Source organism: Parachryseolinea silvisoli, from assembly GCF_021190955.1.
Classification (GTDB): domain Bacteria; phylum Bacteroidota; class Bacteroidia; order Cytophagales; family Cyclobacteriaceae; genus Ohtaekwangia; species Ohtaekwangia silvisoli.
Genome location: NZ_JAIOAO010000001.1, coordinates 634,388 through 692,058, shown reverse-complemented (window position 1 = coordinate 692,058; position 57,671 = coordinate 634,388). Strand labels below are relative to the sequence as shown.

The window sequence follows — 57,671 nt, the reverse complement described above, 5'->3', positions numbered from 1 at the left end:
AAGGATAAAAATGTTCCCTTCCCATGTGTTAATATCACCAGCCAATGGCTGTAATTGCCAAATAGCCTCAGTGCTTGAGGATGTGAAAACATTGTTTAAGTCCGATTCTATTTGATAGGTACCCTCATTTATAACATTTGATGCGAGCACATCTGCATTTGCCCAGTCCTTGCGATAAAGATATACACGAGCTAGGAGCGCCATAGCTGTGAAGCTGTTTGGCCTTACTCTACCGGATGTCGTGTATGTGCCACTCATTAGCGTCTGAGCCGCTAATAAATCAACAATAACCTGATCATACACCTGATCGACACTGCTTCTCGGAGCCGATGTATTTTTGCGATAGTCGGTGCTTGTTATCAGTGGCACTGCCCCAAAGAGATTTATTAAATAGAAATGTGTAAATGCGCGGACGAAAAGTGCCTCTCCTTGCAATTGCTCGCGGACTGCTGCTGTAAGGCCGCTTGAATTGGTCAATCCCTCGAAAACCGAATTTGCTTGATATATAACTTTGTAAGCAGATGTCCAGACGCTTAAAATATCATCATTCTGCGGGACAATGTTGTTATCGTAAAACTGCTGTTCTGTAGTATTCGTTGGCCAATAGTTTATAAGTTCATCGGATGATAACCCTGCTAATGCCGTTACACTATTATAATTTCCGCTAGCGAAGTTTAACGCATAGAGCATTTCAGTGTAAAGACCAGTCACCGCAGAAGTAGCCGTGCCGTCGTCACGAAACACTGTTTCTATCGAAACTTTCGAATTAGGTTCGTCTATATCTAGCAGTTCATCGCATCCCATTATTATTGGACCGAAATACAAACAGATACTAGCGATATATATGGATTTACAATTAATTTTCATTGTAGTTTAGTTAAAGTTTAACTTGCAACCCAAGAGATATAATTCGCAATGGCGGTAGGCCACTGTTTCCGGTCTCGGGATCCCAACCTTTGTATTTTGAAAATGTTAGCAAGTTCTGGGCCTGTAGAAATATTACCGTATTAGTAATGTTAGCCTTGTTTAACAGGTCTTTATTGAATTGATAACTAAAAGTGAGCGTTTTTAAACGAATAAATTTTGCATCGCTTATAGCAAAATCACTTTGTAAAGCATTTGCAAATTCGTTGGTTTCAAAAGGCCGAAATTGTTGATATGGCTTATTATCGCCTTCAGTCTTCCATCTATTCAATACTTCAAGAGGTTGATTTGATGTTCCTCCGGGAGTGCCGAAAGAACCGTAGCTCGTTATAGGACTGTTAGAGTATTGAAGCAAAAACGTCAGTTCGAAACTTTTGAGCGTAATGATGTTAGTTATGCCGCCATACAAACTTCGTCCTAAGGGATTCATAAAGACTCGATCCATGTTATCGAAATTCCCGTCCCCATTTAAATCTTCGACCTCAAATAGCCCGGTCTGGGCGTTCACTCCTTTGTATCGGTATAGGCGTTGTATTGAAAGCGGTTCTCCAACTTTGTAGGTCTCAGAATACGGTGAATCCTCTATACCGGGAAGGGAGATGAGCTCATTCCTGGGAATCGATAGGTTGAAAGAAGTTGACCATCGAAAGTTTGGCTGAACGATATTTTTAGTAGCAACAACTAACTCAAACCCCCTATTCTCAATTGTTGCGTCGAAATTTTGCAAAACCCCATCGAATCCCGTGGTTGCACTTAATCTATAATTAATTAACTGGTTTGACGACCTGTTGTTATACCACGAACCTTCTAAGGAAATTCTATTGCTAATGAATGAAAGCTCGACGCCGACTTCCAGCTTCGTTGTTTGCTCCCAGGCAAAGTCAGGATTATACAATGCAGATGGTCTAAGGCTCACACCAGTTTGATACCCGGGTGACACGATCTCATAGGTATTTAAGTATTGATAATCCCCTATCTGATCGTTTCCAGTAATACCGTAGCTACCTCTAACTTTTCCAAAGCTAAGAATGTGGCCACCTTTGATAAAGGGTTCGTCCGAAAATATCCATCCACCACTCACTGCCCCAAATGTTCCGTAGCGTTTGCCCGGTCCAAAGCGGGACGACCCGTCACGCCGTGCGGTCAGATCCAATAAGTACCTACCCTTAAAATCGTAACCCAAGTGCGCATACCCTGAAACATACTTGTATGGATTGTTGTCATCAGCGATATTTAGGACTCTTTGCGCCCCTTTTATGGAACCTAACAATGCATCGCTTGGGTATCCTAAGCCTGTAATTAGTGAGTATATAGTGCGACTGGACTGATAGGTACCGCCGACGATTCCGTTTAAGTGATGATCGCCCAAAGACTTTTCAAAAAGAAATTGGGGCTCAATCATAGTTGACTCCCTATTGTTACGAGTGAATGACGCTGAGCCAGTGTCATACTGACGTATGGTTGGTGACATAGCAGCTAATGGGTTGATGCTTGACTCGTTGTTTTCGAAACGAGAGTAGGATACTATATTCTTTAGTTTAATCCATGTAAGCAGCTGGTAACTGATTGTTCCACTCGTGACGACACTATTTGATTTATTAGTATACTTCTTCTCCAGATCGGCCAGAGGATTGTTCCATGTATTGGTTGAGAATCCAGGATACTTATGAATTTGCCAATTCAATGTTCCATCGTCATCATATAGCTTAGGTGCGATAGGCGGAAGGTTTAAGGCGGCTATCATCATGTTGGTGCTTCCGTAGCTTTGATTGTGTGTCCAACCCAAATTTATACCACCAGCAACTTCTAACTTTCCGTTTGGCGACCGGTGATTTACGCTTAAGTCGCCTGTTCCACGCTGGTACGATACATCTCCTGGAAGAATTGTTGTTTCTTTGTGATATCCCCCGCCGATTCGAAATGAAGTATTTTGATTTCCGGCAGTGTAACTGCCTTGTAAATCGTTTATCTTTGATGTGCCACCTAACAGTACATCTTGCCAGTCTGTATATCTTGTGGTATCCCAGATGCCAACAATGTCGGCATAAGATGAATTATTCGGGTCAGGCACTATTCCGGCATTCCTTAGTGCTTCCTGCCTCATGGCTAGGTACTGTTTCGAATTAAGTAAATCCATTCTATTTGATAGGCGGCCAATGCCTGTATACGCCGTCAGGTCAATGTCGGCCCTTACCGCCCCCACTTTTGCTCGATTTGTAGTTATTCGTATCACGCCATTTGCGCCCCGTGACCCGTATATTGCTGTAGCCGCAGCGTCCTTCAATACCTCAATACTTTCTATACTTGAGGGACTTAGACCACTCAACGGGTCAAGCCCTTGACTGTATATTGGGCTGCTTGAGTCTAATGGGCGAGATTCAATTTGGACGCCGTCGATTACATAAAGGGGATAGGAACCGACTCCGGTTAAACTGTTTATGCCTCTAATCTGTATTTGTGAAGCTGCTCCCGGCTGACCATTTATGGGGGTGATATCTACACCGGGCATACGGCCAATGAGTGCATTCATCAAAGATGTAACAGGTTGGTGTTCAATTTCCTTTCCATCCACTTTAGATATGTTCATCGTGGATTTTTCCTTGGTTGTTGAAAAGTAGTTTGTTGAAATTATTTGAACTTCTTTAAGAGCAGTGGCATCTTGAATCATGCTCACATCAATAGCGGTGCGATTTCCCACCACAACTTCAATCGTTTTGAACCCAATAAAAGAAAATACGAGAGTTTCAATTTCGCTTACTTCGATGGTGTAGGAACCCATAGCATCCGAATTTGCTCCACGTGTGGTGCCTTTGACAATTATATTGACTCCAGCTAACGCCTCTCCACTTCCAGCATCTGTTATTTTACCAGACACAGTAAACGGAGGTGCTGAAGCTGACGCCGACCCGTCAGCTGTCGCTGAAGTTACCTTGAATTTCCTGCGCAGAACTATTGCATTGTCTCGTTCGACATATGTAATGTCTGTACCTTTGAGTATAATTTCCAGGATAGCTCTTACTGTTCGCTTTTCTTTGGAAAGACTAATGTCATGATCCCCGGTCACCAAGTCAGGCGCATACACCATTGGAATGTCCGTCTTGTTCTGTATGATTCTGAGGGCTTCGGATAATGTGGTGTGTTTAAGTTCTAATATAATTTCGTTGTCAAGTCCCTGACCATTTGTAGCAAAGGCAGCTAGTTGAAGGCTGATTGCCATTGATAACCAAATTACGACTGACGCTCTCATTAGAAATCGAATTTTCGAGTTGGATAGCATACCCGTTAGTAAGCTACGCCCTACTACGGGAAGTAGGATCTTTTTCATACTTTTGAATGTTTTAGTGTTGGATATATACTGGTACTAAAGCACTTGAAAGATCACCCCTGCAAGGGTGGTCTTTTTTTATTGCCGTTTCAGGCAGCGTGCGTATGAAAAAAAAGCTTATGTTCCGTCTTTGTTTTTGGTTGTAGTGTCTTGCATAGGTTTTTAGGTTAGTTATTATAAACGTGTTTACTCGCAGGTGCCTGCAATGGAGGCCGACCCCTTTTTCATTTCATAGTTTCCGTTTTTTGACAAACTGATAATGTCCAATACCTGCTCAAGCGATTCTCCTTTTGTGAAGTATGCGGTGACACGGCAGCTATCAAGTGACTCGCTAATCTTAATTTTTGTATTGAAATGTTCCGAAAGTATTTTCGCTGCATCGAGCATAGAGACATTATCCATAATCAGCATGCTGGATTTCCAGGCAACTACATTTTCAGCTTGAACCGAGTGCTTTGAATAGCTGAACGTTTGAGAATTTATCGTGAGTGACTCATCAGGTAGTAGATAATCAAAAACCTTTTCTGTATTTCCGACTCTAACTTGTCCTCTGGTCACGGTCACAACGATTTCCGATTTTTGATTTAAGGCCTTGATATTAAAGGCAGTTCCTAATACAGTCGTAGACACTTCCTGCGTGTGAACAATGAATGGTCTTTCAGAATTGTGCGCTACATCAAAGTAGGCCTCTCCGATAAGCCTAACCTCACGAGTGGCAGCTCCAAAACTTCCACTATCGTAAACCAGGTAGCTGCTGTCGTTTAGAATTACGGCAGTACCGTCAGGTAGTTTAATATATTGCTTCCCGGTAAACTCTACCTTGGCAATGTCATGATAGTCTACTAAAAGCTGTGTTGAACGTAGTGACCATAGTGTAACCGCTAACACTAACGCAATCGATGCGGCAACAGCGGCTACTCGTGTCAGTTTAAAATTGTGATTTCTTTCGGTCGAATCGATCTGTGCCACTAATGATTGGTATGTTTTTTCATAGCTCTTGTCAGCCTCGGCTGAGAATTGATCGCTTCCCTCCATACCTTCTAATATTTCCAGATATTCACCTTGGTGCTTTTGGGAATGAAGCATATCTTTTAGGATCGCTAATTCTTTATTAGTGATCTCTCCTTGTTTCCAACGTTTAAGTAACGTTTCTAGGTTTTTTGGCATAATGGTTTGTAATGTTCTGTGATCCCGATAAGCATAAAATGGAAAAGCGTCGGCTACTCCAAAAAAACGTACTTTCGGTTTTCCTATATACCTACACTTACTTGGGTAGATACCTAGCACCCTTTCAAGGGTAGTGACAATATGAAATATATTTGTGCTAACGTTACCAGTGTGTTGTTGTTTCCTATTACCGGGTGAATGAGCGGAGTATAGAAACAAAGTTTGGAGCTAACAATGCTACGAGGGGAGTGAATGGCTTCAGCCGTTGCCGTAAAAAACGAAAAGCTTCCTTCATGTGGAATTTTACAGTATTGGTGCTAATGTTTAATTCGTTGCCGACCTGTTCGTAAGTCATTTCTTGCTCTTTCACCATGGTATATACTCTCAACTGGTATGGTGGTAAGGTTTGGAGTGCGTGGTCATAAGCAGCAGTAGCTTGTGTTGTCCGAATTTCGTCATCCGCGCTTCGATCTGATAGAAGTTCGATTACATTGTCTTCACCCAGATACGTATTTAGAACCAAATTTTTCAGCCTTCTTGCCATGATGTTCTTTTTCACTGAAAACAGATATGTGCTGAAGTTGTCAACGTCAGCTAAGTATGCCCGCTTAGTCCATATCCGAATAAAAACATCTTGGGTAGCTTCCTCTGCCTCTTCAGTTGAATGGAGATATTTTCGAGCGTATGTGAACACACTTGTGTAATAGAGATCGAAGACCTGCTTAAAGGCTAATCTACTACCTTTTGCAAGTGATGTCAGCATCGCCTTTTCTTCAGTTCCATTTATCATAAAGTAATACTGTAAGAGCCGCTTGTTGTTGGTGAATGTGACCAGAACTTCACGCAGATTTAATTTGGATACGCTAAAGAGTATCAAATGATAAAACAATACTACCAAAATCGTAACAATAAGTCCATACAAAAGTGTATAAGAGGTGAAGAATCTGGTGTCGACAAAGTACTTGTGAAGTATAATAAGTTGTGGTCTCGATTTTAGAACGGTTTATGTTTTATGGAATAATGTACGGGGGATTCTTATACCACAGTGTTGAAAAGTGTACACGCATCAAATTTTAACACCACGCACGGGCAGTCTTGAAAATATTGTGGATTATCTAGTGGCGACCGCTGGGGCAATGACGGCTATTAGCCTGGCAGTGGTGAAGAAGCGCGAGGAGTAGAGAGGTGTAAATAGAAGGGCTAAGACCTGAGGCAGATGCGCACACTTTGATCTTTAGTCCATGGGATTAACCACGGGTTACAGCGTTTCCAGCCAGAACTGAATTAGATGGAGTGGACAGTCCGAGATGCACTTATTCAATTTCTTACTTCATGCTATCCTCGACTCCGCCGAATAGACTCTGCTTTTATCGGCGCCAGGATGGACCGCTGTAGCATGACGCGTTTGGAGAGTTGGGTATCATCTTTTCCCCATTGGATGACATTTTCTTTCCAGGCTGCGTACAGAATCGCACCCAGCACGCGCGGCGAGATCCAGCTGAGAAAGCTGTCGCTGGATACGATCTCATCGCCATCCTCTGCATCTTCATCGTCTGTAGGTCTCGTTGCTGCTGTTCGGGCGGCGGCTGCCCGGGTCGCTTCGCGAGTTGTTCCCGTGCGCTGGGCAGATGGGGATGTAACGCCTGCGTGGTAGTCTGTGGAATAGTTTCGGGTTGTCCTCGAAACATCTGCTGACAGTAGTCGATAAACGCCGGCGCGTTAAAATCTTTGGCGATTAGCACTTGTATGATGCTGCGCTGGTAGCGCAGGGTGTGTAAGGTGACAATGGCGTCGTGGCGCAGTGCGTGAAAGGGTGCGAGCGCGATCTCCACCAGCTGTGAGCTGACCTGCATGGCGTCAAGCCGTGCCTGAAGGGAGTCAAGATCATGCAGGAGTATCTCTTGTAGCAGGGGGCGTACCGAACGCGGCACGGGCAGAGCGGGGTCGATCTTTCCGCCCGCTAATGTGACAGTATAGGCGAGAAGGCCGTCCAGTGCCCGGTAAATATGCCGGCAACACTTGTCGGTCCAGGTGCTGTGCGAAGGTGTGCCGTATAGTTGGTCTGGCTGGGTATAGCGCAGCAGGTGGCCGGTTAGTTGCAGAACGGTGTACTGACAAAGGGCAAGGTAGGTGCCTCGCGCATGCTCTTCATGCTGGCCGCGGTAGTCCAGGTAAAGCTCCATGTGGACGCGGTCAAAGAATTCGTCGAGGGTGTCGATTGCTTGTTCAAAGACAGAATCGCCATCGGCGGGACTGTCGGCTAACTGCGTCAGTGCATAGTGTAATGAGCCAACATCTTCCACAATCTTTCGCAAGGCCGGCAAGGGGCCACCGGCCATTTGTATATAAATTTCCATCGTTCGTGACAATTAACGGTAGATCCCAACAACGGCGACCAAACGGTTTAACTTCCGGTTGGTCAGCCGGGTAAGAGTTAAAAAGTAAAAGCAGTAACGATGGCGTTATGTGCCGTAGCGATACAGTGGCAATGCCGTAACAAAGTGACTACGAAGAAGAGAGGGGATAACGAAATAATTAAAAAATGGCCTCATGGCGTCTATGATTGAGATTTAGGTTTCAGGCAATCATAGAGGGGTCTGTATACTATATGGGGGTTAATATATAAAAATATGAGAATTTTTTCGTCGGCTATGTCGATAAACACCAGCATGTGATTTTTGTGGTTATGCACATACTCCATGATCTTATGGCGATACCGATCAACTGGATTAAGTATAGCACTTGACGGCAGAGACGCCGGAAATCATTATAGGGCCGCAAGCCCCCTATCGTACGACATGAATTTATCAGGTTGACTGGTGCAACACATTCCTATCACACGCCGAATAAAGGGGCATTAAAAATATTTGAATTTCGGTACTTTTAGTTCCTAAAATCGAACAATTTTAATGCGCTGGATTGGTTTTCAGTATAAAAATTCGGATTTTGGTACTGTGGGTACCGAAAATGAGTCAAAAATAAAGAAACTGCTGACGCTGCACCAGCCGGGCACGGTCCTGCTCGCCAAGTGGCTCGAAACGCTGGGAATATCGCGTGACCTTCAAAAGCGCTATAAGAAAAGCGGTTGGCTGGGAACAATAGGCCCGGGAGCATATAAGCGCCCGGGGGATCCAGTCATTTGGACCGGGGGGTTATATGCGATCCAGCGCCAGGCGAACGAAAAAATTCATGTGGGCGGCCCGACCGCGCTGGCCTGGCAGGGACAAAGCCATTACCTCAGAATGGGCAAGGAACAGATATGGCTTTTTTCTCCCCGCAATACCGCACTGCCGAAGTGGTTCAATGATTTTTTTTCCGGCCAGAAAATTCAGAATATACAGTCCTCATTCCTGCCCGAAGATATAGGCCTGAAAGAACATGCGGAACTCGGCTACTCCATAACGATCGCCGGCCCCGAACGCGCGATGTTGGAGTGCTTATACCTGGCGCCCGATAAAATGGACTTAGTAGAGTGTTACCACCTCATGGAGGGACTTTCCAACTTACGGCCGGCATTGGTGCAGGAACTGCTCGAAGCATGCTCGTCCGTCAAAGTGAAGCGGTTGTTTTTGTTTATGGCCACCAAGGCGCAACACCAATGGCTGCACTTCGTCGATCAGCTAAAGATCGATTTAGGGAAGGGTGACAGAAGTATCGTAAAGGGTGGCCGGTACAATGCTCAATTCCAAATAAATCTTCCGCCAGAACTCCTGACAGTATGATACAAGAAAGATATAAGGCGCAGGTTGATTTATTGCTCAGGATATTGCCCCACGTGGCACGGGAAGAAAATCTCGCGCTCAAAGGCGGCACAGCCATCAATCTGTTTATCCGCAATATGCCGCGATTATCCGTCGATATTGATTTGACCTATACCCGCTGGCAGGATGATCGAGCCACGGCCCTGCAAAATATTGCCGCGGCACTGGATCGAATCACAGAGCGACTTACGGTAGCGTTGAAACCTATTTCAATTTCCCGCGTGCCGGAAGGACAGGGCCAGGATGTTAAGCTAAACTGCCAGACGCCCGAGGCCCATGTGAAAATTGAAGTGAATACAACGACGCGGGGTGTTTTATTTCCGGAAAAACTACTACCCGTAACCGACGTGGTGCAGAAAGAATTTGAAAAATTTGCCGCCATTAAAGTCGTCGCGATCGAAGAACTATACGGCGGGAAAATCTGTGCGGCGCTGGATCGGCAACACCCCCGCGACCTGTTTGATGTTTATCACTTGCTGAAGAACGAAGGAATTACCGAACAGATAAAAAATGGCTTTTTGATGTTTTTATTGAGCCACTACAGACCGATGCAGGAACTGCTACAACCGCATCGGCTGGACCAGGAGGCAACATTCGAACTGCAATTCAAGGGCATGACGTCCGATGATTTCACGTACGAGAATTACGTGCAGGTCCGCGAGGAACTGATCGCCGGAATGAAGAGATCCCTTACGCCCAATGATAAAAAGTTTCTGTTGAGCTTTAAGCAAACAACGCCGGCCTGGGAACTTATCAAAATGGACGACCTGCAGCACCTGCCCGCCGTGAAATGGAAACTTCAGAATATGCAGAGGCTCGCTGCAACCAATCCGAACAAGCACACAGAACTTATCCGGGGTCTGGAGGCCGCGCTGACATAATGCGCCAGTGACTCGTCTTATTTGATTTTTTAGAACGCGATATAGGACCGGTGCTATTTGCTTTAAATCTTGACCTGCTATTAGCGGGTGGAACCCCAACGTTGTTTATTAAAAAAAATCCATAAGATAGTTGCTGGCGATGAGACTATAGCGCTATCGATTAGAATCGGCCTTTATATGCGTCGCCAGCTTTACTATTTTCACTACCTCGCCGCTGGCTTTCAGGATGGGGTTATAAATCGCGTGCAGTAAAATGGATTCTTTCTTTTTAGTAACACGCTCGAGCGTATCGACTCGCGCGTCGCCTGACGCGACCCTCTGATTATGAGTCAAGTGATCCCGCACTCGTGCAGCGTTAAATACCTCTTAAAATCAACAAACAACATTAACGAAAAACGCTGTTTTTAACCAACTTCTTGCCGCTTGTTAGGCCAGTGCAACCAATGAGGTCAATCATGCCCGGCAAACGACAATTTTGACGTCTATATGCAAAAACGTGCATTTCTTAACATCGACTGCTCTCCTTTGACAACGCTTTATTCGTGTCTGGGTAGTCGCTCCAAGCGACAACATGAAGAGGCTGGTCGCGTATAGCTCACTGGTGTGTCATGTATCCACCTGACTCTTCAACATCTGGAAACGCATTAGGCTTTCGGACAAAATGGCTTTAGCCTCGGAAAAAAAGTGTCTTTTTAAGGAAAATCTTACGCCAATTTCCGCCCGTTTTTTATCAAATTAGATCCGGGTTTCCAGGATGCTTCAAAAAAAACACCAGCCCGGAGAACAGGTCATGTTGGCGCAATACCCCCGTTCACAAGGATCAACTCCAACCAGAAACATTGCCGTTTCTCAGGAACAGCTCCCATGAACTCGGTGATAACAGCCAATCCTTCACGCTAACATTTATTGAATGAACTCTACGGAAAAAGGAAGTATCGGGGAAGAATTTGTGAACCAGCTCGCCTATAGCTCCTTTTTCGAGCACTGGTGTTACCCCGGACCCCGAGACGAGACTGGTGACAAGAAGGAGATTTGCGACTTACTTATCCTGTTCGGTGATACCCTAATCATCGTCTCAGTGAAAAACTACGAGTTTAAAGATATGTATGAACGATATCTGCGGCGTACGATCGATAAGGCAGTTAAGCAAATCTACGGGGCTGAGAGAAAGTTGTTCACGAGTAACAGGGACATATACATCAAGCATCCCCAACGTGAAGTGGAGAGGTTTCCGAAAGAAAAAATTAAGAACATCCAAAGGATCATTGTTAACCTGGGTGAAGGTGTACGTTTCTATCCATTCAACCAAGAAACGATAGACGACAAATTCATAACTGTATGGGACAAAGAAGCTTTTGAGACAATCGTTCGCGAACTTGATACTATTCCTGACTTCCTTGACTATTTGCAAAAACGCGAAGAACTATTCAGTGGCAAATCGGTAACCATACTTCCCGGCGAGGAATATGATTTTTCGCCTAATACCGCTGCTCAGTTTTTTCAGTATGCGGAGAAACAGTTTAACCCCACCGAAAAGCAAAGTATTCTAATTTCCGGAACGGAGCACGACCTTTTAGCGAGCTTTTTAAAAAATGAAAAGAAGTTCCCAGATAACATGCGGTCAAGGGATGTGAACGGCATGTTTGTACAATTCGATGGGAATTGGGCGGAATTTATTCAGAATAAGCAGGTTATAAATAAAAAGGAACTCGATAAAGAAAGCTATTTCCTTGATGATCTTGTGAAGAGGGAAATACTTAGCCAAAAGAATGCGCAGTCCATCGAGTTGGCTACTGCACTTATGTCATTCAATAGATTTGATCGACGTGTTATATCCAAAAACTTTCTGCAATTCTTTCATTCGTACAAAGATATGAGTGGTAGCAAATTCGCACGGAGGTATGGCGATTTCAATGGTATAGGGATAGTCTTCGCTTTCTATCCGTTTGAATTGCCCCGGGACAGAGTCGATATGTTATTGGATATTACGATAGATAGTTTTAGTCTTTATTCAAATTATGCAAGTAAGTCGATGATACTAATTGCGACCACCAATGAGTTCAAGCAGTTTAAAATCGGCCTGCTTAAAGACATAGTCCCCTTTCCAAAGGAGAAGGAAGAGCAAGTAAGAAATGACGTGAAACTTCTGGGTTGGTTTACAAAGCACGACGAAGTAAGGGTGACGGAGCGAGAATATCCTGACTTGTAAGTTAGGAACATCCAATACAATGACTGAAATCATCTACCTACCCAATTAAGATATGGCAACAACAGCAAAAGGGGCCTTCGATACGTTCATGAAAGATTTTGTTCGACTAGACGCTGATCGAACAGAGGTGGCTAAAAAAAGTAAAAACAACTTAGTCAAAGAGATAGAAAAATTTCCGGAAGACGGAAAATTCTTTCTGATGTACCCGGCTTTTTCGAGTATCGACTATGGTTCCTTTTCTCGCAAAACCAAAATCCGCGAACTGGACGATATAGATATTATGATTGTCATGCATGCACAAAGTAATTGGCGCGAAACAATTACTGGTGGTTACAGAATTCGTCTACCTGAAGGTGAAACACGGCAGCGTGACCAATGTAACCCCGGCACAAATGTCTTAAATTCGATCAAAGTAGTAAATCGATTTAAAGAGTATTTGTCAAACGTTCCGTTGTATGATAGCGCAGTGGTTAAAAGAAATCAAGAAGCAGCAACGTTGAAGCTTAAATCCTACGAATGGGTTTTTGACATAGTCCCATGTTTTATTACAATACCAGATGCGGGAGGCGATACTTTTTTCCTTATTCCAGATGGAACTGGCAATTGGAAGCCAACTGATCCTCGTATCGATAAAGACAGAACTACCTCAATAAATGGAAAGCAGAAGATTTCCGTGCTTGACATGATCCGCATAATGAAATATTGGACTAACCGCGCGACTATGCCTACTATGGAATCCTATTTTCTGGAAAACTTGATCTTGGAGTATTACGATGCACCTGGGAGAACTAGCACAGATTTTATTGATGAAGAGTTGGGTGATTTATTTGCGCTTGTCTACCATAAGGTTCAGCAACCGTTTTATGATCCAAAGGGATACCAAGGCGATATTAATCACCTAACACCCGATGAACGAAACTTGGTGCAAGAACGCGCAAGACTTGATTACCATCGAGCCAGAGAAGCGCGTGACCATGAAGGTAAGGGACGAAAAAGAGAGTCTATAGCAAAATGGGGTGAAATATTTGGCCCTGATTTTCCATCATTTACCGTGTAGCTGTGAACATTATTAAAGAACTACAGAATACGTCTGAAAACCTGAAGCTCCTAGCGGCACAGCGGGTTACATATGCGCGCGCTAAACAAATTTTCGGTTGGCAGATTCTACTGACTGTAGGCTTCGCCGTACTGTTCAATTTTATCCGTCTGTTGCCAAAAGACAGCATCATAGATTTTCTTCCACACATTCTGTGTTTCTCTGTTCTTGTCTCAGTGTTGGATCTGTTGGTTTTTGTAACCTTTATTTCCAAAATGCGGACAAACGGCGCGAAAATACAGGAGCAATTCGACTGCGCCGTGTATAATATGGGGTGGAATAAATACAACAGCGGAGCTAAAGCCGATAAAAACTTTGTTCATAACCGATCCAAGGAATACACACCAGACCCGAAAAAACCGATTGAAAATTGGTATGACTTAAATATTGAAGATCTCTCGCAAGAGAGAGCAATCTTACTTTGTCAGGAAACAAATCTTTGGTATGACAGCAACCTGCGTGATAAATTCAAAAATACAGCGTTGTACGTTCTGATAGGGATGTCAACGCTCTCCTTTATTATTAGCTTAGTAATGAAGCAGGACGTTGGAATCATCGTAATTCAGGTTGTTGCACCATTACTTCCGGCAATAATTTTGACAATAAAGATTTACCAGGAAAACCACAAGTCAAGTAAAGCATCAAATGAATTGAAAGGGGCGCTATTAGGCTTAAAAGAATCTTCAGACAATCCATCGATGGAGGAGTTGAGAAAGATACAAGATAAGATCTTTTGTAGCAGGAAAGACGGGGCATTAGTGCCAGAATGGTTCTATAAAATACATCGCCCAGCATTAGAGGAAGGAATGAAGGTTAATGCATCCTAGACAATATTGGCATTGAAAGCATATTTCAATACGAGCTACCACCTACCGATGAAGAGTTCAGCCGCCGAATTGTGCATAGGACCGCAGTGTACAATCATAAAGGTGTGAAAATAAATTTCCTACTAAATACCTAAAATTCCTGCGGAAAATGGCAGTTTCAGCACTTCACGATAAATAAAAAATATACGCTATTGCGTATATTCGAGTGTTGGCGGTAATTTCACAGCAATAAGATACCTTAATAAAGTGACAATTTCAGACAAGATTAACATCTTACTATTATTTGCAACAGCAATAGGAGTACTTGCTGCTTTTAGACAGTTGTACATCTCAAATAAGCAAAAACGGGCAGACCTGATTCTACAATTGTATAATCAATTTACGTCTGACATTGATATGCAAGACATTTATTACCGAATAGAGTATGGACAATTCGAATACGTTGAAAATACTTTTCATATGTCATCAGATGAAAAAAAATTGGACAAACTCATTGGACTATTTTCAAACATTGGACAGCTATATCAAATGGGAATTATTAAAGAGGCTGACTTAAATTTTATTAAGTATGAGTTTCAGGTTATTTATGAAACTAAGGCCGTGCAAGAATATTTCAATACTTTAGACGACTGGTTTCAACAACGAAAAATAAGTCACTTAAAATTTAAACCATTTAGAGAAATTGGGCAAAAAATCGTAAAAGACAATTATCAACCATGAAAAGATTTTGGGAAATAATCTATGATGACGACAGCAAAGTCATGGAGATAATTGGGACTTCGTCTGATGACACAAGGCTGACCAATAATGTTGTTGAAATGCAAAAAGCTGGTTTAAAAGTTAGGTGTCAAACGGCTGACATATCTACACCTAAAGAGGACATTAAACTTTCTGGCTATAAAGTCGAGGATAACGTTTATTCCCGACTTTTAAATGAATATGAAAGATTGACTAAAAAGCAATTAAAAAGGTGGTGACTAAAAAACTACCGCCAACCAAAATGCATAATCAATGGCGGGGTTCAGTGTAAATTTGTAGTTTGGTTTTTCAAAATGCGTTTGGTGACGTGGGGCTATGAAGCGCTTTTAATTCCTGCCACTGCTTATGCACAAACGTTATAGGCACCACAAACTCAATAAGAATAAGCCGACAGACAAGACAAATGTTAAACGCTATATTTGACTATTTTAAGGAAGTTATTGATGGAATAAAGGAGAGAATCAAAAATCCTTTTACCGAAAGAAATAGCACACCATTGCAGGAGCTTTTGTTATAGCGCTTATAATCTACAATTGGCAATTATTCTTTTCTCTCTTTGCATTTGATAGTAATGAAACGCGCCTGTCAAAAATTGATATAATTAAATGTTACCTAAGGAGGGAATTGAATTTTCTATAATTTTAGCAACACAACGTCATAAACACGAGACCTTTTTATGTAATTTGTCCAGACAATGACAACTGAGGTTGAAATATTAAAAGTTAACGAGACAGATAGACACGAAGGTACCCTGACATTTGGTATCAAAGGACGACAATACGATGCATTCTACTGGGGATACAATTTTAAACCTGGGGACAAAGTTGAAGTGACACTGACTCAATTAGAGTACCCATTGACGTGGGATACAATTTTTGGAGAGAATAAAAGAAGAGAAAAAAAGATTGAGAAGTCAAAGACTAAAGATTGGACTTACCATTGTTACGGGACAATTCAATCAGTGAAACCAGTCGTTGCGAACTTTGGCGACTTTCAACTTGACTTAGGTGGCTGGACAAATGACCCGAAAGTTGTTGGCGAACACATTTACTGGACGGTTGACAGACTTGATATTCAAAGAGCAGATTATTGAAGCAATACATTTGGGCCACCACCTACAGATGAGGTGTCAGTTCAGCTGCCGAATCGTGCATAGGGAACTCAGGGTACATGGTAAACCGCGAAAATAAATATCCTCCTAAATACCTAAAATTCGAGGGGAACGGGCAGTTTCAGCACTTCATGATAAATAAAAAATATACGCTATTGCGTATATTCGAGTGTTGGCGGTAATTCTAAATGACGAGTGAGACAACAAACAATCATAATCATCTGCATTTTTGTCCTCGGACTGGTGTTTCCGTTCATTGACTACCTTGTTGTAGTGGAGACCTTCTTTCTCTTAATACCTCTGGCAATTTTACTCTTCGCATCAGTTGCGTTACTGATTGGATATCTTTTTTGGGACAGGACCAAACTAAAAAGATCCATCTACTTTATCTTGGCGGTGCCCATATTTATTGCCGCACAGTTTATCTCCACATGGACAGTTGACGAAGTTCAAAGACTTAGAAGTGAATTTATAATCAAAGAAATTGAAAGTATTACAACTCAAATCGGGCAAATTCCAGACAGATATCCTTTGACTTATGGGATCAAGTTCTCAAAAATTGAGGACAAGAACGAATTTACACTAGTTTACTCAAGAGGGTTTATGATAACGGAAAAATATAACAGCAAAGACAAGGTTTGGAGAAGTCAAGGATGGAACGATTAGATCTACCGCCAACACAAATATACGCGCCGACACTGCCACCGAACACCCACTGGAGAAATTGGCCGGACGCTGGGAGTCGATAATAGATCTGTGTGGTTACCAGTGCCGCATCACAAAATCATCGAACCGCGCCCATTGATGCACCGTACCTTGAAAATGTAGCCCCGCGCGGGGACTTCTGTCCCACTGCGGCAGAAAGGCTACGGGTACGGGCACTCCTGCTGCCAGTGCTTTCCATTCCTTGCCCGACAGGGCATAGTACGCCTGGCACAATCCGTTGCCCAGCACGACAAACTTTAGTCGGATGTTCTTTGCCCCGGCAGCCTTGAGCGTTGTGCTGTCCACCACCGTGCGCACATTATCTTTTACTTGCCAGAACTCTACGGCATGGCCGCGCACACCGATGCCGATGGCCGCGCCGGCATCGCCGTAAAATACCAGTCCTTTTAACGCATCGTTCTGATTTGTTACGGTCGCTTCCAGCTCGAATGCGCCGGATTGGGGCCGCACCGTGGCCACCACGCCGGTGTTGTTACCGGGCGTTGTGATGCCGGTTAGACGGAGTTTGCCTTTGCGTTGGGTGATACTGGTTTTTGCGTGCCGGAAGTCGTACTGCCAGCGCGGCGCGACCGATTGGCCGGAAAAATCGTCGACGATGTTTTGGAGCGGAAGGTGTTTGTCTACGGGGGCCAGCGCGGGCCAGCCGTTGGTGTTCCAGGAGAGTTGAGCCAGCATGCCTTCGCGGCCGGTAAAGACGTGGCTGCGGCGGTTGTAGGCGTGGTAGAGGTAGTATAGGCTGCCGTTATCGGCTTGTACGAACGTGCCGTGACCGGGACATTTCCAATCGGGCTGGTCGGCCAGGAGGGGGGCGCCGTCATATTTTTCGTAGGGTCCCTGGAGGCTGTAGCTCCGGGCGACGCGTACGTGGTAGCTGCACGCCTGCCCGCAGCAGGCGCCGGCGGAATAGAACAGGTAGAAGAAGTCGCCGTGCTTGAGGAGGCTTTGCCCTTCCATGCCGATGCGCTCGTCGTCGCGCAGCAGGGAGAACACTTCGCCCTCCATCTTCAGGCCGTCGGCGCTGAGCTTGCTGCCGAGGAGCTCGATGGGCCGTTGGTCGAGGCCATAGGCTTTGAAGGTGATGTACAGCTGGCCGTTGTTGTTGTAGATAAACGCGTCGATCGCTTCCTTGCCGAAGTCGACGACGATGCCCCGGTCTACAAAACCGTGGTCGGGATATGGAGAGGTAGCCACACCAATGCAGGAGACGTTGTCGGACTTGCGGCGTGCCGTATAATAAACATAGTAGGTACGCTGGTGAACAAAATATTCCGGCGCCCAGAAGGAACCCGTGGTCCACTCGGGTTTTACATCGAAAAGATACCCCTGCGGTGTCCAGTCGGTCAGGTTCGTGGAACGGTAGATGGGGTAATGGGGCGCCCACTCCGACGATGTGGCGATGGCATAATACTGGCCGTCTGCCCGGATGACCGAGGGGTCGGCAAAATCGCCGGGGACGACCGCCGCTGGCGCGCCTTGCGCCAGACAGGAAACAACCGGTAGGCTAAGAGCCATCAGCCACGCGCAACATACCTTGAGACCAAAGGAATACATAAGAACAGGGTTAGACAGCCCTAAGCTAAATTGTTTTGCGGGCTTTTTAAAGACCGGCTTCTTTAAGATTGCTGTTAGGATTATTGGAGATTGTTGTTGAAGCAGAAGAGACGCCAGGTAAAATTGAAAATGACTTTGCACCGGTTGACACTGACGACTGGAAATTTGAGGTGACAATTAGACTAACAGATTAGTGTAGGACAGGCAACTACCTACAACAAAGTGCATAAGCAATGGCGGGGTTCAGTGTAAATTTGTAGTCTAGTTTTTTAAAATACGTTTGGTGTCGTGGGACAGAGAAGCGCTTCGAATTCCCGCCACTGCTTATGCACAAACGTTGTGGGTCATTGCTTCCGGACAAAGTGGACAACAAAATCAAAATACTATTACTAACAATTTTAATTAGCTGCGATCACGTGGGACAAAAGACTTTTGAATCTTCGCTCGGATGGTTTGAGTTAAACTATCCTGAACATTGGACACAATCTGTCGAGGATGATGGAACGTATCTATTCATGGACAATGAGGAATGGAAAGGGAATCTGCGGATCACGGCAATGAGACTTGAGGACGAGAATGCCCAGCAGCAACCTGAGAGACTCAAGAAGAATTTAAAGGAAGAACTTGAAAGAAAACCAAGTTCTAGATTAATAAAACTCGGGGACAAGGACGCAGTCTATTGGGAAAAAGAGATAGAACAGGACGGAGATAGTTTAATGGTTTACAATTGGACAACAGGAGACAAGGGCACATTGTTGATTTGTTCATTCGTAATTGACAAGGATAGAATTGACGAGAATGAAGTGAAAGCGGAATTGGAATTTGCAATCGGTACACTCAAATCAATTAGAGTGGAGTAATAAGTAACGCCCCACAACAACAGCTATAATACATATGCTGTACTGTAGGTTCTTAATGTGCGTGTAGACCTATTTTTGCTTTGGAAAATCAATTCTCAACAGGACAATGCTCTTCATAATTCGATTGTAAATAGTTTTAATCAACTTGGCAACTGATCGCCCCGTTCGCGTCAAATCTGGGCAATACATTCAATGGATACTAGTATCCCGGCGGGAAAAGGCATAACCTGGGGTGTGCTTCTTGCCGGTGCATTATTAGGAAAAAACTCAATGTAAACCTTATTTACTACTGCGAAGTCATTTCCGGCTACCATAAATATAGTCGTCTTAATAACCTTGGAGATGTCAGACACAGCGTCTTCCAGGATTGTCTTAATGTTAGAAAAGCTCTGTCGCACCTGTTGTTCAAAGTCAGAACTGATAATCTGTCCGGTAGCAGGGTCGATTCCTGGAGTCCCGGAGATAAATATAAGGTTGTCAGCTATGACTGCCTGTGGAAAAGCGTCACTCATTCGAGGAGCTCTTGAGCTGTTGAAATTCCTTTTTGTATTCATTAGAAATAATGTTTTTCGGTCTAATTTTTCGGTGCTTGCTGCTAACGTTTTGCTACGAGGCGTTGGTCTTACCGTAATTTACAAAATAATCAAAAAAGGCAAATGCCTTATAGCTTTTGTTAGCGGCTGCCCTTCTAAGTTTATGGATAAGCAGTGGAGGGAATTCGAAGCGCTCTACTTTTCCACGACACCAACTGTAATTTGAAAAACTAAACTACACATTTACATTGAGCCCGCTATTGATTAAGCACTTTTGCTGGGCGGTGTTTTTACTTCACGAATCTTCTCAAGTTCCTTCAACTCATTTATCTTGTCAATGTATTCTTTTCTTGCCTTCTTGTGAATCGAAGTCAAGTCGAGATTGTCGTAATAGTCAATAAGCTCAACTAATTCAGTGTCGGTCAGATCTGAAATTTCTTTGAATCTCAGTGAGTCATTAAAGTCGCCAACTGATTTGGAATTTTCCAACTGCTTCGAAGTCTCGGTTGCTGTCTTGTTGTCGAGTGTCACGATTTCATATTTCCCTTTTGTCAAACTTGTCAGACCTCTTAGCTCCAAATAGTCGACAATTACACTCTCGTCAATCATTATTGTACCGGAGCCAGCCCAATGTCTGTCAGTCCCCTTTTTCTTTACTCCTGAAATCCAATACTCTTCTCTGGTTTCTAAGTCAATGTGGTTACCTGAGATACCTTGACTCCTGCAGAACACTTGTCCATTGAAGTAAACTGTCTTACGAGTTCGATTATAAAACCCGTTTCCAATCCAGGCTGGTCCGTTGTCGCCGTACCCAGTCTTTAATTCTACGTAAATAAGTTCTGCTTTCATGTCCTGTAAAAATTTGCTAGCGGGCGTTAAACTTTTACTGCAACGCTTCTTTCAAAGTGCTTTTTATCGTCATCAAGTTTATGCGGAAGCATCCACCGATAATATAGTCCCTTTTTGGTGAATGTTATCGAGTCGATACAATAATGCGTTAAAGCCGACTCGTCAATTCGGAATAACAGAGACTATGTCAAAAGCATCAAGCACAACAACGATCAATCCGATGGCCCCCAGCGTCATTAATAATCGCGGGATAACTTCTAGCTTAAGTCTCGGATAGGTCACAATGTCACTCGGATCTCCAGGGTTGTAGACAACTGGGAGTTTTTGTCCTACAGACCTTGGCAGGTTGGCCCCCGTGTCTAATTGTTTGGCGATAAGTTCATCTTGGTCGGTCGTGAAATGAATAACCGGATAGTAGGTGCCGGCCTCATCATTATGGATGCCATCATCATGTTGGTTTAGCGCGTACTTATTGGGATGGTAAACATTTTCCACGATTGTCGCTTCCGTCAATTTGCCTTTTGCTAAAATCCGTCTACCAGCTCTCCGGAATAGTGCTCCAAGAATTACTGATACCAAAGAAAAAAATATAATCTGCCTCGTCATCATGCCCTATCAATTACCTATCGAAATCAAAATAACGAAAAAAGCCACTTCCAACGAAGCGGGTTTGGTTAATAGAGAGGGTCTATCCGATAAAAGCAAACTGATTTTCAAACATAGTGCCGACCACCGGGATGGGCTTCTTTTGGTGATATGGAGTAGTACTCCCTACTGTACAGTCAGTCCGGCGTCTGCGAAGACTTTGGGCAGGTTGCCACTGTCCAGGTCAGTCGCTACGATCGTTCCATCTGGGGTTACCTGGAAAAGCGTAGGATAGAGGGTGATCAAGCCATACCGGTTAGGGCGTGTTTCCTTGTCAAAGATGATCTTGGCGGTGTCGATGCCGAATTTGTGGGCCGCCAGCGTATAATACCGTTTGCTCGTGCCACTGACGACGGTGGTGAGCTTTTCGCGTTCGTCGTGCCTGGAGGTGTACTTCAGGGCGGCCTCGATGCAGCTGCCGCAGCCATGCGTGGGGATCACGAGCAGCATTTTTTCTTTCACGGGTTGCACGTTCAGTTCGGTCGTGAGCTGGGATAGTTTTTCTTTCTGCAACACGACCTGGTGGTCGCGCATGAAGTTCCCAGCCTGTACGGAGGCGCTGTCCTGTTTCGCGGCTTTGCGGGCGGTTACGGGCTGCTCGGAATGTGGGCCGCAGGAAGCGGCGATCGTGAGCGCGAACAGGGCCGCGAGCCGGCTATGGCAGGCTTGCCGGGCGAAATATCTCAAATTGTATTTTGCTCTCATCGTTTTCGGGGTTCTTCGGGTGACTACGGGGTATCAGCAGGCCCTGGCGGGTGGGGATAAAGTTAGGGAAATAGGTGTGGTCTTGGAGGCGGATTTCGCCGCAACGTTTAAAGGTTTCGTCCATGATGATCACCGTCAAAGGTCTGTCATGAAAGTCGTGACGATTACCAAGCGAGTCCGCTACCGGTATCGCTTCGCTGAATACAGAAAAGTACAGGTGGTCATAGGGACTGTAATACACGCCCAGGTAGCGGTGTTGCTGAAAATCGCGGAAATCGTCGTCCAGCTCCCACGCCCCCTGCGCCGTAGAGTCGGGCGTGATCGGCTTGTTCTGATACTGGCTATTCATCGGGATCACCGTGGTGCTGTCGGTTTTCATGTCGTAGTTATAAAGCTCCGGCAGCGAAGGGAAACGAACAAGGATATTGTCATTGTGACCGAATGTAAAGGCCGGGATAAATTCGCGAAAGATATAGTTGCGAAAGACTTCCGGGTAGGCGGGTCCGTATTCTTCGTACGCTCCAGTCTTCAGGTTATAACGCACCAGGGCTTTATGCCCCATCTGTTCACGGTTATCTCCGAAAACCATGAAGGCGAAATAGGCATAGCCGTCGCGTATCGTGAAGGGTGCTGCCAGATGCGCCATCCAGGAGGTGCGGGGTTTGCGGGTTATTACCGGGTAACGTTTCAATACGTCGCCTTTGTAATTTACCAGGAGTATTTGCGGCGTACCGGCACTGTATACCATGTCGCCCTCCGAATACACATAGATCGAATCCAACGACTGAATATACAGCTTCTTTGCGAACGTAAGACCGTTCATCCCCTTCTGCGGAAAGATGATTCGCTTGACGAGTTTTGCTTTAGCCAGGTCATAAAAGTCGATGCCATTGACATAATCGTTGCCGTCTATGTACCATTCGGCGGTATCATTGGCATAATGGGTGGGGTATACGCTGTAGTTGATGGTAGTCGAGTCGATCGGGATGGTGATGATGCCCCCGGATGCCAGGGTGCAGGTGTCAGTGGGGTGTGTTGATGGCTCGGAGGGGGCGCAGTGCTGGAATAAACAGCTTGTCACGAGGAGAAGGCCCAGGTGGGCCCGGGGGGTGATTTTCATAAGTCGTTTCAGGTAAAGGATAGAACTCAGGAGATTAACGGGTTTGTGAATATCCTTATTGCGCAGTGAGTAGAAAAATGGCTTCATCAAAAAAAAGCGACTTCGAAGAAGCGGCCTTTTTCCAGGAGAGAGGGTCTCTTGTTTCGAGGGCGGCTATCCGATAAAAGCAAACTGATTTTCAAACATAGGTCCGACCAGCGGAATGGGAATCAAGGTCTTTTCATTCAGAGTTCCGATTCAGCGCATGGTCTCTGAAGCGCGCGGTTCTGTATCAACATCAATTCGCAGCGGAATTTCTATTCTAAACTCGGATCCCAGGTATAGTGTACTCTCCACGGTGATATTGCCCTTGAGCTTATGGACAGCTTTTTGCGTGAGGTGAAGCCCCAGGCCACTCCCGACAGAGCGTTCACTATAGCGTGTGTAGGGACTGAAAATAGTTTCCAGGTGCTTTGGATCGATGCCGATGCCGTTGTCTTTGACGGATACTTGAACGTGGTCACTCCTGCAAATAACGGTGAGGTTTACCTGGGGATCTACCGGGTTGCGGAACGTACAGGCATTTTCAATGAGGTTGATGAAGATGACATCGAGGAGGCTTACCGACAACCTAAGGATCACCGGGTTGGTGATGGACAAATTAAACTTGACTTCAGGGTTGGATTTACCCAGCCTGGCCAGCAACGACGACAGGTAGGCGCTGATATCTACATGCTGGACGTCTTCGAACTTATCGAGTTCATAGGCCATTCGTATCTTTGATAGCATTCTGTCCATATCGTGGGCTGTGATGTCAATCTTTTGTTGAATTGCCTGGCGTTCACTTTCGTCGCGTGCCAGCCCCGCAAGGCGGCCCAGGCCGATAATACTAAGGATGGGGCGACGCACATCGTGAGATGCCCTGTACAGGTATGTATCAAGCTCCTTGTTGAGACGGACGAGTTCGTTGGTTCTTTCTTTCACTTTGCGCTCCAACGCGTCATTAAGCGCATGGATGTTCCTGTAGTTTCTTCGCAGGCTGAAGAACAACAGAGAGAGCAGTATCAGGATCGCTATAAAGGAAAGGATGATGACATAACTTGTTTTGAGGTTGCTTTTCTTAAGGTCATTCTCCGCGCGCAGCAGACTAACCTGTTTCTCGAACTGTATCTGATTTTGCAGGCGAAGCAGCTGAGAGGCCGGTACCCCTTGGGTGGAGTCCCGGAAAGCGATGTATCGCTTATAGCTGGCGTTGGCAGAGTCGTATTGTTTTACCATTTCATACCAGGTAGATATCTTTTGGAAGTAAATGATCCATATTTCAGGACGCCGCTCCTTTCGCATCAAAGCCCAGGCACTGTCGTAGTATATCTTGGCAGGGTACAACATTCCCTTATGCTCGAGTATTTCGGCTTGCCCCATGAGCGCAAGACCCGCCGAAGCCAGTTCGTTGAATTTCAGACCCACACGTATGTTCACGTTATGCTTTGCCCAGGCTTCATCATAATCACCTTCTGACAGGTCCAATTTCCCCATATTCCCCGTAATAATCCCTGCCCATAGCGCATGGTGTAGTTTTTCAGCCAGATTCATGCCATGGTGATAGTATTCGGCAGCACGGGTATAGTCTTGCAGCGCTGCGTATGACATGCCGATCGTATTGTAGGCATTCAGCCAGCGCAAGGAGTCGCCCCTGCTGAGGTGGTGACTCTCGCTATAGAGCGTGGTAGACTGGAGCGCATTTTCGATGGCGATCTGGTGATTGCCTGCATTGTACTGCACGTTGGCGATATTGAGATAACTTACGGCAGCGGCACTATGAAGCCCCAGCTCCATGTATATATCGGCCGCCTGGTAAGCGTCGTAGACGGCAAGCTGGCGGTTCGACGATCGGGTGTTTATATAGCTACGCAGGCTCAGAAGCTGCGCTCTTTCGAAGAGCAGCGGGTAGTCCTCTGTTTTCGGAAGGGTTTGGTCGATGAGGGCAATAGCCTTTTCTCCGTAGTGCGCCGATAAGGCGTTGGCCCACGCATAGTTAATCCAAATGTCAAAAATAATGGCAGCAGCTTGGTGTTCCTGTAATACCTGCCGGCATGTGGTGGTGGCGCAGGCGGTAACCGAATCGGGGATTGACAAATCGCTGCATGGAGCCAGCGCGCTATTCAGCTGCGCGATTTTTTCCAGCTTATCTGCAGCGGTAAAGGAGTCAATTTTTTCTTCGCACGAATACAGTATAACCGCAAATGCTGGCAGCAGTGCAATTCTTATGTAGTTCAGGCGCATGGTACACTAAAGCTATCATTTTTCACGCACGTTGTCCATCACTTCATCAGATAAATAGTGTCATTGACCGTTAATCATAAACCCTACAGATACTCAATCTAAAATCCAATTTCCGTTTGCAATTTCTGACCTTCAAATGACTACATAGTGGGACAACGCACAACCGGACCTATAAATCATTTTCCTTTGATGACAGTGCCCGGCAAAGTGCATAGGCGTCTAACGAACTGCGTAAAGATTTGCAATCAAAGTAATAAAAAAAGCCACTTCAAACGAAGCGGCCTTTTTATCGTCAGGACGGTCGCTGGCGCTAAGGCTACAGCGCTATCGAGTAGCATCGGCCTTCACGTGCGTCGCCAGCTTTACTATTTTCACTACCTCGCCGCTGGCGTTCAGGATGGGGTTATAGATCGCGTTTAGTAAAATGGGTTCTTTCTTTTTCGTAACACGCTCGAACGTATCGACGCGTGGATTCCCGGACGCGAGCTCCTTCCAGAATTGGCGATACGCCGGAGTATCCGCCTGGCCGGGCGGCATGAACATGCGGTGATGCTGTCCCACGATCTCTGCTAAAGAATAGCCCATGGCATTCAAAAAGTTTTCATTGGCATGCAGGATCGTGCCGTCGGTGGAGAACTCGATCGAGGCCATGGTGGCATTGATGCCCGACATGATGCTGCGCATCTCGGCGGTGGACTCGCGGATGAGATTGTTCTGTCGCTGAATCTCATCCTGGGTGGCCGTCACCTCTTCCATATTCTGACGAAGCTCCTCTTCCTGCGCCCTGGATTCTTCCAGCAAGTTCCGGATTTCCTCTTCCTGTCGCTTGCTGGCCGTGATGTCGTTGGCCAGCTTGAGTACTTTTGTTACCTGACCCATATCGTTGAAGATCGGATTGTAGATGGCGTTGAGCCAGACAACGTCACCTGTTAGGGTGATACGGGGAAAGACATCGTTGACGGAATTTCCCGCGGCCAGGCCGGCCCAGAAGGTCTTGTATTCATCCGATTCGGCAACATCTTTCGGGACAAAGATGCGATGATGTTTCCCCTTGATCTCGTCCAGCGTGCATTTCATGAGCGTCAGGAATCGTTCGTTGGCAGCCGTAATCGTGCCGTCGGGGGTGAACTCGATTGTCGCCATGGTCGCGTCTATGCCGCTGAGGATCGAGCGCATTTCCGCGGCCGCGGCGTTGATCTCCCGGTTGCGCAGCTCGAGATGCTCCTGCGTTGAGGAGAGCTCTTCCATGTTTTGACGCAGCTCTTCTTCATTCGCCCGTGTTTCTTCCAGCAGCTCGTGCACCTTCTTTTCTTTCTCTTTCTCAGCGGTGACGTTGTTGGCAAGCTTGATGACCCGTTGCACTTTTCCATCCTGGTCCAGGATGGGATTATAGATGGCATTCAGCCAAACCTCTTGTCCGGTGGAGTCTATCCGCTTAAACACGTCCACGTGCGATTTGCCGTTGGCCAATGCTTTCCAGAACGTTTTGTAGTCGTCGCTGTTCCGGATCTCCTCCGGGACAAACATGCGGTGGTGTTTGCCCTGGATTTGGGCCAGCGAATACTTCATCGTGTCCAGGAAGTTTTTGTTGGCGGTCACAATCATACCCTCCGTTGTAAATTCGATGGTGGCCATCGTGGCATTGATGCCGTTGAGAATACTGTTCATTTCCGCCGCCGTCTGATTAAGCTCGCGGCTTTTGCGTTCCATTTCCTCCTGCGTGGCGGTAAGCTCCTCCATGCTCTGCCGCATTTCTTCCTCCTGCGCCTTTAATTGCTCGGACTGGGACATGCTCTCCTGCAGCAGGCGCTGGGTGCGATTACTGACCCGCGATGCCGAGAGCGTCGCGGCGATACTTTCGGCAACCTTCTGTAAGAAATCAATTTGATATTTCTCAAACAGCGTGAAAGATGCCAGCTCGATAACGCCATGAATATCCTGATCCAGAATCATCGGCACCAGGATTACGTTTCGCGGACGGGCTTCGCCCAACCCGGAAGAAATGGTGACGTATTCTTTTGGAACGTCTTTCAGGTAGACAACCTGTTTTTCGTAGAAACACTGTCCGATCAACCCTTCCCCTAAGGGAACACGTCTCTCCTGGAACTTCTTACGATCATACGCGTAGCAGCTGATCAGCTCGAGAAACATGTCGTTGTCATTGTCGTCATTGAGAGAAAATATACAGCCTTGATTGGCTTTTAAATACCGCACAAGGTTTGATATGACGGAATCGTAAAGGGCTGCGCTGCTGTTCTGATCCGAAACGCGGAGTATATCGGCGAATTGGGCAATACCCTGGTTCACCCAGTTTCTTCGTTCTTCTTCCCGGGCCAGCTCGATCATACGGTCGCGCAGCGACATCATGGACATACCGATGAGCGTTTCCTGGTCACCGGCATACGTGGCCTGAAGGTTACCGGTTTTCAGTGATTCGATGAATGTCTGGGAAGCTTCCAGATCCTTTGCCAGGGCCGCTTTTTCAGCCTGGATGGTTTTCCATTCTTCGTTTCGGACAATCTTATATTTACTCATGGGGGAGAAGGTTTTTCAGGGGCATGAATTCCATACGTTCAGCGGGCACAGTTGAACCGTTGGAGAAGTGTTACGGATGCATGATCGACGAATAAGAAGTACAAGCGAATCGAGCCCTCTGTCCGGCCGACGGGATGCAGCCTGCGCTACCTACAAAATAATAAATCGATTAACATAAAGCAATAACACGACCAGCCCGGCACCATTCCGAAAGTTAGATTTTTGATCATTATCGGCGGGAATAATAGTATCTCGGACAATTAATGAAGACGATTCCTGGAAAAGTGTTCCCAAATTGGTGCATGTATGTGACGGCCTCCGGCTGTACGCGGTAACGGATCGGGTATACTGTCAGAAATGTTATTGATCTACGTGTTTCCGTAATTCCTTCCGCAGCGAAGCATTACCCTCCAGACGCACATCAGGATTGATGACCTCGCCATTTTTCCCCACCAAGACGTGATGCGGTATACCAACAATGTTAAATTTTGAGCACAGGTACATCCATTCTTCCTTTGACACTCTGTAGTGCTCACCTTTTATACCCGGTATCATGTTCGACCAGGCTTTCTTCGGCGAGGATTGATCGGTAATATACACGAATGTTATATTTTCATTCGCCAGCTCATCTTTGAGCGGTGCGATTTCCGCCATGTCAGCCAGGCATGGTCCACACCACGTGGCCCAGAAATCCACGTAGATCACGTTGCCTTTGTAGGTGGCCACGATCCGGTTGAAGATTGAGTCGGCGGAATTTGTCCCCGATTCATTCGCATCATAGCCCGGGTTAACAGCGCCGGCGGGGCTTGCCAGCTGCCGGCGACTTTGCTCGTTGCGCAAGGCAACGTAGTGGGCGATAAACGGCGAGGAGATCTGGTCTTGTATAAATTTCAGTTCCCGCGAGGTAACAGGGGTCTTTTCAGCCACAATAGAACGGCAATACGTCTGGGCAGCGATGAGGTCGGTCGCCAGTCCGCGTTTCACACCCAGGAGTGCTTCCAGGTTTTTCACATAGCTGTCGTGAATCAGCTTCTTGTTTAAGGCTGAAAGAAAATCATGGTGTGTCAGGTTAAAATCATTGGCGGGTTTGGTGGTGGCAGACCGAAGCGCACGCAATCTTGCCGACGTGACATTACCTTCCTGGGTCCGGGCTGCTGTTAGAAAATGAATTTCATCCTGCGTGAATTTTACTTTTTTTCCCCGGAGGTATGTTTCAATGGCCGAAAAAGTGGGCGGTTCGGGCTGCTGGACGGCCCAGGCGGAATAAACGCCTGAATATTTCTGTTGGAAAGCCTCGATCGCCGCTTTATACCGGGTGCTGAAATCGTTGTGCGCCTGGAGTGAATCCAGTTCTTGCAGATCCAGGCGCAGCTGCCGCTCGCGGTCCGTGAGCACATACCCTGTTTTTTCAAGCGCAGCGAAGACGGCAGGACCTGAAATAGACCAGTTGATCCGCGTGCGAATGAAATCCAAATACCGCAGCCGGTTGATGAAATAGTAATAACTGTCGGCAACGACAGCGAGGGGATCGTTGGCAAGTTCGTCCGTGATACCATCAAAGAACGCGGGTGTCAGAGAGTCTGATTTTATACCCGGAGTATTTTGGTTAGCGGTCCCGCTGTCCGCTTCGAGGGCGTCGGCCATCAGCATCTCATATTCCGGAATTACATTCAAGTACTGATAAACCAGATCTTTCCTTTTGATCTGGAAGGTCCGAGGGCTGATGCTGCCTTTTTTCGCCAGGGAGTCCAGCACCTCTAAATCCCGTTCCTGCCAGCGCCGCCAATAGCCTTTATACGCGTCCGCCGTGATATTCGGTATTTGTGCCTGTACGTCTGCGGCATGACTCCCGGCGCCGAGTCCTTCCAGCTGCTGTAACTCCGAATTGGTGACGGCGCCTTCGCCCATAAAATGCGATTGATCGGCATCGATCAGCTCAAACAGCGCTTTGCCGGGTTCTAAAAACAGGTGCCCGGTATAATAGTAAGGTGACTCAACATAGACGTCCTGCGGATGGTAAAGCGGGACCTTTACCGTGAAGTAGCCATTTTCTGCGATGTGGGTCACAAACGAATTTTCGCCTCCGGAGATCAGGTCATTGATGCGTACCTGCAGCGTAGTACTGCCCAGGTGCGGGCGATAGTGCCGGATGTAACCGCTGTACACGGCGGTATCCAGCGCAAACACCGGAATTTCAAAAGGAGCGTCTTGATCGGAGTGACGGGCTACTGCGTGCGTATCCAACCGACTATACGCAACTGCTTTTTGAGCTCCTTTACCGAATTTGTAGGCTCCGTTTTTGTCTTTCATAACGGACAGGGACATTGCCTGTGATCCATTGGTAAGTTGAACGGTGCCCGAGCCGTTTTTTAGCGATACCTTCCCATAGCGCCATACTTGTTTCTCATACACCGCCGTATAGTCGAACAGACTCAGCTCCCAATTGCCGGTGGCTGTATTGAGCCAGTGGCCTGCCAGGGACTGCGGGATGGGAGAGGACCATGGTGCCTCCGGGCCTGTTTGTATGTCGAAAATCGTCCATCCTTCTTCCCCTTCGATGTAGTCAAATTTTGTCGTGTGTTTTTCGAGCGCTGGAAAAACCAGTGTATAATAGACCTCGCCGGAAGCCGGAATAACATACTCCTCACTCAGCGGGATTCCTTCCGCATACCGGATCACGCGTTTCTGTCCACCCGTGACCGGTTGGATAAAGGCGTCGTCGGGTATATACATATCCGCTCCGGCGTCTGCTAACAGGTGAAAATGAAGGATCGTGGCGGTATCGGTCAATGCTATTTTTCGCAGGGTCAGGCCCTGCGCATTCGAGTAGCCATGGGTAGGGTTTTCAATGATCGTTTGCGCATAGACGTTCCAGCATAGGAAAAAGAACAGGAGGAGTAACGGTAAATGCTTTTTCATGGGTACAAAGGGGCGTTTTAGGTTTTACGGTAAAGATGAAGCGCGGGCTGATAGAGCAATAGTTGTGCCGATGGGCCGAACTCCCGAAATTGAAGCAATAAAAATAGCCACCTCAAATCAACCATAGCGGACACAAGCGGGATTTTGGGCGCTGCCTATGGATTTATTGAGATTCTCAAGGTAAATGATTAATTCGCAACAACGATGAAAAGTCTGAAAGAGAGATGGCTCCAGGCCGACGGAAAATTGTTGCTCGATGGTGTTCTGACGTGGTTAAGTTCTGGATCGGATATCGCTTCGGTGGGACTTACCAAACATCAGGATCGATGGGATCTGCGTGGCATCGCGCTGCCGGAACATCTTGTTGTTCGGAATGCCACGATTACAAACGCTGACCTGTCTTATACAACACTCAGTGGGATCCGGTGGGAACGTTGCCGTTTCGAGAATCTGATTTGTACGAAAACAAACGCCGAGAGATCGAAGTTTTGGTCGTGTGAGTTTGAGAATGTGGATTTTGTCGACGCGCGGCTGACAAACGTGCTGATGAATGGCTCACTCGATATGGTATATGCAGGCTATTATAAACGAGTGAAGTTTGTCAATACCAATCTGGTCGGTACGGTCTATACGCATGCATTATTCGAGCGCTGCGAATTTCTCAACTGTAAGTTGGATAAGGTCGATTTCAACGGAGCACGTTTTGTCGATTCGAAGTTTTCGGGCAAGCTGATATCCGTTTTTTTTCGCGGATACTCCTCCGTAAACAAGGCGTATTATCCCGACTTCAAGCCGGTTCAAAATAGAATGGAACGCGTCGATTTCCGGGATGCTTATATGGAGGGCGTTAGCTTTATTGACCGGATAATGCTCGGATCTTGCCTGTTTCCCGAAGGGGACGACTATACTATTCTGAAAACGAACCGGGTTCAGATCTTTACCGAGGCTCGCGGTATTATAGAGGCAAGCTGGGACGGCGTGGGCCTGCGGCAGGGATTGATGTTGATCGATCAGTACTTTCTATCCAAGCGGAAGGAGGGGCAGGATGTGGAGTTCGTCGACCGCCATTTTTTGATGGCGAATCCTGCTGCTGATTCAGGAAACCGGTTCTTCGAGCTTATCCGTACCCTGAACGACAAATGGAATAACGCTGTTTAAAAGCCTGGAGCGTATGTAGTATGCGTGGAAGGGTGGTTTAAAGACAACCAAAAAGCAGTTTTTAGCACTTCACGATAAATTAAAAATATAGGCTGTTGCGTATATTTGAGTGTTGTAAGGCACTGCCGGCATGAATGAGACGAAATCAATATTAGAAAGGTTAAGATTAGTTGATCATTTGACTACCGAAATACCGATAGAAAAAAAGGACTTTGTTGACAGGTTGACACGCAATGTTGATCAAGGTGATATTGGGACCTTTCTTTCAGCTTTTGAAGCGTTTAGTTCCAGTAAGAATGAGTACAAAGGGACAGTGACTTTTGATTCTTTCAAAATAAGAAGGAGAAGAAGACTCTTTGATATGAACATGAATTTGGCAGTAGCCGATGGAAGTTTTAGACAGAAAGAGAACATCTTGGTTGTGGAGGCAACTAACGGGATTCCGACGGATTTTTATTCCCTTCCTCTTTTTTATAGCGTTCTTTTATGTCGCTTTCATTATCTCCTTCATTATCTCCTTCAATGTCTCGGATACACCAGGGTATATGGGGTGGTTCCTCATACCATTCATTTTTATTCATGCTGCAATGATGCTTGGGATCCCTTATTATATGATGAGGAGGGGAGTATCGAGAATGAAGTACGAATTGGAGCGAGATTTCTATTATATCACGAAGTAGGCAACGCCTTTACAATACCGTGTCGGGATTCTTGCCATACATGTCGGGCAAGGATTGCGTGTAGGACTTTTTAAGTCGCTACCCGACAGACGAAGCAAAGTGCGCCAGGACACGATACAGGGCAGCCGGATTGTCATAAAAGAGAAAGTGGTCACTGTCTGGAATCATGACACACGTAAGCTTATGGTTTGCCAATTGGGGCAGGTAGGACAGCCCCCGATTCTTCTCGCCATATATAAACATTCGCGGAATGTCCAGATTGATGTATTGATCCAGTAACGCTCCCGTCGATGAATAACGAACCGTTTGAAAGCTATAGTGATAATATGAACCGGCGTCGGTATTCAACTCCAGATTATTGGCAATAATGTGATAGCCGGTATTGCCGTACCGTTTCATATGCACGATGGTCTCCGGATAAACCGTGTCTACAAAGTGATTGTATGTATGTGAAACAACTTTGCTGGAGAACATACAATCCTCCGGCATCAGGTTACCTTCGATGTTAGCATATGCCCGAACATAACGGCGACCCGGGCCTCGGAGATATAGCAACGTAGTCAATCCCCCCATGCTGGCGCCGACGAGGATAAAGTCGCGCAGGTCGAGTTGTTCGACAAAATGATACGTGATTTCGGCAAGATCATCTACCTGCAAAGGCTGGTCTGGATAATAGGTTGAATTGCCCGTGCCGGGATTGTCAAAGCAGATGAGCCGGTAGCCATCCAGGGCATGGCTTTTAGTGCTCTCCAGAAAGTTCTCTTTTGCTCCACCCAGGCCGTGCACAAAGAAAATCGTCCCGCGCGACCCCTCGCGTATAAAATACTCCAATAAATAGCGCCGGTCTCGATGCATAATTTCTGCCGTCCGAAAGGCAAGTGTCGGTCTTTCCATATCTGGGATTTAGTAGAACCCAAAGTAAAACATAGGAAGGATAGGGTGGCTCCGTGAGCGGGATAAAAATTTGCGATGCGAAAGGCCAATGGAACCCTCTGCTTTTTCCTGTCAGCCCTTCCGACTCCATGAACATGCGGTATTCCAACCTTTTGCCACCGATGTGTGACTTAAGAGTATTGAACCTTCGTTATGATCTCTACTGTACGCATCACACTATTTCTTCTGCTCACGTCGTTTACGGTATACGCGCAATGGGAAACCGTGGCATCCTTGCAGGGCACGCACAGTGACCTGGTGAAGGCCATCGTACCACGCGGCACGACGCTGCAGTACGCCGTTGGCAACGACGTCGTCCTATCCTCCAACCAGGGGGATGACTGGACCGTGCGCCACCGGCATACGATGCCGAACCAGGTCAACGGCATTACCCGATATCATGACGTTTCCCTGGCATCCGAAAACGTGGGATATGTGGCGTATCAAAACAAAATCTTTAAAACAACCGACGGGGGCGGAGCCTGGACTTCCGTATTGGAGCTCACGCAGACGCACGCAAAGTATCAGGCGAGCGCGTACTTCAGCGCGCTGCATTTTACCGACGACCATCACGGATTCGCGGTCGGTGATTTTAAAAAGATCTTCAAGACCAGCAACGGCGGTGCCACCTGGGAAACGATCTCACGCGATAACGCCACGACTCCCTTCACCAGTTATACCGGGGTATATTTCCAGGACAGTCACCGGGGTTATGTCGTGGGCTATCAGGTGGACGATATTCACATGAACTTCGGGTTTGAGCCCTTTATCCTGCGCACCGATGACGGCGGCGCGCATTGGGATCGTTATGAAATCCCATCCACGGGCGACTACAGAAAGATGTCAGTACAATTTGTGAACGACAAGACCGGGTTTGTGCACGGTACCAATTCTCAGTCCCGCGACGCGATCTTTGTTACCCACGATGCCGGCGAGACATGGAGCCCGTGCGGCCCCGGCGGATTGCAGGAAATACGGTGCACGTACTGGTTAACGGAAACTATCGGTTTTGCTTCGGGCGATAACGACTTTTATGTGGGCGCCAGCTACCGCACCGACGATGGCGGCGCGCACTGGGAGCTGCTGGACATGCCGAAGGGTGGCACGTTTCCACAGGGCATTATCAACGACATCCGCTTTTCCGATGTCGCGCACGGATTTGCTGTGGGGTCTGGCGGGCATATAGCGGTCACAAAAGATGGAGGTGAGACGTGGTCTTCCGGCAACCCTTTTCACCCCATGTATTACGCCCTGGCGAGTGATGAAGAGGCTACCTTGTATGCCACCCCTGGCGACGGACTACACCGATCGGCAGACGGTGGCGCGTCGTGGCAGCGGGCCGTGTCACCCGGAGGGATGTTGGCACAGTCCATCCAGGTGACGGCGCCCGGCGAAGGGTATCTGTATGGGTACAGCAACTATCTATACCGGTTCGCGCAAGACGGTACGCACTTTGAGGAGCTTACCCTGCCGGTGCGTTTCCAATATAGTCATGAGCTGATCGCCACATCCGACTCGGTGTATTTGGCGGGCGCCACGCTGGTGCCCATGGACAAAAATATGTTCGTAAAAACCGGCGATGGCGGAAAGACGTGGACCACATATACCATCGATGACGACGCCCTGCACACGCTGGTAGCGCTCTACCGCCATGACAACGTATTCTTTGCCGCCACAACCGGCGCGGTGTTCCATTCAACCAATGGCGGAAAATCGTGGAAGAAGCTTTCGGATTTCGGCACAAACACCATCACCGCGTTGTGCTTCCTGGACAAGAATATCGCCGTATGCGCCACAGCGGCGGGGGATGTCAGACGTTCTGCAGATGGCGGCGTCACCTGGACCGATGTAACCGCCCCGTTTCCGGCGGACAATAATACTTTCCGGGGTTTCTTTGCCGTCGATGCCAATACTGTGTACGTGTTCGGATCCACAAACGCAGACAACGGCGTGTATGGTGCGATCTGGAAATCGGACGACAGGGGCATTTCCTGGAAGCGGGAGTCCTTGCCGGACCGCATCGATCGCACCATCTCGGCGATGACTATGGATGCCGAGTACCTCTATGCCACCGGGGGCAATAGCCAGGTTATCCGTAAAGTAAAGTCCGCTGGCGAGATCCCAACGCCCCTGGAACCCGGTGCCGAGGAACGCCCGCTGACGCTATACCCGGTTCCCGCCGATGAAACGCTCATGCTGGCGTTGTCCGGCCTGGTGAGCGATGTCTCCATCCAGGATGCGCAGGGTATGCGCCGGCCGGCAGTAATTGAGCACGCGGGTGACGGCCTTTACCGGATAGCTTTACAAGATATCGCACCGGGCGTGTACGTGCTGGAGGTAGCGCAGGGCGATTGGCTCAGACGTGCCCGCTTTGTAAAAAAGTAACGCGTCCGGAAAATCCCGGATGTTTTGTCTTATCGTTTATGGTGTCAACGCACGACCGATCTCCAAATGGGTATGTTGGTGTACGGATCGGCCGCGACCAAATCGGGTACAATGATTTAGTATCGGTAGCTACATCATAAACATAAATGCTATGTCAATACTATCATTTAACTCAGATTCAGACCAACCGGCGCTGACGAAATTCTTCGTCGACGAATTGTCGGATGTATTGAACGCCGAAAAGCAGCTGACAAAGGCGCTGCCGCAGATGGAAATGGCCGCTACATCGCCTGATTTGGCGAAGGCATTTGCCGAGCACCTGAAAGTGACCCAGAACCAGATTGCGCGGCTGGAGCGTGTCTTTAAAATAATTGGGTTTTCGCCGAAGGATAAGAAATGCAAGGGCATGGAAGGCCTCATTGCAGAAGGCCAGGCTGTTATTAAGGATACGGAAGACGGTTCCGCCACGCGCGATGTGGGGTTGATTGTTTCCGCCCAGAAGGTCGAGCACTACGAAATTGCCGCGTACGGAAGTCTCCGGCAACTTGCCAAAATGACCGAGAAGGCCGAGATAGCGCAGCTTCTCGAAGAGACGTTACAAGAGGAAAAAGAGACCGATATGTTATTATCCAATCTGGCGGAGAGCTTCATCAACGAGGATGCCAAACAGGTGGACGGGTAGGATTGAAGTAATGTAACGTACTTTTTACCTAATCCTGACCAGGCAGCGGAGGGCGACCTTCGCTGTTTTTTTACATCGCACAAGCAACTGCCAAAGCTAGTTAACATCGCTTCGGTGTGTTTGTATAAAAAAATATATATACTACATTCGACGTCAGTAACCCCTGGTGTATAGGAAAACCGTTTGGCAGGCAGTGGTTGCCTGCATCCCTTATTCGTCTTTCATTTCTGTTTCCTCTTCTTCTGCGGTATCATCGCCTTCGTCTTGGGGTCTGATTTTATCGAACGATGGCTCGAGTGTAACCTTTCCTGTGCGATCGATAATGCCCCATTCCCCTTTCATTTTGACGGTTGCGTAACCGTTATGAAAGGCTTCTGCTGATTGGAACGTTGGTTCGACCACCCATTTTCCGGTGCGATCCATGTACCCCCACAGAGTGCCTTTCTTTACACGGCAAATGCCCTCGGAAAATGGGAGAACGTTTTCGAAATCGGGTTGAATGACCCACTTGCCAGCCTTGTCGACGACGCCCCAGTAGAAACCCTTCTGTCGGGTGCGGCAAAGACCGTCGACAAACTGACCCAGGTAATCAAACTTAGGCTCGACAATCCATTGCCCGTGCTTGCCGACGATTCCCCACCGACCGGCGAGTCGAGCAGTCGTGACGCTGTCTGAAAAAGGTTTTAGAACATCAAAAGCGAGCGAGCCCACCGGCACGCCTTGCGAGTCGATCAATGCCCAACGACCTCCCTTGGTCTCGATGGATGCAAAGCCTTCTCGAAAATTTGTAGCGTGATTGTAAATAGGAGGGATCACCCAGTGGCCGGTTTTGTCGATATAGCCCCATTTGCCTTTGGAACGAGCCATAGCCAGCCCGTCATGGAAATCACGCAAGCCGCCAAACGTCGGGCGAATAACCCACTGCCCGTTCTTATCGATAAAACCCCAGTCGCCGCTTCGTGTCTCCGCGAGAGCCAGGCCATTGTCGGCAAACTTGCCGATCTCGTCGAATTCGCGGCGGCCAACCCATTGACCTTTTGTGTTGATCAGTCCGTACGTTATTTTCCTTCTTTCTTCGTCTATGATTCCCACACGGGCGACCTCTCCTTCAAAATTGTAAACTTTGTCGAATCGGAATTCCGTGACGAGCCTCTTGTCTTTGTCTATATAACTCCAATGTCCGCTCTTTTTTACCCGGGCGTAACCATTGTTAAAGGCCTCCGCATCGTCGAAGGTCGCGGGAATGATCCATTGACCCATATGGTCTATAAAACCGTAGGAGCCCTTCGCCTTCGCGGCGAATAAATTTTGACCGAAGACATTTGAAAGCGCTGTCGCGGCCAGGACAAAGCAAAACCATTTTTTCATCTGAATACTCGTATAGGTTGGTGCCAACGGAATGAGCCAACGGAGAGGCCATTGCATGTTGTCGGTTAAAGGTAGTGATTTTCAGGAGTATGTACAATTGCCGGCGACTATACGGTCGGATAAGCGTCGGCGGGATGCCGACGATACAAACGAAGACGAAAGGACATGGGTATACTAAATAAGATTTTGCACGGAATGTGTACAATTAACCGTTTCACGCTTCTTCACCAGTTCCGGTTCAAAGGTGCCGGTGCGGTCACGACTGGTCTCCAACTCAACAGGACCGTCCGAGGTCTGCACCGTCTTGCTGGTCTTACCGTTCCGGCGGTTGCCCGTTTTACGCTCATCTGCAGAGTAAATCCTGGAAATTATTCATCCATCATGTTGTTAATTCTTCGACCGACTATTCACCATGGTTGTATAGTGCTATAGATAAGAAATAAAATTAGAAACCCAACAATCGAACTGCACCAAACGACAAACCTGCCTTTTTTGTTTTCAGATCTGATGACCAATGCCGCGAGAGAGGTAATAATAAACGCCAGAAAGTAAGGTCGTCATTTAAGGAAAAACAAAAAAAGCCACTTCAAACGAAGCGGCTTTTCCCAAGAGAGAGGGTCTCTTGTGTCGAGGGGGTCTCTTGTGCAGAGAGGGTCTATCCGATAAAAGCAAACTGATTTTCAAACATAGGGCCTACCAGCGGAATGGGCTTCTTTTGCTCATTCACGGCGTTGATGATCCCGAATACCCAAAGCACCAGGAGCACCAGCCCCGCGTAGTTCAGGAAGAACAGCATGGGCACGATCGTGACGACAATCGTAGTCGCGATATTGACAACGATCGCTAATAGAAAGAAACCGAAGCCCTGTTTTAAGTGGTAGGTTACCAGCTCGTCCTTGGGCTTCTTGTCGTTGTTCTGAATGAGCGCGATGACCCAGCCGATGATGGTGATGTAGCTTAAGATTGCAAGTGTTTTATTGCTCATAGTAGTGTGTGGTTTGTTGGCCGTTTTAATCTATGGCTCAAACATAGGCACTACAGGGCCAGCGTAAAATAGGCGCTTTGCGGTCGGTGGGGTTCGCTTGGTATCTGACAGGGTTCAGTCCCTATCCGTTTTTCAGGGATTGCCGTCTTCGGTCATTAGTTTGAAAAATGCCTCTTTTTTGGCCCGTGAAATAGGAATCGCTGCCTTGTCTTTCATTTGGATCAGCCCTTCTTTCGAGTAGCTCTGGATGTAGTGCACGTTGATGAGGTGGGATTGGTGCACCCGGAAGAACAGCGGCGGCAGCAGGATGTCTTCGTAGTTTTTTAACGGCTTCGAGACGATGATCTTCCGGCCGTCGGCCAGCAGGAACGTGGTATAGGAGCCGGACGTCTCGCAGCGTACGATCTCGTCGACTTTCACCACGTGCATGGCCTCCAGGGTAGGGAGGACCAGCCGCTCCGGCGCCTTCTGGAGGTTCTCGTGTAATTCCTGTACCTGCTGCTCGCCCACCATTTTTTGCTGGATGTCTTTGATGCGGTCGATGGACAGTTTGAGCTCCTCCTGGTCAATGGGCTTGAGCAGGTAGTCGATGGCGCTGTATTTAAACGCCCGGATGGCGTGTTCCTCATACGCGGTGGTGAAGATCAGGTGGAAGCCCCGGTAGTCAATCCGTTGGAGGACGTCGAACCCGGTACCGTCTTTCAGCATGATGTCCAGAAACACCAGGTCGGGCTTGAGCCGGTTGATGAGCTTGACGGCATCGTCCGCATGTTCGGCATATCCCACCACCTGCACCTGGTCGTCGGCGACCATTTCCAGCAAAATGGAAAGCGCCTCCCGCAGGCGGTGCTCATCTTCGATAATAACTGCTTTATACATCTTTGTTCGTCTTAATTCACGATGGGTATTTGTAAAATCACGGTACACCCGGACCCGGTAGGGGTGCCGTCGTGCACGTCAAAACGCGCCTGGGGATTGTCTTTCAGCATCAGGGATAAACGCTCGTCCGTAATGCGCGTGGCTAACGACCGGTGCGCATCGTGCGCTTTGCGGCGTTTGGATTCCGCCAGACCGATGCCATTGTCGGTAATGGTACAGATGAGCAACTTTTCCGCGATGGTTGACGTGAACCGGATCGTTAACAGTCCGGCGTGGGAGGGTGGCAACGGTTTTAGCCCATGCTCCACGGCATTCTCGACAAAGGGTTGGATCAGCAACGGGGGTATTAACAGGGCGGTGTCGGTTTCGTCATCACACACGATGTGGTATTGAAAGCTGTTGTTAAGCCGCAGCCGTTGCAGTTCGATGTAGTTTGTCAGTGTTTCAATCTCTTCCGCCAGCGAGATGGCTTCCGTTCGGGATTGCTCCAATACCTGCCGCGTAAGTTTGGCAAACTTGCCCAGGTACGACACCGCCTGGGCGGTGTCTTTTTGCAGGATCATACTTTGAATGTTGCCCAGCGCATTAAAGATAAAATGCGGGTCCATCTGCGAGCTCAGGAGCCGTCGTTCCAGCGCGAGCTTCTCCGCCAGGCTTTCGAGCGTCTCCTTTTCCAGGAGCTGCAGCCTGAGCGCATTGTTGGCTTGCTGCTGCTGCGAGATATCTTCGCGGTTCTGGTAATACCGCTGCCGGAAATAATAGGAGCGATACATAAACACCAGTCCGATCAGCAACACGATCGCAATGCCGTAGCCCAGCAGCTGGTTCTTTCGCTGAAGCTTGTTGTCCTGTTCCAGCTCCTGGATCAGGGACGTCTGTTTTTCGGATTCAAAGCGCGCGTCGGCATACTGTTGCGTGCGTTGTGTCGATTCGTCGTACTTGAGCTTGTTGTATTCGGCGAACGATTGATCATACTGGTAGTATAGCCAGTAATTTTGTTGCCGGGCCGCGATTGCTTTCAGGCTCTCGTAAAATGTAGCCAGGATGGCGTTGTCTTTATAAGGGAGTGTTTGCTGGTAGGCAATTCCCTCCTTGAACAGCTCTTCGGCGATGGTATATTCCCCCTTCTCCATAAAGTATTGTCCCCGCAAGCCGATCGAGCTGCGATAGATATTCTTCAGGTTGTATCGCCGGGAAATGGCGATCGTCTTTTCCAGGTTGAAGAGAAATGCGTCTTCGTCGATGGGCTTCGGACCATTCATATACAGCACGGCAAGATTGACATAGGCCACACCGATGTTGCTTTTGCTGACGATAGACTCCGCATCCTTTTCCGCCAGGAGGATCGTGGTTCGGTAGTAATCAACGGCTTCGGACCATTGCTCCCGGTTGTCGGGCTTGGCCTGGTCCAGCAGGTAACTGCCGACGGCCAGGCGGGCGTGGAGAATACTTTCGGGGTCGCCCGTTTGCATGGCATAGGAAAGTGCCTCGTCTGCATATTTTTTCACTTTCGCCTGTGAGCCGGACGCGAACAGGTAGGAGATGTCCGATCCGATGCGGGCGCAAAGGTCATACGCCTCCAGCGCGGCGAACAGCTTATACGCTTCCAGCAGGTAGTCCAATGCGCGCGCGTTGTCTTCTATATAGGACTTGAGCGATCCCATGGCCAGGGCGCTATAGGCCTTTGCCCGGACGCTTTTTGTCTTTTTTGCTTCGATAAAGGCCGAGTCCGCGTAGCGCGTGAAGTCGTTCAGGTGTAACAGGCGCCGGTGCGTGAGCGCCAGGTAGGCGTAGCAGATGGCTTTGTCTTCCGCGTTATGTTGCTGCCGGGCCAGTACCAGCGCCATTTGCTGCAGGTTCAGGCTGGCGACCGTGTCGGTAAAGCGCTGCGCATAGCCCTCCATGGCCATGGTTTCGATCGACGAAGGTTGCCCTGCCGCGGATCCGGGCAACAGCAATGTCCCTAAGACGACCATGGCCGGCAAACAACAGGGGAGGATAAACCGACGGAATAACGAGCGCATGATTCGTGTGATGAAGTGTCCAAATTACCCATTGTCGGAAGATTGGCAAACCTTGCTCGCCTCATTTTCAACGATTTGTCTCGGGAAATGGGGCTGCGCCCGGAATGTCAACCGGGCGTTACTGAATACAAGCCCAAAGCAACCGTCCGCCTATCCGGCTTGGTCGGCATTTTTTCGATCTTAATCTTGCAGGGCAACAACGCTACAACATGAACCGATACAGATACTTTACGGAGCAAGGCAACCAATATGTTATGAAAAGACGCTATGGATTTGCGTTGGTTATTTCGGTTATCCTGGCGCTGTGCGGGATCGGTGGCTATGTGGCGCACATGCCGGTGGTGATGTGGATTTCGGCCGGCGTGGTGGTACTGTTTTTAGTGTCTATGGCGAGGGAATCCACCGTGATCGATCTGGCGCAGCGGGAGATGGTATTGACAAAAGGCTTGTTTGCGCGAAAAGCCGTCGTTCCGCTGGACGCCATACTGCAGTTTGAGATGGTGCGCGTAACGCACACGCTGATCACGGTCAACACCTCGCTCAACGTTTGGTATAGGCGGGACGGCAAGGAGAAAGTGGCGATGGTAAGCAACGGGTTCACCAAACGCGCCATGCAGAATGTACTCAATGAAATAGAAGAAATCATAAAACATGCAGGACATCCGGCAACGGTATAACATCGTCGCGTCAGCAGGTTCGCTGTCGCTGAAGCCTTATGCGCACCTGGTAAGGCATTCCCGGTGGCTCGTGGTGGCCGCGGCGGGACTGGCGTTGATTGCGCCCGTCGTGCCCGATTCGATCGGCGAGGATGGCCGCCTCGTACTGTACGCGTTGGCGACGTTGTTAGCGTTGCACGGGCTTTACAATATTCTGATAAAGGGAAACATTCGATACATCTTTGATGCGTCTGCCAATGGCATCTTTAAAAGCAGTCTGCTGGATCAGCATAAAAAGCTGATGCGGCTGGAGGAAGCCGTGGTCTTTGTAAGCGAGGAAAGCGGCGGATGGCATTATGCCCTGGGGGCTAAGAAAAGTCACTTCGTAACAAGCTATTCGATCAGCGAGGAGTTCGGCGCAGGCCATGAAAGCCAGCAACAGTCACAGGCATACGAAGAGCACATCCTGGAAAAGATTCACGCGATGATCGCCAGCGTACAACCGGTGGAATTTCCATCGCGTAGGTTTTAAAAGAGGTATATCATACGAATTCTCCGGTCCTGGCAATTTTCCTCCCGTTGTCCGGGAAAAAAACATATCTTTCAGGGGTATTTATTCTCGTGTTATACGATAGCTAAAGGATGATCCCGCGATATGTAGTGTATATATTGGTCCTGACGTTAGGACTCTTGGGTTGTAAGGAACAGTCGGAAAAAACGGCGGGCAATGCTTCCGTCGTCCCTGCTAACGCCGGGGACAGCGTTAAACTCCATACATTGAAGAAGCTCTTTGCCAGGGGTGACTTTGACGGAGATGGGAGAGAAGATACCGTTTATCAGCACAATTATTCCAGGCGGACAAGAACTGAAATTGACAATTCCCCCGACCCGTTCCAAAACGAGTGGGATACCGTTGTAAAATGGTTTTTCGATCACGAGGCCGATGTGTATCTGACCATCCATAAAAATGGCCAGGATACGTTGCACTTAGGGCCTGCTCAGGGACTGTATTGTTTAATCAATATTGGGGATATCAATGCGGATGGAAAAGATGAAATTGCATTGGTGATTGACTACCTGGACTTTAGTAATGTGAACAGTTGTAAAATTTATTCTGTATGTAATAACCAGTGGACACGGCTAAAGCAATTCGGCGTGCATGAAGATGCGTTCAACTTTACTTCGGACAAAGCGCCAATTTTTGATAGAATCAAAGGTTACTTAGAGAAGCAAAATGACAGCTGGGTATACAGCGATTATTCACAAGACTATGACAGCGGGAAAGCGGTAGATGAAATGCTGGCGTTGAAACTGGATAGATGCAAATAGGAACGCGCCAGGGGCCACCGAATAATCATATCAACTTACCGATCATAAAATACAGACATACTCATGAGCGAGAATTTGAAAATATTTGACCTGCTTGGTATTGCATTGACAATCATTTTCGTGTCCATGGGAAAATAAATTCGAATGGGAGTGCGGCAGTAGTTAATTGAGCATCAGAATATGGAAGAAATTTTATACGGGGTGTTATTTACGGCGGCTGCGTTTGTTGCTGGCGTTGTCCTCCTTGTTTTCGGCGTTTCTAAAAAGAAAAACTTCCTGATCGTTGCCAGCCTTATTTGTTTTCTACTCGCGGTAATCAGTGGTGGTATTACCGGATACAGATTTGTGTCGAAATCCTATCAGAAAGCCCGGTATGCGTATCAACAGGGTAAACGCGTTTACGGTGCTATCGGCGACGCATTTAAGCTGAGGACAGGCGTGGAGATTTATACTGCGCTTTTTGGATCACAAACGTCAGAATGTGTGGAGGTTGTACATTATCAGGACCAGTTAATACCGAAGATAGACTATGCTATTATACTTCATGTAAGGACATGCCCGGAGGAAGTGCAGCGGATAGTGAGCCCACGTCCATTCAGTGCGAAAATACTGACGGGGCACTGGCTGGCGGGGGAAGATCGTAGGCACACAGATTGGTTTTTGCCATCAACACTAGGGGATAGTGTTATCGTTTACGAAGACTTTGACGAAAACGCCAATGGCCAGGCCATTTACACGAACCGGGAAAAGACGGAAGCGTATATTGTTGATGTACTCGACTAGTGTCACAAATTTCTCTGTATGGCTGCCTCCAAACTCATAAAGAAGATCCTCTGGTCCAAAACTTATCACGAAGATGTGGGGGAGAAGGACAGCGATGGATATTACAGTTACGCCTATTGCTACCACATATATCTGTTTTCCCTGCCGGATCGACGCACGCTGCGCGTGAGACGGTACACCGATACCCCCGACCAATGCAGCTTGTTTATGGACCTGAAAGAGTTGACACGAATGCAAGACACCGAAACGCTGGATCACGTTCACGCCATCATCAATTTTCTGATGGCAAAAGAAGGTGTAAAAAAGGTCGACTATTTCAGCGCGGGCTATAAGTCGATTGATTTAACGAAGGTTAAGCAGAACCTGAAAGCATTTACATTCGAGGAACAGCGAAGTGAAAAATAATGATGACAAGGCCGTTGCAGAGCATCACCTGGCCAAAACGGACGCAAAATCGTCGCTAAACCGCTGCGAACTAAAAAACGCTATCCCCAGGCAACGCGAGTCCCTGGTGGACAATCCATATTTCGCCCGGCCCGGGGGCAACGGTTACTTTTGAGGGTTGGACCAATGCTCGGACCTGGACTTTAATTCCTCCTTTGGTAGTACATCAGGGTATACTTTATATTTTCTTTACCAAGTTTTTCCGTGGCTAAGTCGATTTCGTCGTCTTTCGTCACGAAGATATTATGGGTAAAGAAATTAGCGCCATAATCTTTGCTCTCTGTTCTTTTGAATTTAAATCCTTTTTCCTTCATCTCCCGTTGAAACTCTTTAACCGCGGCTTTATCTGAAAAATGATAGTACACCATTCCAGCGTATTTGGTTGTGGTGTTTTCAGAGAAAAGTTTTCTCCCGGTGGGAAAGGTTCTTTCAAAACAAATGGTGCTGTCTGACGAATAATATTTATGCACCGACCTCCAACTGTCTATTTCTACTTCCCGCAATTCAAATCCCTTGTCGTGGGAGAAGGTTCTTAGTTCGGTAGAGTCCATCGCCCTGGCGTTGAGAATGTCGTCCAGGGAAAACGTTTGTGCATTTGTGCAATAGGAAAGAGATACAAATGCCAGGATTGCAATTACTCGCATGTCTATTACTGTAGTTGTTTAAGTATGGCAGGCAACAGCCGGCTATGGTTATTAACGATATTCTCCTTATAGGTTCCGTCCTGGAAAAATGCCCATTTTAACATCAAGAACCAATAGTTTCGATGTTTCCGCTTTCATTTTATTGAATAGAAGATATCCCGGGAGCTCACAACGCCCGCCAGCGCGTATAAATGAATCTGATAGCCTGGAGCAAGTGCCCGTCCGGGCGATGTAACCATCAGCGGGCACCTGCGCTGTAGACAAACTCGTGTCTGTAGATATAAAATTGCTATACCTCAGCTTCTGATCTCCCGTCGCATAAACAGGTAGTACGACAACGCAAAGCAGACCATGGTGGCGGCGATCAGTCCGCTGACTTGTGGCCATACAATCAGCAGGCTCTGTCCGAACGGCAGCGGGGTGGGTATGGCCCCGGCCATCTGCTCCATCGTAACGGGCCCCAGGCTGCGGATGGAGGGCATCAGCAGCGTGGTCGTGGCATCGGTATACAGTTGGCTGGGCGCCAGGCGCAAGAGGTTTAGAATGATCTCATTGTAGTGAAGAACATCGCTCTCGGTAAGCGCGTGCGAACGCGGTATAAAGGCTTTGACGGCCAGGCTGATGACGATTTGATAAAAGACGGTAAAGAACAGCCAGATGCCGATGGCCGTAAGCGCCGAGGTAGCGGCTTGCCGGAACCGGATCGAGAGCAGGATGGAGAGGCCCAGCCAAAACCCGATGTATACCACGCAGAGTACGATAAAGCTCAGGATTCGCAGTACTTCCTCGGGCTCGATGCGCACGCCGGTCAGCATCATGCCGCCACCGGTCATCAGCATCGCCAGCGCCAGGAACAGCACGCTCAGCATCAGTAATGCGCTCACAAATTTGGATAGCAACAGATTGTCGCGGTAAACGGGTTGGGCCATGACGCGTGTAAGCGTTCCACCCTGCTGCTCGGAATTGATCGCGTCGAAGCCCAGGCTAATGCCCAGCAGGGGCCCCAGGAAATTGAGGAGCACGTGAAACGGCGGAAGTGTACCGTCTGTCGTCGTCAATAACTTCAGGTATAAAAATAATGCGTCGGGGTCCTGGGCGTTCGAGACGGCCGTCCGGATGTTACTCAGCGAGATATACATCGACCCCCAGAAGGTGAGTAAAAGAAGCATTAACAGCACAATAAATCGCCAGCTGCGAATGTGGCCGGCAATTTCTTTTCGTACCATGGCCCCGAAAGGGCTGGGGTTGTTCAAAGAGGTTACCAGATTTTTCATGGGGTCGCTGCTTCTGTTAGGTTGTTTTCAAAATAGGTTTGATAGATTTCGTCCAGGCCGTATTCTTTCCGGTGCACGCCGGTGACATCATATCCCCGCTCCACAAAAAAGCGGACAATGTCGGGTGTCGTATCGCGTGTGCACGTGATGTCGATGGTAGGGCCGTCCACCGCCAGTTTTTGCACGGCGGGCAATTGAAGAAGGTCCGGTTCGTGTTTCCACGGGGTGGTAATGGCCTGCCGGACCGTTACCTGCACTTCGTAGTAGCGTTCCGTAAACAGGTTTTTCGATAAGGTATCTAAACTACCTTCCACCAAAAGTTTTCCTTTGACAAAAATGCCGACGCGGTCGCAGACCTGTTGCACCTGGTGCAGGTGATGTGACGAAAGTAACACCGTAATACCTTTCTGACGACTCAGCTGACGGATAAGACCCAGGAAGTCGCGCACGCCGCTGGGGTCGATGCCGAGGGTAGGCTCGTCGAGGATGATAACGTCGGGCTGTTTGATCAATACGTCCGCCAGCCCCAGCCGTTGCTTCATGCCACGCGAATAGGCCGACGTCTTTTTGTGAAGATCTTCGTTGCGAAGGCCGACCATGTCCATCATCTCGACAGCACGCTCGCGGACTTCGGAGCGCGGAATGCCGTTCAGCTCGCCGATGTATACCAGGTTTTCGAGCGCGGTCATGTTGTCGTAGAACCCCAGGCTATCGGGCATATAGCCTACCTTTCGCTTGACGGCGATGGGGGTATTCGTAGCGTTGTAGCCACATACGCGGGCCGTGCCCGCGGTAGGCTCGCTCAGTCCGAGCATCATCAGGATCGTGGTGGTCTTGCCGGCGCCGTTGGGACCGAGCAGCCCGAAAATCTCACCTTTGTTTATGGTAAGGGTTAGATCATCAACAGCCTTGAGGGAGCCGTAACACTTTGTTAGTCCCCTCAATTCTATGATAGCATTGTCCATAACTGTTAGCGTCTGCCGTACTTTCGGATCAGGTAGATGACCAGGCCCACCGCTGCCAGAATGACCAGGATGCCGATCCATCCGGACAGCACGGAGGTCTTCACGGTCATGCGGAAGGTAGCCTGCGCCTCGCGGTTGGCATTCTTTGCCGTGAAGGTGGTGACATAGTCGCCCGCGATCGTCTTGTCCGGTACCGTTAACCGCGCGACCACATCCGCCGTTTTACCCGCAGCCAGCTGGTCGATTTTTGACGGCGCAAAGGTCACATCCCACTTGGACGGCGATTGGCCCGACAGCGAGATATCGTTCAGGGCCAATGTCCCCGTATTCTTCACGACCAGGTGAATCTCCTTTTGTTTTCCTTCGGTAATGGCATCGCTTAAACGGCCGGTGGGTGTGGTCAGCTCTATACCGTAAGAGCCCTTTACAACCGCCTCCAGGTCCAGTTTCAGCGAGTCGTGGTTGGCGGTGGCGAAGACCGGTATTTTATACTTGGCAGGTTCGGCGCTATACGCCGGTTGGATTTCGATGCTGATGTCCTGGTCTTTGTTGCCATCCATATTGATGGACGTTACCTGGCTGCCGCGTGCACGAAATACGACGTTCCAGCCCATCGGTGCCATGGCTTTCAATTCGTATACACGTCCCTGGGCGCTGCCGTTGTGCAGGTTCGTGCTATAGCGGAAGGTTTCATGTACGGCTGCCTCGATGTTGATGAGGTTGGCCGTAAAGGTGGACGCCGCGGGCGGACTTTTCGGCGGTTGCGCCACGACGACGGCCGGGGAGAAAAATGAAAAAAGTAGAAAAAATGCAAGGAGAAAAGCTACGCCGGTTGGGGCGTGCTTGCCATGGGAATTATCTGCTGACATATTCTAATAAGTAGAAGTTTATTAAGTAATGTGTTACTATTAATTAATAGCTTGAAATCATTAGTTTTAGCAAATCCGGATTCGGTAGCGAAAATAATAAAGCGGAATAATATCGCGCCAGACTTTTACTATAGAAAATTTTCAGTTCATTTGGCGTTGGACGTCCCTGCGTCCAACGGAACTTTTTGGGCAAGAGCACATAGTCTTTGAGCGCTAGTAAACTACAACTGATGAGTGAAGATAAAAAATACGACTTTTCAAAAATATTTGAAAAAGTTCTGCATCGGCCGATTCATAGCCGATTGACAAACGATCTGATAACGAAAACACCGGACGAAGACTTAACGCAGCTGATAATCGACACTCTACAGGTTAATAACAAAAGAAAATCTGACGGAGAATTATATTCTGGTTTGACCACCGGACAAAAGATAATATATTCAACATATATTTTAGAAACGCAAATATTCAACGGTGGATTTGGAGGCTTCTATTTCAATACAGGATGTGAATTAAATCAATTTCTGGAACGAGATCTTATCGCGATGGGTGCAGAATCGTTGGCAGATATTGTTAGAAGAGCTAACGAGTTAAACGAGTTGATTTTGGCGGACCAGGCTGAACCGGAAAAACTTTATCCGTTGGACATAGAATTTCATAAGTTGATTGACGTAGACAGTTTGGAGGCAAGACGAGTGAGGTATATCAAGGAAAATATAGAACAATTTATTTCCGCCTAAAGACGCGGTCGACACTAGCCGCCACATGACCCTCATCTGGGAAGAGGGGTTGCGAGGCTTCGCCCGGCGGGAAAAGGTTACTTTTGGGGGTTGGACCGTATTTTTCTTCCATGAATCGCTTTTTCTTTGTTCTCGTTGCCTGCTGCACAATGGCAGTATCCTCGCTCTACGCTCAAAATAACGCAAAACGCCCCCACTATAAGCTCCTCTGGAAGATTTCAGGCAACGGCCTGACAGCGCCGTCGTACCTGTTTGGTACCATGCACGTAGAGGACGACCGGGCTTTCGAATTCAGCGATTCCGTGCTGTTAAAAATCTCTGAGTGCAAAGCTTTCTCGCTGGAAGTTCACCCCGATTCGCTGATGCGGTTGCTGTTGCCCGTCCTGGCGGGGCAGTCGTCGAAGGGGCAAAACAGGCTTAAGGAGCTGCTCAGCGAGAAAGAGTACCGCGAAATCGACAGCCTGATGCAGCAGCGGACCGGCCTTTCACTGGACCGACTCAAAACTCCCAGCCTGGTGCGCATGCTCCTGGAAAAGCAGGCCCCGAAGAAGGGAAAAGGAAAAGGCACGTTCGTGGACGGATATCTGTATAACATCGCCCGCCGCCAGGGAAAATCCATTCTTGGCATCGAAGATGCGCAGGAGCAATTGGCGTTGCTGGACGACTTTGCGCCGGAGAACCTCCCCGCCGTGCTGATGGAGCAGCTGGAAAGCGACTCGATTATCGAGGACCGTTCTTTTGCCTCGATGCTTGACCTGTATTACGGCGGCGACATTGAAGCCATGTCGCGTTACCTGAAAGAGAATACGGCGATGGAGCCGGGATACTATGACAGGCTCATCACCCGACGCAACATCGGCATGACGGCGAACATTGTCCGGCAGGTTCGGAAGCAAACCACTTTTTTTGCCGTGGGCGCGGGGCATCTGGCCGGCGAAGAGGGCCTGATCTATTTGCTGCAACAGGAGGGGTACACGGTGCAACCCGTGAAGGCCACGTTTACAGGGCTGGCAAAGAAATATACGTATACCACGCAGGAAGAACCCTGGTACGAATACACGTCACCGATCGGGGCTTATACAATCAGCATGCCCGCAAAGCCCATTGCGTTTGCGATAGATTCCGTCGGACTTACATTTCAGACCTACGTGGATATCGGCACGTCCACCGTATTTCAGACGACGTACATACCGCTCCACGGTCAGTTTAAAGGCAGAACTCCCAAATATGCGCTGGACCAATTTGTGGAGCGCATGAAGCGCGGCGGGAAATATAAGTTTGAAAAAGTATCGCGCATCGATGTGCAGGGCCTGGAGGGGCGCGAAATCGTCATGCGACAGGGCGGTCAGTTTCATCGTGCGCAGATTTTGTTACGGGGCGATGTGTTGTACCTGCTTCAGGTAGGGCCCACCAAAGCGATTGCCTATTCCGACGAGGCCGGGAAGTTTCTGCGTTCTTTCCGATTGCAAGAGTTTGGTAAAACGGTATGGAAGGATTTCTCGAATGCCGCGGGAGCATTTTCAGTTCACATGCCGGGCGATATCAAAACACAACTGCTGGAGCCAGAGATGGCGGGGCCTACCGGCGGCCGGTATAAGATTCATCTTTACCACGCCACGGATATGGAGCTTGGTGAAACGTATCTGATCCGCTACAACGATTTTCCGGCTGGCCTTCGGTCGCTTAACGACAGCGTATACAATGCCAGTCTGATCACCAACGTCATGGACAATATGAAGGGGCGAAACCTCCAGCGTTTTGATCGCACGATCGAAGGCAAAAAGGGTGTCGCGTTCACCTTCGACGTGGCGGAAACGAACCTGGTGATTGGGCGGATTCTGCTGCGCGGCGGCCGTTCGTACATGCTCATGGCAATCTCGTCTAAAAACGCGGCGGTGTCGGGTATCGATACCTTCCTGGATTCGTTCCGGCTCTTGCCTACGGAAAAGGCGGTGATGCAGGAGTTTGAATTCCCCCTGCACCGGGTGAAGGTAAAGCTTCCGGCGTCGTTTACAACGGACTCGATCGGATTCGCGGCGAGGAATAATCTCCGGTACACGGAAGAGTATGGAGAATACTTTGCGCTGGATGCACAGTCGGGTGCGCAATACACGCTGCGGGTGAAGAAATTTTCTCCATACGAGGTGGCGAAGGATGCGGACGACCTTTTCAAGACGTTGAATGAACGTTATGTGGACGACAGCGTTCGGGTAACGAACCGGAAACGGGAAGGAAAGACCTTGGAGCAGCAACTGGAGGTCATCAATCCCAACGCGAATGGCATCGCACGTGAACGGGTGGTTGTCTCCGGGCAGTATATGTACGAACTTCTGGTGCAGAACGCGCAGGATGCCGGCGCCGCCGCGGTCGACGCCTTCTTTAATTCCCTCCGGTTTCCCGCGGCAACCGACACGTGGGATTTGTTTACAGACAAGACCGACGTGCTGCTGCAGGCGGCGATGTCAACGGACACGGTGGTGCTGGACGAAGCCATACCGGCACTGGGCACATATGAATTTACGCCCGCTGCGTTGCCCGCGATCTATGCGGCGATCACCCGGGCGAGCTTCGCAACCGACGATTATGACGTGCGAACGGTTTTGCTGAGAACGCTCGACCGGGTGCACGACAACAGCACCGTCGATTTCATCAAAAAGCTATATCCCACGCTCATCGACAGCATGTCCTGGAAGAGCCACGCCCTGACCGTGCTCACATCGATGAAGACGCAGGCATCATCACAGGCCTTTCTGGAGCTGCTCGAACAGGAGCAGGGCAAACCGGAATTATGGTCGTATAGGATTATGCAGCCTTATACCGATTCACTGGCGTTGCTGAACGTCGTATTGCCAGGCGTGATCCGTTTGTCGGATAAGCTGGAAGGACAGGGACGCATTTTCTGGATGGCACGCCAGGCCCTGGACAGCAATGCGCTGACGCCGCCGGTAAAAAAAGAAGTGCTGGCACTGGCGGTCGCCAAAGGTCAGCAGCGGGTAGCTGCGTTGCCGGCCGCAACCGACAAGGAAGCGGATATCCATGAGTATACGTATGAGTCCCTGGCGCAACTGCTGCTGCTGGCCGAGCCCAGCGATGTGGTGAAGGGGATATTTCAGGCGCTTCACAGGCATCCTTTGTTGGTGGATACCCGCATGGTAACAACCGAGTTTTACCTGAAAAACAACCTGACGCTGGCGCCGTCCGACCTCGAAAGCATAGTGTCCGATCCATACTACCGCATTGGCCTGTCCACGCTGCTCAAAACGTACGGTAAGGAGAAGCTCTATCCGGCAAAATATCTGTCGCAGGAGAAGTTTGCGGAGGGCGCCCTGCACCAAAGCATGGCATCTGACGATGGTATACCGGAACAGTTAAAGCTGGTGGGTGTACGATCGGTGCGGTACCAGGGTCAGAAGCAAAACCTCTACGTCTATCAATATCAGTACGCGGGCGACGAGACCTGGAGTATAGCGTTCAGCGGTCCGTTCCCGGAGAAGGTGAAGTACCTCACGGAGATCGGCGATTATACATACCCGACGTATACGGAATACGGGAAGGATGTAGATCTGGCCGCGGTCATCACGGAAGTTACGGAGGGAGAGGTCGAGTTGTTGAAGTAATAACCCGGAACGCGAGCAGCGCTAAACTCATGACAGTTGAAACAATTCAGAAATACTACAAATGGTTGTCAGTGTTGACATTGATTCTTAGTATTGTTGGATCAACAATCTTAATCGAAGGTGCCATTGGGAAAAGAATTTGGATTGGAGTACTAATAAATTTTCAATTTCATCTTGCCTTTCAATCCGTGAGCCGAGTTCCATTCTTTATGTACCAGCATGTTGGAAGAGATAATCCTAGGATAAAAGCATTAGCGCGAAAGTTTCTAATTTTTTCTTCCTGGATGATGATGGTTTTTGCAATCATTGCCTTTGCAGGAGTTATGAAGGATGCGCTAAACGACGACCCGAAACTGCTTGTTATGATGACATTCGCTGCTATTTTTCTTGGCGGGTATTCATCTAAAAAAAGATTAAGTGAAGATTAATACGCCCTACAAAAAAAAAGTGTGGTAGTAATTTGTATGAACAATAGATACCCTTATTTAATAGTCGGACTTCTGGTCATCTTGATCAGTTGTAATGGAAAGAAACAGGTTACCAACTACATACCGGTGACAATGGAAATGTCCGATAATGACAATCCGGGTGACGTTTTTCTTTATTCTAACTATTACTTTTTAGCAAAATATACTGATCCAAAATATGAACCCTATGGGACTAAACATTGGTCATCACTAGATTCAGTCTGGATAGACGGACTATTGAAGATTAAGAGAATTTCAACTTGTAGTGAGGATAGTTTAAACAACGAGCATTTTAACTTCTTCGGTAATTGTGTTCTGAGACAAGAAAGCATAATTGATCCTGTAAATAACAAAACTATTAAGTTGATTTTACAGACTGAAAATGAAACGAATAAAGTTGACTTTGACTACGATGACCTTCATAGGATCTCACAGATAAGAGACTCATTATCCAACAAAACTTTTCAATTTGTATACTCGGGCACTGAACTAGTCGAGATCCAGGAAATCGACTTGGTTGATGGAACGAACAAAACTGAGTCGATTATTAAGTTTAGGAGAAAATAAAAGCTACCTAGAACAAAATGTATGTGCCATTGTGGGGCACGGATTAAGGTTTTAGTTTTGTCTTTCATGCGACGTTCGGTATCGCGGGACAATTTACTAATCGTACACCCACAACGTTACATACTTGAAAAAAGAGTGGAGTAAATGCCTCTATACCTGAAAGACAGAGACTGTAAGATGAACTGTGTGAGAGTGTAAATAATCAGCAACTTGATACCGTATATTCGAGTGTTGTCAGCAATGCGTGGGCAAACAGATTCCTAGCCAACAAGAATAAATAAATGATTAGAAAACTGACCATCGGGACAATCCTTTCAATTCTCATTTTTTTCTCGACTTCATTTCTAACAGTTTTGTTTCAAATCAACTCGCCACTTCACAGACAGACAAACGATCACTTAGACGTTGGATTCCCGTTGGCTTATTATTCACAGTTCATGGTTGACTACCCAATATTAAATTCAGGCTGGGAAGGAAAAAGTTTAATTATTGACATCATTACAACCTGGACTTTAACGACAGGGATATATTTATTTTTAACACGAAAGACAAAATAAAAGTGCGTTTCGGTGTGACCAGGCACTAAGCGAGGTTTTGTAAATAATGAGACTGAATGAAACGAATTCTTCGACTAAGACACTGGCAATTATTCCTGATTTCCTGGGGACCGCTTACGACTTTTTTTATTTTGCTTTTTATTAGACCTATTTCCGTTGGGTACACCTTGCTGTTATGGATTATTGTCTTTCCAGTTGCTCTTGTAAACTCCTTTATCTGGGTTTGGTCACTGGTGACATTCTTGATTCCAACCATGGCTCAAGGGGAACGGCCAAAAATCAAATTGTTTAAAATCTGTTTTTGGATTCCAACAATCTATATCTTTTACATACTTTGCTTCATGTATTTCAATTTCTTTGTTCGGAAAGTGGCGAGCGTTAATCCCGAATTGGAACTAAAAATTCACATGGGACTAACAATCTTAAGCATCCTGTGTATAATCTATGGGCTTTCCTTTGCGGCCCGGACTTTAAAGACCGCAGAACTACAAAGAAATCTTAAAATCCATGAATATTTACCTGAATTGGCTCTGATGATTTTGACTCCAATCGGAATGTGGAACATTCAACCAAGAATAAATAAAATAGCTGCGAATAGGCGCTAACAACGACACTGTGAGTATCCCATGGTGCTGGAGCGGAGGGAATAAATTTTTGATTTTGCCAACACCACGTCTTATTCACAAACATTAGGCAAGCTCATGAGACAAAATTTCACCATATTATTTCTTCTCTACTTCTCTGCATCCTTTGGACAAGGGACGGACAAAGCATTTATTGACAGATGGTTAAAATTGTGTGACGAGAATATTCCTGTGGATTCTGTAAGGGCATACTATATCGATGGCGAGTATTATACGGACACAGCAAAAATAAACGCTTATCTGCAGACCATTCCGCCAGGTAGAATTAAGAGCATCTGGTATTCAAAAATAATGATCGATAACTACGTGCCAGGCCGGGGTTCTATCTACGTAATGACAGTTAAAAAAATGGATTCAAAGGATGTAGAAGCTTGGATGAAGGATGCGAGGAACTTGTACGTTGACAAATACACTTCCTACAGTCAACATATTTTGACAGACTCTAGAGACCCTGTTCTTCTGATAGACGGACAAGCAGTGTCCGCGGCAATTGCAAAAGCAACGTTGGACAGGATTGACCCCAAAGAAATTTATGGCGTTTCGGTTAATGGGTTCTTTCCGGTGCCCACAAGCTTATTTGGACAAAATGCAAAAAACGGACTTGTACAGATTTGGACGAAGCAGAGGTATAATAAGAACAACAAAACAATCAGGAAATAAATATCCTCCTAAATGCCTAAAATTCCTACGGAAAGAGCAGTTTCAGCACTTAATAATAAATTAAAAATACGGCATTGCGTATATTCGAGTGTTATTCACAATGCTGTTATTGAGACATAGGTATTTATGGACATCGAAGAAATATTGAAAGACTACTTAAAAGACATCATTTCGGTAGTAGAAATAATGAAAACTGAGGGATTTAGGAGAAACTCCGAGCAGAGTTGGCAAGAGGCGTTGTATAAGACAGGGACAATTGACGAGCACGACTTAGAGTATAACTTTCACGGTATGGGATGTTGGGTAAAATGGAAAGACAGAATAATTGATTTTGACTTTAGAGGCGATGTAGAGAATACAATATTTGGAATTGACCCCTGGTTTGCAGCATGCTATCTTCAGAGCTTAAGACTGTCAGGTTTTGATGATGTTGATTTTTGCCAGGAACAGATTTCGAAAGTGATTGAAAAACTCGCGGACAAAGGACGACTAGCGAAGCGGAACAATGTCTACTTTTATTCGGCTGACTACAAGAAACTACGAGAATTGGATGACGAGCCGAGTTAGGACCTCTCACCCACACGTGAAGCGTCAGTTCAGCTGCCGAACCGTGCATTGGGAACGCAGTGTACAATCATAAAAGTGCGAAAATAAATATCCTCCAAAATACCTAAAATTCCTTAAAAAGGGCAGTTTCAGTGCTTTATTCATTATAAATAAAAATATAGGCTAGTGCGTATATTCGAGTGTTTGTAACACTACGAGAAGATATGATTGATATAGAATTAGAATCAGGTAGACGAGTAACCGTAGACGGATTTGTCTATGGCAGAACCTATGGTGGATTACTAGAAGGACGTCCTAATCGAAATGTCAATAAGAGAATTTTAGAACGACAAAAGTGCCCAAGTGAGTGGGGATCGAGAAAGGTATTAGTGATTCAACCATTGGACAGAGATTTAGAAAATTTCTTACCTCCATCTATTTACAAAGTTTGGTTAAATTCAAATGATCCAATTAATAGTGTTTTTATGGGGTCAGAGTTAGTAATTATTTGGTTTGATGAGACCCCTGGAGAAAGAAGCATTAAAGACATAATAGAAAAGAGAGTAAGAGAAGTTGACTGGGATAAAAATGCCCAGGATTTCGACTACTGAATTGTGATGTCTTACAACAATGTGTATGCTCAATAAATTCGATTAACAGTTAAATATAAATTTAAACTGTGCATACACGAACGGGGCGCTATTTTTTGAATAAAGAGTTTTCTGCAAATAGTTGGCGCGTGACAAACTTGACAAAGATTGATAATGGGTTGATACTTGGGACAATTTCAACGGAAGACGACATGAATAATTTAAGGGCCGTGACTGAGACAAAGTCTGATACCGTCTTTTGTTTCCGACCGACAAAAAAAGAGATGAAGAAATTCTTAAAGGGGAAAGGATTTGGCGACAGGTATACATTTGTAAAAGTAGAGGAGTGAAAGGCACGGCGCACAACAACGTGCATGATCAATGGCGGGGCTCAGTGTAAATTTGTTGCCAGCAGGCCACAAAGACAATTTCCGCTTACAACTTGGAGCAAAATTTGAGT

At 47.4% G+C, this 57,671-nt stretch carries 47 protein-coding genes and 1 pseudogene (1 of these 48 cut by a window edge); 24 read left to right on the top strand and 24 right to left on the bottom strand.

Annotated elements, in window-relative coordinates; translation table 11 throughout:
* From K7P01_RS02905 to K7P01_RS02885, 5 genes are all read right to left on the bottom strand, one after another.
* Nucleotides 1-867, bottom strand: the 5' portion of a protein-coding gene (locus K7P01_RS02905; protein WP_267289641.1) for a RagB/SusD family nutrient uptake outer membrane protein. The gene continues 552 nt to the left of window position 1, outside the view; only the first 867 of its 1,419 coding nucleotides appear in the window; its start codon is at nt 865-867; its stop codon lies off the left edge, out of view.
* Between the two features lie 10 nt (nt 868-877).
* Nucleotides 878-4,249, bottom strand: a complete 3,372-nt coding sequence (locus K7P01_RS02900) for a SusC/RagA family TonB-linked outer membrane protein (protein WP_267289639.1) — start codon at nt 4,247-4,249, stop codon at nt 878-880.
* 186 nt (nt 4,250-4,435) lie between these two features.
* Nucleotides 4,436-5,416 (bottom strand): FecR family protein, encoded by a 981-nt coding sequence (locus K7P01_RS02895; RefSeq protein WP_267289637.1) that lies wholly within the window; start codon nt 5,414-5,416, stop codon nt 4,436-4,438.
* A gap of 187 nt (nt 5,417-5,603) precedes the next feature.
* Nucleotides 5,604-6,206 carry an RNA polymerase sigma factor gene (locus K7P01_RS02890; protein ID WP_267289635.1) on the bottom strand — a complete coding sequence of 201 codons (603 nt, stop codon included), beginning with the start codon at nt 6,204-6,206 and terminating at the stop codon, nt 5,604-5,606.
* Nucleotides 6,207-6,783: 577 nt separating this feature from the next.
* Nucleotides 6,784-7,773 (bottom strand): hypothetical protein, encoded by a 990-nt coding sequence (locus tag K7P01_RS02885; RefSeq protein ID WP_267289633.1) that lies wholly within the window; start codon nt 7,771-7,773, stop codon nt 6,784-6,786.
* A gap of 552 nt (nt 7,774-8,325) precedes the next feature.
* On the opposite strand from K7P01_RS02885, the gene K7P01_RS02880 reads away from it, so the two are divergent.
* The 9 genes from K7P01_RS02880 (at nt 8,326) to K7P01_RS02840 (ending at nt 16,726) form a co-directional block, all read left to right on the top strand.
* A complete protein-coding gene (locus K7P01_RS02880; protein WP_267289631.1) occupies nt 8,326-9,138 on the top strand; it encodes a type IV toxin-antitoxin system AbiEi family antitoxin in 813 nt (270 codons plus the stop codon).
* Nucleotides 9,135-10,058, top strand: a complete 924-nt coding sequence (locus K7P01_RS02875; protein ID WP_267289629.1) for a nucleotidyl transferase AbiEii/AbiGii toxin family protein — start codon at nt 9,135-9,137, stop codon at nt 10,056-10,058. The genes K7P01_RS02880 and K7P01_RS02875 overlap by 4 nt, the downstream gene beginning before the upstream one ends.
* A 910-nt stretch (nt 10,059-10,968) precedes the next feature.
* Nucleotides 10,969-12,267, top strand: coding sequence for a hypothetical protein (locus K7P01_RS02870; RefSeq protein WP_267289627.1), 1,299 nt, complete (start codon nt 10,969-10,971; stop codon nt 12,265-12,267).
* Nucleotides 12,268-12,319: 52 nt separating this feature from the next.
* Entirely contained in the window at nt 12,320-13,324 is a 1,005-nt protein-coding gene (locus K7P01_RS02865) for a nucleotidyltransferase family protein (protein WP_267289625.1), read from the top strand.
* 2 nt (nt 13,325-13,326) lie between these two features.
* The gene (locus tag K7P01_RS02860; protein WP_267289623.1) at nt 13,327-14,190 is read left to right on the top strand and encodes an S-4TM family putative pore-forming effector; all 864 of its coding nucleotides are present in this window, start codon (nt 13,327-13,329) and stop codon (nt 14,188-14,190) included.
* Nucleotides 14,191-14,436: 246 nt separating this feature from the next.
* On the top strand, nt 14,437-14,910 hold the full coding sequence (locus K7P01_RS02855; RefSeq protein WP_267289621.1) for a hypothetical protein: 474 nt from the start codon (nt 14,437-14,439) through the stop codon (nt 14,908-14,910).
* Nucleotides 14,907-15,167, top strand: coding sequence for a hypothetical protein (locus K7P01_RS02850; protein ID WP_267289619.1), 261 nt, complete (start codon nt 14,907-14,909; stop codon nt 15,165-15,167). The genes K7P01_RS02855 and K7P01_RS02850 overlap by 4 nt, the downstream gene beginning before the upstream one ends.
* Before the next feature lie 476 nt (nt 15,168-15,643).
* Nucleotides 15,644-16,042 (top strand): hypothetical protein, encoded by a 399-nt coding sequence (locus tag K7P01_RS02845; protein WP_267289617.1) that lies wholly within the window; start codon nt 15,644-15,646, stop codon nt 16,040-16,042.
* Between the two features lie 213 nt (nt 16,043-16,255).
* Nucleotides 16,256-16,726 carry a hypothetical protein gene (locus K7P01_RS02840; RefSeq protein ID WP_267289615.1) on the top strand — a complete coding sequence of 157 codons (471 nt, stop codon included), beginning with the start codon at nt 16,256-16,258 and terminating at the stop codon, nt 16,724-16,726.
* 96 nt (nt 16,727-16,822) lie between these two features.
* On the opposite strand, the gene K7P01_RS02835 is transcribed toward K7P01_RS02840, so the two are convergent.
* The gene (locus tag K7P01_RS02835; RefSeq protein ID WP_267289613.1) at nt 16,823-18,337 is read right to left on the bottom strand and encodes a family 43 glycosylhydrolase; all 1,515 of its coding nucleotides are present in this window, start codon (nt 18,335-18,337) and stop codon (nt 16,823-16,825) included.
* Nucleotides 18,338-18,753: 416 nt separating this feature from the next.
* Between K7P01_RS02835 and K7P01_RS02830 the strand changes: the two genes are divergently transcribed.
* A complete protein-coding gene (locus K7P01_RS02830; RefSeq protein WP_267289611.1) occupies nt 18,754-19,197 on the top strand; it encodes a DUF3805 domain-containing protein in 444 nt (147 codons plus the stop codon).
* Between the two features lie 170 nt (nt 19,198-19,367).
* Here the strand turns inward: K7P01_RS02830 and K7P01_RS02825 are convergent, their stop codons facing one another.
* The 8 genes from K7P01_RS02825 to K7P01_RS02790 all read right to left on the bottom strand — a co-directional run bounded on the left by K7P01_RS02825 (nt 19,368) and on the right by K7P01_RS02790 (nt 30,765).
* On the bottom strand, nt 19,368-19,751 hold the full coding sequence (locus tag K7P01_RS02825; protein WP_267289609.1) for a RidA family protein: 384 nt from the start codon (nt 19,749-19,751) through the stop codon (nt 19,368-19,370).
* Nucleotides 19,752-19,994: 243 nt separating this feature from the next.
* Nucleotides 19,995-20,579, bottom strand: a complete 585-nt coding sequence (locus K7P01_RS02820) for a hypothetical protein (RefSeq protein ID WP_267289607.1) — start codon at nt 20,577-20,579, stop codon at nt 19,995-19,997.
* Nucleotides 20,580-20,741: 162 nt separating this feature from the next.
* Entirely contained in the window at nt 20,742-21,188 is a 447-nt protein-coding gene (locus tag K7P01_RS02815; RefSeq protein ID WP_267289605.1) for a DUF3592 domain-containing protein, read from the bottom strand.
* Nucleotides 21,189-21,350: 162 nt separating this feature from the next.
* On the bottom strand, nt 21,351-21,929 hold the full coding sequence (locus tag K7P01_RS02810) for a hypothetical protein (RefSeq protein ID WP_267289603.1): 579 nt from the start codon (nt 21,927-21,929) through the stop codon (nt 21,351-21,353).
* Nucleotides 21,880-23,049, bottom strand: a complete 1,170-nt coding sequence (locus tag K7P01_RS02805; RefSeq protein ID WP_267289601.1) for a DUF4221 domain-containing protein — start codon at nt 23,047-23,049, stop codon at nt 21,880-21,882. The genes K7P01_RS02810 and K7P01_RS02805 overlap by 50 nt, the downstream gene beginning before the upstream one ends.
* Before the next feature lie 237 nt (nt 23,050-23,286).
* The gene (locus K7P01_RS02800) at nt 23,287-25,311 is read right to left on the bottom strand and encodes a tetratricopeptide repeat-containing sensor histidine kinase (protein WP_267289599.1); all 2,025 of its coding nucleotides are present in this window, start codon (nt 25,309-25,311) and stop codon (nt 23,287-23,289) included.
* A gap of 324 nt (nt 25,312-25,635) precedes the next feature.
* Nucleotides 25,636-27,846, bottom strand: coding sequence for a PAS domain-containing protein (locus K7P01_RS02795; RefSeq protein WP_267289597.1), 2,211 nt, complete (start codon nt 27,844-27,846; stop codon nt 25,636-25,638).
* A 360-nt stretch (nt 27,847-28,206) separates the two neighbouring features.
* The gene (locus K7P01_RS02790; RefSeq protein ID WP_267289595.1) at nt 28,207-30,765 is read right to left on the bottom strand and encodes a TlpA family protein disulfide reductase; all 2,559 of its coding nucleotides are present in this window, start codon (nt 30,763-30,765) and stop codon (nt 28,207-28,209) included.
* 204 nt (nt 30,766-30,969) lie between these two features.
* Here K7P01_RS02790 and K7P01_RS02785 point away from each other — a divergent pair, with 204 nt between their 5' ends.
* Complete coding sequence (locus K7P01_RS02785) at nt 30,970-31,923, top strand: pentapeptide repeat-containing protein (RefSeq protein WP_267289593.1); 954 nt, start codon at nt 30,970-30,972, stop codon at nt 31,921-31,923.
* Between the two features lie 758 nt (nt 31,924-32,681).
* Here K7P01_RS02785 and K7P01_RS02780 read toward each other — a convergent pair.
* Entirely contained in the window at nt 32,682-33,497 is an 816-nt protein-coding gene (locus K7P01_RS02780; RefSeq protein ID WP_267289591.1) for an alpha/beta fold hydrolase, read from the bottom strand.
* Nucleotides 33,498-33,689: 192 nt separating this feature from the next.
* Here K7P01_RS02780 and K7P01_RS02775 point away from each other — a divergent pair, with 192 nt between their 5' ends.
* Together K7P01_RS02775 and K7P01_RS02770 are read left to right on the top strand one after the other, a co-directional pair.
* Nucleotides 33,690-35,921: a YCF48-related protein gene (locus tag K7P01_RS02775; protein ID WP_267289589.1), complete on the top strand. Its 2,232-nt coding sequence runs from the start codon at nt 33,690-33,692 to the stop codon at nt 35,919-35,921.
* Between the two features lie 151 nt (nt 35,922-36,072).
* Nucleotides 36,073-36,603: a YciE/YciF ferroxidase family protein gene (locus tag K7P01_RS02770; RefSeq protein ID WP_267289587.1), complete on the top strand. Its 531-nt coding sequence runs from the start codon at nt 36,073-36,075 to the stop codon at nt 36,601-36,603.
* Between the two features lie 210 nt (nt 36,604-36,813).
* Here K7P01_RS02770 and K7P01_RS02765 read toward each other — a convergent pair whose 3' ends face one another.
* The 5 genes and pseudogenes from K7P01_RS02765 to K7P01_RS02745 form a co-directional block, all read right to left on the bottom strand.
* Nucleotides 36,814-37,971 carry a WG repeat-containing protein gene (locus K7P01_RS02765; RefSeq protein WP_267289585.1) on the bottom strand — a complete coding sequence of 386 codons (1,158 nt, stop codon included), beginning with the start codon at nt 37,969-37,971 and terminating at the stop codon, nt 36,814-36,816.
* 210 nt (nt 37,972-38,181) lie between these two features.
* Nucleotides 38,182-38,310, bottom strand: a pseudogene (locus K7P01_RS02760) (transposase); the annotation flags it as partial.
* A 316-nt stretch (nt 38,311-38,626) separates the two neighbouring features.
* Nucleotides 38,627-38,956, bottom strand: coding sequence for a DUF4870 domain-containing protein (locus tag K7P01_RS02755; protein WP_267289583.1), 330 nt, complete (start codon nt 38,954-38,956; stop codon nt 38,627-38,629).
* A 132-nt stretch (nt 38,957-39,088) separates the two neighbouring features.
* Entirely contained in the window at nt 39,089-39,835 is a 747-nt protein-coding gene (locus K7P01_RS02750) for a LytR/AlgR family response regulator transcription factor (protein ID WP_267289581.1), read from the bottom strand.
* Nucleotides 39,836-39,846: 11 nt separating this feature from the next.
* Nucleotides 39,847-41,859 (bottom strand): sensor histidine kinase, encoded by a 2,013-nt coding sequence (locus K7P01_RS02745; RefSeq protein ID WP_267289579.1) that lies wholly within the window; start codon nt 41,857-41,859, stop codon nt 39,847-39,849.
* 254 nt (nt 41,860-42,113) lie between these two features.
* Between K7P01_RS02745 and K7P01_RS02740 the strand changes: the two genes are divergently transcribed.
* The 5 genes from K7P01_RS02740 to K7P01_RS02720 all read left to right on the top strand — a co-directional run bounded on the left by K7P01_RS02740 (nt 42,114) and on the right by K7P01_RS02720 (nt 45,032).
* Nucleotides 42,114-42,536: a hypothetical protein gene (locus K7P01_RS02740; RefSeq protein WP_267289577.1), complete on the top strand. Its 423-nt coding sequence runs from the start codon at nt 42,114-42,116 to the stop codon at nt 42,534-42,536.
* The gene (locus K7P01_RS02735; RefSeq protein WP_267289575.1) at nt 42,511-43,047 is read left to right on the top strand and encodes a hypothetical protein; all 537 of its coding nucleotides are present in this window, start codon (nt 42,511-42,513) and stop codon (nt 43,045-43,047) included. Before K7P01_RS02740 ends, K7P01_RS02735 begins: the two co-directional genes overlap by 26 nt.
* Nucleotides 43,048-43,292: 245 nt before the next feature.
* On the top strand, nt 43,293-43,844 hold the full coding sequence (locus tag K7P01_RS02730) for a hypothetical protein (protein ID WP_267289573.1): 552 nt from the start codon (nt 43,293-43,295) through the stop codon (nt 43,842-43,844).
* A gap of 180 nt (nt 43,845-44,024) precedes the next feature.
* Nucleotides 44,025-44,627: a hypothetical protein gene (locus tag K7P01_RS02725; RefSeq protein WP_267289571.1), complete on the top strand. Its 603-nt coding sequence runs from the start codon at nt 44,025-44,027 to the stop codon at nt 44,625-44,627.
* An 18-nt stretch (nt 44,628-44,645) separates the two neighbouring features.
* Nucleotides 44,646-45,032: a hypothetical protein gene (locus K7P01_RS02720; protein WP_267289569.1), complete on the top strand. Its 387-nt coding sequence runs from the start codon at nt 44,646-44,648 to the stop codon at nt 45,030-45,032.
* A gap of 182 nt (nt 45,033-45,214) precedes the next feature.
* Here the strand turns inward: K7P01_RS02720 and K7P01_RS02715 are convergent, their stop codons facing one another.
* The 4 genes from K7P01_RS02715 to K7P01_RS02700 form a co-directional block, all read right to left on the bottom strand.
* Nucleotides 45,215-45,715 (bottom strand): hypothetical protein, encoded by a 501-nt coding sequence (locus K7P01_RS02715; protein ID WP_267289567.1) that lies wholly within the window; start codon nt 45,713-45,715, stop codon nt 45,215-45,217.
* A 296-nt stretch (nt 45,716-46,011) separates the two neighbouring features.
* Nucleotides 46,012-46,989 (bottom strand): ABC transporter permease, encoded by a 978-nt coding sequence (locus K7P01_RS02710; RefSeq protein ID WP_267289565.1) that lies wholly within the window; start codon nt 46,987-46,989, stop codon nt 46,012-46,014.
* Complete coding sequence (locus K7P01_RS02705) at nt 46,986-47,954, bottom strand: ABC transporter ATP-binding protein (RefSeq protein ID WP_267289563.1); 969 nt, start codon at nt 47,952-47,954, stop codon at nt 46,986-46,988. The genes K7P01_RS02710 and K7P01_RS02705 overlap by 4 nt, the downstream gene beginning before the upstream one ends.
* 5 nt (nt 47,955-47,959) lie before the next feature.
* Complete coding sequence (locus K7P01_RS02700) at nt 47,960-48,823, bottom strand: COG1470 family protein (protein ID WP_267289561.1); 864 nt, start codon at nt 48,821-48,823, stop codon at nt 47,960-47,962.
* Nucleotides 48,824-49,053: 230 nt separating this feature from the next.
* On the opposite strand from K7P01_RS02700, the gene K7P01_RS02695 reads away from it, so the two are divergent.
* The 6 genes from K7P01_RS02695 to K7P01_RS02670 all read left to right on the top strand — a co-directional run bounded on the left by K7P01_RS02695 (nt 49,054) and on the right by K7P01_RS02670 (nt 57,232).
* Nucleotides 49,054-49,563, top strand: a complete 510-nt coding sequence (locus K7P01_RS02695) for a DMP19 family protein (protein WP_267289559.1) — start codon at nt 49,054-49,056, stop codon at nt 49,561-49,563.
* A gap of 149 nt (nt 49,564-49,712) precedes the next feature.
* The gene (locus K7P01_RS02690; protein WP_267289557.1) at nt 49,713-53,180 is read left to right on the top strand and encodes a TraB/GumN family protein; all 3,468 of its coding nucleotides are present in this window, start codon (nt 49,713-49,715) and stop codon (nt 53,178-53,180) included.
* A gap of 29 nt (nt 53,181-53,209) precedes the next feature.
* Nucleotides 53,210-53,608: a hypothetical protein gene (locus K7P01_RS02685; RefSeq protein ID WP_267289554.1), complete on the top strand. Its 399-nt coding sequence runs from the start codon at nt 53,210-53,212 to the stop codon at nt 53,606-53,608.
* A gap of 1,864 nt (nt 53,609-55,472) precedes the next feature.
* Entirely contained in the window at nt 55,473-56,075 is a 603-nt protein-coding gene (locus K7P01_RS02680) for a hypothetical protein (protein WP_267289552.1), read from the top strand.
* 126 nt (nt 56,076-56,201) lie between these two features.
* Nucleotides 56,202-56,642: a DUF6896 domain-containing protein gene (locus tag K7P01_RS02675; RefSeq protein ID WP_267289550.1), complete on the top strand. Its 441-nt coding sequence runs from the start codon at nt 56,202-56,204 to the stop codon at nt 56,640-56,642.
* Nucleotides 56,643-56,845: 203 nt separating this feature from the next.
* Entirely contained in the window at nt 56,846-57,232 is a 387-nt protein-coding gene (locus K7P01_RS02670) for a hypothetical protein (protein WP_267289548.1), read from the top strand.
* Nucleotides 57,233-57,671 lie beyond the last annotated feature (439 nt).

What these genes read in the sequence shown, in the direction of transcription:
- K7P01_RS02900 (WP_267289639.1), bottom strand. Translation starts at nt 4,249, where the DNA reads ATGAAAAAGATCCTACTTCCCGTAGTAGGGCGTAGCTTACTAACGGGT.
- K7P01_RS02895 (WP_267289637.1), bottom strand. Translation starts at nt 5,416, where the DNA reads ATGCCAAAAAACCTAGAAACGTTACTTAAACGTTGGAAACAAGGAGAG.
- K7P01_RS02890 (WP_267289635.1), bottom strand. Translation starts at nt 6,206, where the DNA reads ATGATAAATGGAACTGAAGAAAAGGCGATGCTGACATCACTTGCAAAA.
- K7P01_RS02885 (WP_267289633.1), bottom strand. Translation starts at nt 7,773, where the DNA reads ATGGAAATTTATATACAAATGGCCGGTGGCCCCTTGCCGGCCTTGCGA.
- K7P01_RS02880 (WP_267289631.1), top strand. Translation starts at nt 8,326, where the DNA reads ATGCGCTGGATTGGTTTTCAGTATAAAAATTCGGATTTTGGTACTGTG.
- K7P01_RS02875 (WP_267289629.1), top strand. Translation starts at nt 9,135, where the DNA reads ATGATACAAGAAAGATATAAGGCGCAGGTTGATTTATTGCTCAGGATA.
- K7P01_RS02870 (WP_267289627.1), top strand. Translation starts at nt 10,969, where the DNA reads ATGAACTCTACGGAAAAAGGAAGTATCGGGGAAGAATTTGTGAACCAG.
- K7P01_RS02865 (WP_267289625.1), top strand. Translation starts at nt 12,320, where the DNA reads ATGGCAACAACAGCAAAAGGGGCCTTCGATACGTTCATGAAAGATTTT.
- K7P01_RS02850 (WP_267289619.1), top strand. Translation starts at nt 14,907, where the DNA reads ATGAAAAGATTTTGGGAAATAATCTATGATGACGACAGCAAAGTCATG.
- K7P01_RS02845 (WP_267289617.1), top strand. Translation starts at nt 15,644, where the DNA reads ATGACAACTGAGGTTGAAATATTAAAAGTTAACGAGACAGATAGACAC.
- K7P01_RS02835 (WP_267289613.1), bottom strand. Translation starts at nt 18,337, where the DNA reads ATGTATTCCTTTGGTCTCAAGGTATGTTGCGCGTGGCTGATGGCTCTT.
- K7P01_RS02825 (WP_267289609.1), bottom strand. Translation starts at nt 19,751, where the DNA reads ATGAATACAAAAAGGAATTTCAACAGCTCAAGAGCTCCTCGAATGAGT.
- K7P01_RS02820 (WP_267289607.1), bottom strand. Translation starts at nt 20,579, where the DNA reads ATGAAAGCAGAACTTATTTACGTAGAATTAAAGACTGGGTACGGCGAC.
- K7P01_RS02815 (WP_267289605.1), bottom strand. Translation starts at nt 21,188, where the DNA reads ATGATGACGAGGCAGATTATATTTTTTTCTTTGGTATCAGTAATTCTT.
- K7P01_RS02810 (WP_267289603.1), bottom strand. Translation starts at nt 21,929, where the DNA reads ATGAGAGCAAAATACAATTTGAGATATTTCGCCCGGCAAGCCTGCCAT.
- K7P01_RS02805 (WP_267289601.1), bottom strand. Translation starts at nt 23,049, where the DNA reads ATGAAAATCACCCCCCGGGCCCACCTGGGCCTTCTCCTCGTGACAAGC.
- K7P01_RS02800 (WP_267289599.1), bottom strand. Translation starts at nt 25,311, where the DNA reads ATGCGCCTGAACTACATAAGAATTGCACTGCTGCCAGCATTTGCGGTT.
- K7P01_RS02795 (WP_267289597.1), bottom strand. Translation starts at nt 27,846, where the DNA reads ATGAGTAAATATAAGATTGTCCGAAACGAAGAATGGAAAACCATCCAG.
- K7P01_RS02790 (WP_267289595.1), bottom strand. Translation starts at nt 30,765, where the DNA reads ATGAAAAAGCATTTACCGTTACTCCTCCTGTTCTTTTTCCTATGCTGG.
- K7P01_RS02785 (WP_267289593.1), top strand. Translation starts at nt 30,970, where the DNA reads ATGAAAAGTCTGAAAGAGAGATGGCTCCAGGCCGACGGAAAATTGTTG.
- K7P01_RS02780 (WP_267289591.1), bottom strand. Translation starts at nt 33,497, where the DNA reads ATGGAAAGACCGACACTTGCCTTTCGGACGGCAGAAATTATGCATCGA.
- K7P01_RS02775 (WP_267289589.1), top strand. Translation starts at nt 33,690, where the DNA reads ATGATCTCTACTGTACGCATCACACTATTTCTTCTGCTCACGTCGTTT.
- K7P01_RS02770 (WP_267289587.1), top strand. Translation starts at nt 36,073, where the DNA reads ATGTCAATACTATCATTTAACTCAGATTCAGACCAACCGGCGCTGACG.
- K7P01_RS02765 (WP_267289585.1), bottom strand. Translation starts at nt 37,971, where the DNA reads ATGAAAAAATGGTTTTGCTTTGTCCTGGCCGCGACAGCGCTTTCAAAT.
- K7P01_RS02755 (WP_267289583.1), bottom strand. Translation starts at nt 38,956, where the DNA reads ATGAGCAATAAAACACTTGCAATCTTAAGCTACATCACCATCATCGGC.
- K7P01_RS02750 (WP_267289581.1), bottom strand. Translation starts at nt 39,835, where the DNA reads ATGTATAAAGCAGTTATTATCGAAGATGAGCACCGCCTGCGGGAGGCG.
- K7P01_RS02745 (WP_267289579.1), bottom strand. Translation starts at nt 41,859, where the DNA reads ATGCGCTCGTTATTCCGTCGGTTTATCCTCCCCTGTTGTTTGCCGGCC.
- K7P01_RS02740 (WP_267289577.1), top strand. Translation starts at nt 42,114, where the DNA reads ATGAAAAGACGCTATGGATTTGCGTTGGTTATTTCGGTTATCCTGGCG.
- K7P01_RS02735 (WP_267289575.1), top strand. Translation starts at nt 42,511, where the DNA reads ATGCAGGACATCCGGCAACGGTATAACATCGTCGCGTCAGCAGGTTCG.
- K7P01_RS02725 (WP_267289571.1), top strand. Translation starts at nt 44,025, where the DNA reads ATGGAAGAAATTTTATACGGGGTGTTATTTACGGCGGCTGCGTTTGTT.
- K7P01_RS02720 (WP_267289569.1), top strand. Translation starts at nt 44,646, where the DNA reads ATGGCTGCCTCCAAACTCATAAAGAAGATCCTCTGGTCCAAAACTTAT.
- K7P01_RS02715 (WP_267289567.1), bottom strand. Translation starts at nt 45,715, where the DNA reads ATGCGAGTAATTGCAATCCTGGCATTTGTATCTCTTTCCTATTGCACA.
- K7P01_RS02710 (WP_267289565.1), bottom strand. Translation starts at nt 46,989, where the DNA reads ATGAAAAATCTGGTAACCTCTTTGAACAACCCCAGCCCTTTCGGGGCC.
- K7P01_RS02705 (WP_267289563.1), bottom strand. Translation starts at nt 47,954, where the DNA reads ATGGACAATGCTATCATAGAATTGAGGGGACTAACAAAGTGTTACGGC.
- K7P01_RS02700 (WP_267289561.1), bottom strand. Translation starts at nt 48,823, where the DNA reads ATGTCAGCAGATAATTCCCATGGCAAGCACGCCCCAACCGGCGTAGCT.
- K7P01_RS02695 (WP_267289559.1), top strand. Translation starts at nt 49,054, where the DNA reads ATGAGTGAAGATAAAAAATACGACTTTTCAAAAATATTTGAAAAAGTT.
- K7P01_RS02690 (WP_267289557.1), top strand. Translation starts at nt 49,713, where the DNA reads ATGGCAGTATCCTCGCTCTACGCTCAAAATAACGCAAAACGCCCCCAC.
- K7P01_RS02685 (WP_267289554.1), top strand. Translation starts at nt 53,210, where the DNA reads ATGACAGTTGAAACAATTCAGAAATACTACAAATGGTTGTCAGTGTTG.
- K7P01_RS02680 (WP_267289552.1), top strand. Translation starts at nt 55,473, where the DNA reads ATGAGACAAAATTTCACCATATTATTTCTTCTCTACTTCTCTGCATCC.
- K7P01_RS02675 (WP_267289550.1), top strand. Translation starts at nt 56,202, where the DNA reads ATGGACATCGAAGAAATATTGAAAGACTACTTAAAAGACATCATTTCG.
- K7P01_RS02670 (WP_267289548.1), top strand. Translation starts at nt 56,846, where the DNA reads ATGATTGATATAGAATTAGAATCAGGTAGACGAGTAACCGTAGACGGA.